This window comes from Streptomyces sp. NBC_00386 (assembly GCF_036063235.1).
In the GTDB taxonomy this organism is placed as follows: Bacteria; Actinomycetota; Actinomycetes; order Streptomycetales; family Streptomycetaceae; genus Streptomyces.
Genome location: NZ_CP107950.1, coordinates 3,566,784 through 3,624,454, shown reverse-complemented (window position 1 = coordinate 3,624,454; position 57,671 = coordinate 3,566,784). Strand labels below are relative to the sequence as shown.

The window sequence follows — 57,671 nt, the reverse complement described above, 5'->3', positions numbered from 1 at the left end:
TTGCCCACCAGCCGGTCCCGGGCCGCGTCGTCCAGCACCTCGCGGACCATCGTGCCCGCCTGACCCCAGTCGTCGTCCTCGCGGTGCGGCTTGTAGGCCTCGCGCACCAGCTCGCCGGCGGTCTGCCAGCTCGCGGGGTCACCGAAGCGGCCTTCGTAGTCGGCCGCGGGGCCGCCGTAGGAGTTCGGCGCGTACGGGCGGGACGTCGTCGACGGCTCGTAGCGCATCGGGCCGTCCTTGGCGTACGAGTTCACCGGGGAGCGCGGCCGGTTGGGCGGCAGCTGGCTGTAGTTGGGGCCGATCCGGTAGCGGTGGGTGTCGGGGTACGAGAACAGCCGGCCCAGCAGCATCTTGTCCGGCGAGGGCCCGATGCCGGGCACCATGTTCGAGGGCTCGAAGGCGGCCTGCTCGATGTGGACGAAGTAGTCCTCGGGATTGCGGTCCAGGACCATACGGCCCACGTCGATCAGCGGGTAGTCCCCGTGCGGCCAGACCTTCGTCAGGTCGAAGGGGTTGAACCGGTAGTCCGCCGCGTCCTCGAACGGCATGATCTGGACCTTCAGCGTCCAGCTCGGCGCGTCGCCGGACTCGATCGACTCGAACAGGTCACGGCGGTGCCTGTCCCCGTCCGTACCCGCGAGTTCGTCGGCCTCCGCCTGGGTGAGGAAGTCGATGCCCTGGTCGGTCTTGAAGTGGTACTTCACCCAGAACCGTTCACCGCCGCCGTTGATCCACATGTAGGTGTGGGAGCTGTAGCCGTTCATGTGACGGTACGTCTTCGGGATGCCCCGGTCGCCCATCAGCCAGGTCACCTGATGCGCGGACTCGGGCGAGAGGGTCCAGAAGTCCCACTGCATGTCGTTGTCGCGCAGCCCTGTCACCGGGTGGCGCTTCTGCGAACGGATGAAGTCCTGGAACTTGATCGTGTCGCGGACGAAGAAGACCGGGGTGTTGTTGCCCACCATGTCGTAATTGCCGTGCTCGGTGTAGAACTTCAGCGCGAAGCCGCGGGGGTCGCGCCAGGTGTCGGGCGAGCCCTGCTCACCGGCGACGGTCGAGAACCGCGCCAGCATGTCCGTGCGCCTGCCCGGCTGGAACAGATCCGCCCTGGTGAACTGACTGACGTCGTTGGTCACTTCGAAGAATCCGTACGCGCCACTGCCCTTGGCGTGCACCACCCGCTCGGGCACCCGCTCCCGGTTGAACTGCGCCATCTTCTCGATGAGGTAGTGGTCCTGGAGCAGGATCGGGCCGTCGGGGCCGACGGTGAGCGAGTGTTCGTCGCTCTCCACCGGAATCCCGACGTTGTTCGTGGTGTACGGAGCCTTCCGGGATGCCTGCGTCACGAGCGTCCTCCCGTCGGAGATGAGGTCGTCAGGTCGCTTCGCTCACCCCAGCAGTCAACGCCGCCGACATCATGTCGGCAACACGGGACGGGTGCCGGTACCGACCCGCCCGCACAGGCGCCTACAGGCACCGGAACAGGCGGCACGGTCCGGCACCGGCACAGGCCCGTCAGGCACCCGCGCAGCCGCCGTCCGGCACCCGCACCGGCGCGGTCCGGCACCGGCCCACCGGGGCGAGACCGGACGGGTACCCGGTCAGTTCCGGTTCAACTCGAACCAGACGACCTTTCCCGTACTCAGCCGGGTCGCCCCCCACCGCCGCGCCAGCCGGTTCACCAGGAACAGACCGCGACCGTCCTCGTCCGTGGCCCGCGCCTGCCGCAGCCGCGGAAGCTGGGGCACGTCGTCGCCGACCTCGCAGCGCAGGACGTCCGTCCGCAGCAGCCGCAGCGTCACCGGCCGTGAGGCGTACCGCACCGCGTTCGTCACGACCTCGCTGACCAGCAGCTCCACGGAGTCGGTCATGTCCTCCATGCCCCAGCGGGCCAGGGCCCGCCGGGCCAGACGCCGGGCCCGGCCGGGCGCCGCGTCCTCCGGCTCCAGGAACCAGTACGCGACATCGCTCGGCGCGATCCCGTCGAACCGTGCCGCGAGCAGCGCGATGTCGTCGTCCCGGTCTCCCGGGCCGAGCATGTCGAGCACCTCGTCGCACAGCGCTTCCAGCGGCGGCGGATGATCCGGCCCGGTCAGCGCCGCGACCGCCGCGAGCTTCTCCCGCAGCTGCTCTATCCCGGTCCAGACGTCACGCAGCCGCGACTCGACCAGACCGTCCGTGTACAGCAGCAGCGTCGCCCCGGCCGGCGCGTCCAGCTCCACCGCCTCGAAATCGACCCCGCCCACGCCGATGGGGGCGCCCGGCGGCACCCGCAGCACCTCGGCCCGCCCGCCCAGATGCAGCAGCACCGGCGGCGGATGGCCCGCGTTGGCGATGGTGATCCGGTGCGACACCGGGTCGTAGACGGCGTACAGGCAGGTCGCCATGCGGTCGGTGCCGAGCCGCTGCGCCTGCTCGTCGAGATGGTGCAGCACCTCCTGCGGCGGCAGATCGAGCCCCGCGAGGGTCTGCGCCGTCGTCCTCAGCTGGCCCATGATCGCCGCCGACGTCATGGAGTGGCCCATCACGTCACCGACGACCAGCGCGACCCGGCTGCCCGGCAGCGGGATCGCGTCGTACCAGTCACCGCCCACCCGGGCCGTCTCCGCGGCCGGCAGATACCGGGACGCCAGCCGGACCCCCGTGGGCCGCGGCAGCGTCTCGGGCAGCATCGTGCGCTGGAGCTCGTCGGCGATGTACGCCTCACGGCCGTACAGCACCGCCTTGTCGATACCGAGCGCGCTGTGCGTGGCGAGCTGCGCCGCGACCAGCAGGTCGTCCGCCTCGAAGGCGAGCCGCTCCGGCCGGCGCAGGAACAGCGCCGCCCCGATCACCCGGCGCCGGCCGCGCAGCGGCGCGAGGATCGCGCGCTGCCCGCTCGGCACCGGAAGGTCGTCGCCGAGCAGCTCGGGCAGCGCGGCCCGCGCGGCCGGCGCGTCGGCGAACACCGGCCGGACCCCGCGCAGCACCTCGGCGAGGGCGCCGCCGGGGCGTACCTCGCACAGCTCGGCCGTCATCGCCGACAGCTCGTTGGGCTCCGGCCGCAGCGCGGGCAGGAAACCGCTCTCGGTGTCCCGCTCCTCGGGAATCCGGTCCGTGCGCCGCAGCCGCAGCACCAGAGGACCCGTCGGCCGCTCGTCACCGACCGGCAGCGGGTCACGCAGATAGACGAGGATCGCGTCGGAGAAGGTCGGCACGGTCGCCCGGCACAGCCCCATCACGATCTCGTCGAGGTCGATGCCCCGGGCGATCCGCCGGGTCGCGGCGCCCACGAAGCGCAGCCGGTCCCCGTCCCGCCGCATCGGCATCGGTCCGCTCTGCGGCACACCCTGCCCGGTACGGCGCTCCTTGCCGGCGGATGCCCGCGAGGCCCGTCCCTGCTCGGCGTCCGGCTGGATCGGGATGCCCTCCGGCGCGGGCCGGGGGCGGTGGGTGTCGGGCTCGGTCGCCGAGGGCTGCGAGTGCTCGGAGCCGGGCCCGGAGGAGACCGGCGAGGACGACGGCACGTCGGTGCCCGAGGACGCGGACGCGCCGACGTCGGCGGACACCTGGCCGCCGGCCTTCCCGCGCTTGCCGCGAGGCTTGGGCGCACCCGAACCCCTCGGCGCGTCGCCCGTGCGGGCCTGTACCGGTAACGCGCCGGAACCCGGCAGCGGGGACGGCGGCTCGGAGGTACGCAGGAGCGCCCCGCGAGGGTCCGCGGGGGCGGGCGGCAGGCCGGCGCCGTTCTGCCGGCGCTCGTGCGAGGTGGGATGCTCCGTCACGCGTGTCGAGTCCATCCGTCCGGGGCTGTGCGCCGTGCGCACAGTTCTTCCCGCAGCCCCGATACCCGGAATGTGTGCCCCAGGAACGGATTCTGCGTGTCGTCAGGGCCGGGACCGACGGCGCGAACAGCCGTCGCCCGGCACGGTACGGCTCGCCGACGGCCGGAAACGGTCCGTGCCGACAGCGGGGCGACGGCCGAAGCCCCGGGGCGTGTCCGCGAAGCCCCGTCTGCCCGGTGACGCCTGGCCCGCACGGCCGTCGTGGCGAGCCCGCGCGGTGCGACCGGTCCCTGGCCGGCCACGCCGCCGTACGCCTCGTACCCCTCGCTCACGTCCTGCCGCCCCTCGGTGACATATGGTCAAGCCCGGCTCATCCTGCGGGAGTTGTCGCTGCCGTTTGCCCTTGCGGAAGACGATCCTACGGTTGTACCACGGGGGCGCATCAAGGGTCTCATGAGGACACGTGCGCGGGCGTACGGTCCCAGTCATCCGGCAGAGCGGGAACCGGCCAGCCCGGATCCGGCCTCCAGTGCTGCCATCCGTCCGAGAACGGCGCGCCCCAGGAACGGATCACCTCCACCGCCGACCACCCCGCTTCCCGTACCTGTGCCGCCAGTTGAGCATCCATCAGACCGGCCCGCTGCGCCATGGCGAATTCGTCCTCGTCGAGCCAGCGCCAACTGCGGTCCGGGTGGACCGAGATGTCGAGGAAGTGATCCACCGAGTCCACCCCGCCCGCCCAGCGGGTCAGCGGGGCCTCCAGGTTCACGTACCAGTTCTTGAAACGCCAGCCCTGTTCCCAGAACAGCCACACCGACCAGGCCTCGCCCGGCCGCGCCAGCTTCAGCACACCGGTCCCGAACCACCGGTCGCGCCGCACCGCGCGAGGCTTCGTGTAGCGCGATTCCAGCGGTTCTCCATGCACCGGCGAACCGTCGGCGAGCACCGGCTTCACACATTCGGTACCCGGCGCCATCCACACCGCGAGCAGGTCGGCGTCGTCGCGTGCGACCGTCACGGGGCGGCAGATGTGGACACGGTCACCGGCGTTCTCCCGGTACCGCCACAGGATCTGGCTCCCGGGCTCCCAGTGGGCCGCCGGCCCGCCCGCTTCCGCTCGTCTCACCGCTCCACCCTCTGCCATGACCAGATATTAGGTGCCCCAGGCATGCGGCGCTGCGGTTCACGTCACGGTTCCCGCCGACGGCAACCTGCTGTTACGGAGCCGTCATCAGGCGTTTCTTCCCGGACGCGGACTGTTACGGATGTGTCATCCGCAGGACATCCAGGGCCTCGTCCAACTGCTCCTCGGTCAGGTCCCCGCGCTCCACGTACCCCGACTCCAGCACCACCCGGCGAATCGTCTTCCGCTCCGCCAGTGCCTTCTTCGCGACCTTGGCGGCCTCCTCGTACCCGATGTACTTGTTCAGCGGCGTCACCACGGACGGCGAGGACTCCGCGTACTCACGGGCCCGTTCGCGGTGCGCGACGATCCCGTCGACCGTGCGGTCGGCGAGCAGCCGCGAGACGTTCGCGAGCAGCCGGACCGACTCCAGGACGTTCTTCGCGATCACCGGAAGCATCACGTTCAGCTCGAAGTTCCCGGCCGCGCCCGCGACGGCGACGGTCGCGTCGTTCCCCGTCACCTGCGCGGCGACCATCAGCACCGCCTCGGGAATCACCGGGTTCACCTTGCCCGGCATGATCGAGGAGCCGGGCTGGAGATCCGGGAGGCTGATCTCGGCCAGTCCGGTGCGCGGCCCGGAGGCCATCCACCGCAGATCGTTCGCGATCTTCGTCAGCCCGACGGCGATGGTCCGCAGCTGACCGCTCGTCTCCACGATCCCGTCGCGCGCCCCCTGCGCCTCGAAGTGGTCGCGGGCCTCGGTCAGCGGCAGCCCGGTCGCCCGTGCCACCTCCGCGATCACCGCGGCGGAGAACCCGGGCGGCGTGTTGATCCCCGTCCCCACGGCCGTGCCGCCGAGCGGCAGTTCGGCCAGCCGCGGCAGCGAGGCCTCCAGCCGTTCGACCCCGTACCGCACCTGGGCCGCGTAGCCCCCGAACTCCTGGCCGAGCGTCACCGGCGTCGCGTCCATGAGATGGGTGCGCCCCGACTTCACCACATCGGCGAACTCCCGTGACTTGCGCTCCAGCGAGGTGGCGAGATGCTCCAGGGCGGGGACGAGATCGCGGGTGACGGCGGCGGTCGCGGCGATGTGGATGGAGGACGGGAACACGTCGTTGCTCGACTGCGACGCGTTCACGTGGTCGTTGGGGTGGACGTCCCGGCCCAGCCGCTCGCCGGCCAGCGTGGCGATGACCTCGTTGGCGTTCATGTTGGAGGAGGTGCCCGAGCCGGTCTGGAAGACGTCGACCGGGAAGTGTGCGTCCCAGCGCCCCTCGGCGACCTCCGCGGCCGCATCCTGGACCGCCTCCGCGACATCCTTGGCGATCACGCCCAGCTCGCCGTTCACCTTCGCGGCGGCCCCCTTGATCCGGGCGAGGGCCTCGATGTGCGCGCGCTCGATGCGCTGCCCCGAGACGGGGAAGTTCTCCACGGCGCGCTGCGTCTGCGCCCGCCACTTCGCCTCCGCGGGCACCCGCACCTCGCCCATGGAGTCGTGCTCGATCCGGTACGCGCCTTCGCCCTGGTCATCCGCCATCGGTGACACCTCCATGGGACACAGCATCCCGGAGCCCGCCCGTGTTCCCGCCCGGCGCCGCGACGCACGAACGGCCGCCTTGTCGGCGACCGTTCCCTCGGCTCGTACGGCGTCACACGCGCGCCACCCGCACGGCGTCACCCGGAAGGGTGTACGTCGTACGGGCCCGTACTAGGCCAGTCCCGGGCCCCGCACCGGGATCGTGGTGAAGGTCGGGGCGGGGGCGGGGTTCTGGAAGAAGTCGTTGCCCTTGTCGTCGACGACGACGAAGGCCGGGAAGTCCTCGACCTCGATCTTCCAGACGGCCTCCATGCCGAGCTCCTCGTACTCGACGACCTCGACCTTCTTGATGCAGTCCTGGGCGAGCCGGGCGGCCGGGCCGCCGATGGAGCCGAGGTAGAAGCCGCCGTGCGCGTCACAGGCGTCCGTGACCTGCTTGCTGCGGTTGCCCTTGGCGAGCATCACCTTGGAGCCGCCCGCCGCCTGGAACTGCTCGACGTAGGAGTCCATGCGGCCCGCGGTCGTCGGCCCGAAGGAGCCGGACGCGTAGCCCTCGGGGGTCTTGGCCGGGCCCGCGTAGTACACCGGGTGGTCCTTCAGGTACTGCGGCATCTCCTCGCCCGCGTCCAGTCGCTCCTTGATCTTGGCGTGCGCGATGTCGCGGGCCACGACGAGCGGGCCGGAGAGCGAGAGGCGGGTCTTGACCGGGTACTTCGTCAGCTCGGCGAGGATGTCGTCCATCGGCTGGTTGAGGTCGATCTTCACGACGTCGCCGGCCTCGTCGAGATGCTCGTCCGTGGTCTCCGGCAGGAAGTGCGCGGGGTCGGTCTCCAGCTGCTCCAGGAAGACGCCCTCGGCGGTGATCTTCGCGACGGCCTGGCGGTCGGCCGAGCACGAGACCGCGATCGCGACCGGGCAGGACGCGCCGTGGCGGGGCAGGCGCACCACACGTACGTCGTGGCAGAAGTACTTGCCGCCGAACTGCGCGCCGATGCCGATCTTCTGGGTCAGCTCGAAGACCTTCTCCTCCAGCTCCTTGTCCCGGAAGCCGTGGCCGAGCTCGGAGCCCTCCGAGGGGATCTCGTCCAGGTAGTGCGCGGAGGCGTACTTCGCGGTCTTCAGCGCGTACTCGGCGCTCGTGCCGCCGACGACGATCGCCAGGTGGTACGGCGGGCAGGCGGCCGTCCCGAGGGAGCGGATCTTCTCCTCCAGGAACTTCATCATGGAGCCCTCGTTGAGGACCGCCTTCGTCTCCTGGTAGAGGAACGACTTGTTGGCGGAGCCGCCGCCCTTCGCCATGAACAGGAACTTGTAGGCGCCGCCGTCGGTGGCGTACAGCTCGATCTGCGCCGGCAGGTTGGAGCCCGTGTTCTTCTCGTCCCACATGGTCAGCGGGGCCATCTGCGAATAGCGCAGGTTCAGGTTCTTGTACGCGTCGTAGATGCCGCGCGAGAGGGCCGCCTCGTCGCCGCCCTCGGTGAGCACGTTCTGGCCGCGCTTGCCCATGACGATCGCCGTGCCGGTGTCCTGGCACATGGGGAGGACGCCGGCCGCCGCGATGTTCGCGTTCTTCAGCAGGTCCAGGGCGACGAACTTGTCGTTCGCCGAGGCCTCCGGGTCGTCGATGATGCGGCGCAGCTGGGCGAGGTGCGCCGGGCGCAGGTAGTGCTGGATGTCGTGGATGGCCTCCGTGGCGAGCTTGCGCAGCGCCTCCGGCTCCACCTTGAGGAACGTGCGCCCGTCGGCCTCGAAGGTGGAGACACCCTCGGAGGTCACCAGCCGGTACGGCGTGGTGTCCTCTCCCTGGGGGAGCAGATCGGTGTACGCAAACTCAGGCATCTCGCCTATTCCTCACTCGACAGTCAGCTTTTTCGGGGCTCGGTCGCCTCGGGCGCACCCCTTCGGCTCACTCGCCTGAGGCCGGCCGTCATCGGCAGCGTCCACCAGCGTAGAACCTGGCACGGACACCGAGGCTGTGAGGTAAGGCTCAGTTCGGGCATCGGACCGTCGGTCCCGGGGGAGAGCGGGTTTCCCGCGGGTGGCGCGCCAGGGGTAGTCGCGATCTATCGCGTTTGGGTACGCTGTTGCCGTGGACCTTCAAAAGAGCCCCGACGCGAGTGCCGCCACGGCGGCGAAGCCGGCCGAGCTGCGTGCCTCCGACGCCGATCGCGACCGGATCACCGACATCCTGCGCGAGGCCGTCGCCGAAGGGCGCCTGACCGCGGAGGAGCATGCCGAGCGGGTCGAGGGCGTACTGGCCACCAAGACGGTCGGCGAACTCGACCAGTTCGTCCGCGACCTGCCCGCCGCCCACACGGGCCGCGCGACCTCCGCCTACGTCTCCGCGCCCAACCGCCCCACCCAGGGCGCGATCCCGGCGGAGGCCGACGACAACGTGGTGGCGGTCTTCAGTTCCGCCGTCCGCAAGGGCCGCTGGCGGGCGGGCCGGCGCATCCACGCGTACTCGGTCTTCGGAAACGTCGAGATCGACCTGAGCGAGGCGATCTTCGAGTACCAGCAGGTCGTGATCAAGGCGATCTCGGTGTTCGGCAACGTCGAGATCTTCGTGCCGGAGAACGTCTCGCTGCGCGGAAGCGGCGGCGGGGTGCTCGGCAACTTCGAGGTGGACACGCTGGACTCGGGCGACCCCGACGCGCCCGTGGTCTACGTCGACGGCCTCGCCGTCCTGGGGAACGTCGAGGCGAGGCCCAAGCGCGGCAAGCTCATCGCGGACATCCTCGACCGGGTCACGAGCCGGGTGAACGAGCGGGTGGCGGACCGGCTGGACCGGAGTTTGCGCAAGCACCTCGACCGTTGACGCCAGTGAATATGCGCGTGGCCGATGCGGGTCGGTCCGGCGGCGACGATCGATCATGCCCGAGAACGGCCGGGCTTCTCCACGCAGTGCATAGGCGCGCGTACAGCGGGTAGGGCTTGCTGCATCGTCTCTTGGAGGGCGCTGTGGGACTTCCCCGGCGCCCGGCACGCTCGCGAAGCCGTCGTCAGGAGTAGACCCGTGCTGCAACCGCCGCATCAGTCCCTGCAGGTAGCTGCCGTTCCGGCCCAGCGGGCGCCCGTGCGGGACAGGGATCAGGAAGCGCCATGGCACACGGAGGCGGTGTGCAGGCGCGACGAAGCCGGCCTGTTCTTCGCCCCCTCCAAGGAGCCGACCGCTTCACGGCTCTCCCGGGAGGAGGCGGCCAAGCGCGTCTGCGCCCGCTGTCCGGTCATGGTCGAGTGCCGCGAACACGCGTTGCTGCAACCCGAGCCGTACGGCGTCTGGGGCGGCCTGACCGCCGCCGAGCGCCGTGTCGTGCTCGCCCGGCGCCGCCGCCGCGACCTGGAGCTCAAGAAGGCCTCCCGCGGCACGATAGCCGCGGCCGGCTGACCCACCCCGCACACGCGGGAGCGGTGGGGAGCCGGGCAAGGCCGTCCCGTACGCACGGCAACCGGGTACACACGGCAGCCGGGCCGCCCGCCGCCTCGAAGCGCTACCCGCGCGGCTGCCCGGGCGCCGTCCGGTGTCGGCACCCGACCCGAAGGTGTCATCCGGTGTCGGCGCGTGACTTCGGCCGTGTTCGGCGCGGATGGACTTCAGCCGGGTCCGCGCAGGAGAAAGGGGCGCCCCTCCGCACAAGGGGCGCCCCTTTCGCGCCGTGTCGGCGCCCGGCCCTCCGGGCCGGTGGTCCTACTTGGCGCGGTCGAAGTCGATCGCGCTGTACGCACGCAGCTTGCTCAGCCGGTGCTCCGACCGGATCTGGCGGACCGTGCCCGACTTGGACCGCATCACGATCGACTCGGTCGTCGCGGTCTCGGAGCGGTAGCGCACCCCGCGCAGCAGCTCGCCGTCGGTGATGCCGGTCGCGACGAAGAAGACGTTCTCGCCGGAGACCAGGTCGTTCGTGGTCAGGACGCGGTCGAGGTCGTGCCCGGCGTCTATGGCCCGCTGCCGCTCCTCGTCGTCCTTCGGCCACAGCTTGCCCTGGATGGTGCCGCCGAGGCACTTGACGGCACAGGCCGAGATGATGCCCTCGGGTGTGCCGCCGATGCCGAGCAGCAGGTCGATACCGGTGCCCTCGCGCAGCGCGAGGATGGAGCCCGCGACGTCGCCGTCGGAGATCAGCTTGATGCGCGCGCCGGTCTCCCGGATCTCCTTGATGATCCCGTCGTGGCGCGGCCGGTCGAGGATGACGACCGTGACGTCCTCGGGCGTGACCCGCTTGGCCTTGGCGACCCGGCGGATGTTCACCGCCACGGAAGCGTTGATGTCGACGAAGTCGGCCGCTTCCGGGCCGGTGACCAGCTTGTCCATGTAGAAGACCGCGGACGGGTCGAACATGGTGCCGCGGTCCGCGGCGGCGAGCACGGCGATCGCGTTCGTCATGCCCTTGGCGGTGAGCGTGGTCCCGTCGATCGGGTCGACGGCGATGTCGCACTCGGGGCCGGTCCCGTCGCCCACGCGCTCCCCGTTGAAGAGCATCGGGGCCTCGTCCTTCTCCCCCTCGCCGATGACGACGACGCCGTTCATCGAGACGGTGGAGACGAGGGTGCGCATGGCCCGGACGGCGGCACCGTCGGCACCGTTCTTGTCGCCGCGGCCGACCCAGCGGCCCGCGGCCATCGCGGCGGCCTCGGTGACACGGACGAGTTCGAGGGCGAGGTTGCGGTCGGGGGCTTCCGACGGGACTTCGAGTTCGGAGGGCAGATGATGCTCGGTCATCGACACGCACCTTTCTGATACGACGACGGCCGGATGAGGGTGATGCCCCGACTCTATCGCCAGGCTTACAAAATGAGCAGGGGGGCCCACGGATGAGCAGGCCAGGGCACCTGCGACGATAGGTGCGTGGCAGGTACGAAAGGCAAGCAGTCGGTCCGGGACATGATTCTTTCCCTGGGCCTCATCGGGCTCATGGCGGGTGTCATCTACATCTTCATTCCGCATGACGACTCCAAGCCGGATCTCAAGCGCGTCGACTACAAGGTCGAGCTGCTGACGGCTCGCCGCGCGGCGAGTTATCCCGTGGCGGCGCCCGAAGGGCTGCCCTCGGCGTGGAAGGCGACCTCGGTGCGCTACGACGGCAGCGAGTTCGACGCCTGGCATCTGGGCTTCCAGGCCCCCGACGGTCAGTACGTGGCGGTCGAGCAGTCCACTCAGCGGCCGGCCGTGTTCATCGACACGGCGAGCCAGGGCGCCCGGCAGACGAAGGCCACCCAGCGCATCGGCGACCGGACCTGGCAGCGCTACGAGGGTGACCACTACGACGCCCTCGTCCTTCAGGGCAAGGGCGCCACGACGGTGGTGACCGGCACCGGGTCGTTCGGCACGCTGGTGAAGATGGCGGAGGCCCTGAAGACCTCGTAGCGCCGCCCGTACGGCCTCGTGGAACCCGTAAGGCATGGAGAAGGGCCCCCGGCGGCAGCGCCGGGGGCCCTTCTTGTCTGGTGCGGGTGCGGGGGCGAACGGCGGTGCCGGCCGCCCCCTCGGTGCCGTCGGTCAGACGGTCGTGATGACCTGGTCGGCGTCCAGGCGCGGGCCGCGCGGGAACCAGGCGTCCTCGCCCGGCTTGCCGATGTTGACGATCATCAGCGGGGTGTGGTCGTCGTCCAGGAACTCCTTCTGGACACCGGCGAGGTCGGCGCCGGTCATCGGGCCCGCGGCGAGGCCGGCGGCACGGACGCCGATGATGAAGTACGCGGCCTGGAGCGCGGCGTTCATCGCGGCGGCGCCCTCACGGACCGGGCGCTCGGAGAAGAAGAGGTCCTTGGCGGCGGGGAAGTGGGGGAGGAGCGCCGGCAGTTCCTCGTGGAACTCGTTGTCCGCGGAGAGGATCGCGACCAGCGGGGCGGCGGCGGTCTTCGCCTGGTTGCCCTCGGCGAGGTGCTGCACCAGGCGCTCACGGGCCTCGGGGGAGCGGACCAGGGTGATGCGCAGCGGCGACTGGTTGAAGGCGGTCGGGCCGTACTTGACCAGGTCGTAGATCGCCTGCACCTGCTCGTCGGTCACCGGCTCGTCGGTGAACGTGTTCGCCGTGCGGGCTTCGCGGAACAGCAGGTCCTGAGCGGTGGGGTCAAGGACGAGAGACATGAAGAACCTTCTCGGTATGTGCGGTGGATCCGGGGGGATCTGTTGGCGAGTACGACAGTACGTCGAAGAGGTTTAAAGTTCAATCAAAAACAAGGCATGGTGATCCGCTTCACAGGCGGAAGGATCGAAAAAAGGAAAAAGGAAGGGGGCCCGCCGTGTCGCGGGCCCCGTTGGAGCTACTCAAAGCAGGGCGTCACCCGGAGCCGGACCGCTCCCGCTCGTCACCCGGAGCCGGAGCCCTTACTCGGAGCCGGAACCGGTGTCCTTGCCCTCTTCCTGCTCCCCGGAATCCTCGGCCAGGGCGGCGTCCAGACGGGCCCGGGCGCCCTCCAGCCAGCGCCGGCACACCTTGGCCAGTTCTTCGCCGCGCTCCCAGAGCGCCAGGGACTCCTCCAGGGTCGTACCGCCCGCCTCCAGGCGGCGTACGACCTCGATCAGCTCGTCCCGTGCCTGCTCGTACCCGAGCGCCTCGTCCACCTTGCTGGTCATTCGCTCACCCTATGCATCGACTCGAACCGTGAATTCACCCTCGGCGACCCGCGCCCGCAGCGTCTCGTCCGCCGCCACCTCGGCCGGGTCCCGGACCACATGACCGTCCGCCCGTTGCAGCACCGCGTACCCGCGCTGGAGGGTCGCCGCGGGGGAGAGGGCCACCACGCGCGCGTGGGTGTGCGTCAGCTCCGAGTCCGCGCGGTCCAGCAGATGCCCGACGGTGCGCCGGCCCCGGTCGAGCAGGGCGGAGACCTGGTCCGCCCGCTCGTCGATCATCCGGTGCGGATCCTCCATCGAGGGCCGGGCCAGCGTGTGCGCGAGGCCGCGCTCCTCGCGGTCGATGAACGACCCCACGCAGCGCCGCGCGCGGTCCCGCAGGAACCGCACCCGCTCGTACTCCTCCCCGACGTCCGGCACGACCTTCTTGGCCGCGTCGGTCGGGGTGGAGGCCCGCAGGTCGGCCACGAGGTCGAGCAGCGGACTGTCCGGCTCGTGCCCGATCGCCGACACGACCGGTGTGCGGCAGGCCGCGACCGCGCGGACGAGCTGCTCGTCGGAGAACGGCAGCAGGTCCTCCACGCTGCCGCCGCCCCGCGCCACGACGATCACGTCGACCTCGTCGAGCGCGTCCAGCTCCTTCACCGCCTGCACGACCTGCGGTACGGCGTGGACGCCCTGCACGGCGACATTGCGGACCTCGAAGCGGACGGCGGGCCAGCGGCGCCGCGCGTTCTCCAGCACGTCCCGCTCGGCCGCCGACGCCCGCCCGCACACCAGCCCGATGAGCTGCGGCAGGAACGGCAGCGCCCTCTTGCGATCGGCCGCGAACAGCCCCTCGGCCGCCAGCGACTTCTTCAGCTGTTCGAGGCGGGCGAGGAGTTCCCCCACGCCCACCGGCTTGATCTCGGCGGCCCGCAGGGAGAGCTGCCCGCGCGGCGCGTACCACTCCGGTTTGGCGTGGACGACCACCCGGGCGCCCTCGCTCACGACGTCGGCGACCGCGTCGAAGACCTGGCGGTAGCAGGTCACGCTCACCGAGATGTCGTACGACGGGTCGCGCAGTGTCAGGAAGACGACGCCCGCGCCGGGGCGCCGCGACAACTGGGTGATCTGCCCCTCGACCCACACCGCGCCGAGCCGGTCGATCCATCCCCCGATGAGCCGTGACACCTCTCCGACGGGCAGCGGAGCGTCCGCGGACGTGTTGAGAGCCATGCGCCGAGCCTAGTGGCCGGCACCGACAACGCCCCCGCGCCCGGTACGGGTCGGACACCCGATCCGTACCCCGGCCGCCGGGCCCGTCCCGACCGGAACGCGGTGGACGGCAGCCGCGCGGCACGGCGCGTCACCCGGCCGCGGACCCGGCTCGCCCCCGTTGGGCGAACAGCACCACCAGGCCCGCCGCCAGCCACACGAGACCCGCCACCTGAGCCGTTCCCGACGCCTCGATGATCACCGCGACGGTGATCGCGGCCCCCAGCACGGGCAGGAGGACGTGCCGCCACCACACCACCGGCCCGCCCCGGTGCCGTACGGCGAACCAGCCCACCACCGACGCGTGCAGCAGCGTGAACGCTGTCAGGGCGCCGATGTCGACCACCGAGACCAGCTTGTCGAGGCCGTCGTCGCGGCGCGCCGCCCAGACCGCGGCGACCAGAGTGATCACCGCGGCGCACGACAGGGCCGCCCGCGGCACCCCGGAGCCGGTCCGCGCCAGCACCCGCGGCAGCCTCCGGTCCCGGGCCATCGCGAAGACGATCCGCCCGGCCGCGGCCTGCCCGGCCAGCGCCGCGAACGCCGCGCCGATCGCCTTGCCGACCGCCACCAGGTTGTGCAGCCACGAGCCGACGGAGGCGTCCACGGCGTCGTAGAAGGCCGGACCCTGAAGGGCGGGTTCGGCGGCGAGCCGCGCGGACGGCAGCGGCTCCAGCAGGGCCGCCAGATACGTCTGCGCGATGAACAGCACACCCGCCAGCGCCAGACAGAACAGCACCGCCCGGGCCACCTTCTCCGAACCGCCCGTGACCTCCTCGGCGAAGGAGGCGATCGCGTCGAAGCCCAGGAAGGACAGGACGGCGACCGAGACGGCGCCGACGACCGCCGACAGCGCGAGCGCGCCCTGGGTGCCGTCACCCGACAGCGGGGACAGCCAGTCGCGCCGCGCGCCGTCGCGCGCGAGGACCACGGCCGCCGCCACGACGAAGACGACGAGGACCACGATCTCCATCGCGAGCACCAGAAAGCCGACGCGCGCCGCCGTGCGGACCCCCCGGAGGTTGAGGAACGTCGTGACGACGACGGCGAGCGTGGTCCACACCCACCGGGACACCTCCGGGACCAGCGCGTTCATGGCGATCCCGGAGAACAGATAGGCCACCGCCGGAATGAGCAGATAGTCCAGCATCACCATCCACCCCGCGACGAACCCGGCCTCCGGGCCGAGCCCCGCGCGCGCGTAGGCGAACACCGAACCCGCCTGGGGGACCACCCGGACCATCTGGGCGTAGCTGAAGGCGGTGAACGCCATGGCCGCCGTCGCGACGACGTAGACCAGCGCCACCGCCCCGTGCGACCTCGCGTCCAGCGCTCCGAAGACCCCGACCGGGGCCATCGGGGCGATGAACAGCAGCCCGTAGACGACCAGGTCCCGGAAGCCGAGGCTGCGCCGCAGCCCCTGCTCCGCCGGGTGCGTGCCGGCGGTGGTCCGCGCGTCGGACATCGTGCCTCCCGGGAATCGCCTGGTCCCACCCCCAGCGGCTGCCCACAGTCTCTCCGAGGAGGCGATCCCTGACCCGCCGGGCGCGGCCTTACGATGGGGGCATGACCGCTTCGCCTGGCCGCCGTGTCCTGCTCGCCGCCCCCCGTGGCTACTGCGCGGGCGTGGACCGCGCCGTGATCGCCGTGGAGAAGGCCCTCGAGCAGTACGGGGCTCCGATCTACGTCCGTCACGAGATCGTCCACAACAAGTACGTCGTGCAGACCCTGGAGAAGAAGGGCGCGATCTTCGTCGAGCGGACGGCGGAGGTCCCCGAGGGGTCCATCGTCATGTTCTCGGCACACGGCGTCTCCCCCGTCGTCCACGACGAGGCCGCCGCCGGCAAGCTCGCCACCATCGACGCGACGTGCCCGCTGGTCACCAAGGTCCACAAGGAAGCCGTCCGCTTCGCGAACGAGGACTTCGACATCCTCCTCATCGGGCACGAGGGCCACGAAGAGGTCATCGGCACCTCCGGAGAGGCCCCCGACCACATCACCCTGGTCGACGGCCCCGGCGACGTCGCCAAGGTCGAGGTCCGCGACCCCTCCAAGGTCGTCTGGCTCTCCCAGACCACCCTCTCCGTCGACGAGACCATGGAGACGGTCGACGCCCTGAAGGAGAAGTTCCCCCTCCTCATCTCCCCGCCGAGCGACGACATCTGCTACGCCACGCAGAACCGTCAGCTCGCCGTGAAGCAGATGGGCGCGGAGGCCGAGCTGGTCATCGTGGTCGGGTCGCGCAACTCCTCCAACTCGGTGCGGCTGGTCGAGGTCGCCAAGCTGGCCGGCGCCCGCGCCGCGTACCTGGTGGACTTCGCCGAGGAGATCGACGATGCCTGGCTGGAGGGCGTGAACACGGTCGGTGTCACCTCCGGCGCCTCCGTCCCCGAGGTCCTCGTCGAGCAGGTCCTGGAACGGCTGTCGGGGCACGGCTTCGAGGACGTGGAGCTCGTCAAGGCCGCCGAGGAGTCCATCACCTTCTCGCTCCCCAAGGAGCTGCGCCGCGACCTGCGCGCCGAGGCGGCCGCGCTGGTGGAGGCGCGTACCGGTGGCCCGTCCGGGAAGTGACGGTCAGCCGTACGTCGTAACGTAGGGCCATGAAGATCTTCGGTGTGGACATTGGCGGATCCGGGATCAAGGGTGCCCCTGTGGACCTTGATCGCGGGGACCTGGCGGAGGAGCGCCACAAGGTGCTCACCCCGCACCCGGCGACGCCCGACGCGGTGGCCGACGGCGTGAAGGAGGTCATCGACCACTTCGGCTGGACGGGCCCGGTGGGCATCACGTTCCCCGGTGTGGTGACCGGTGGTTCCACGATCCGTACGGCGGCCAACGTCGACAAGGCCTGGATCGACACCGACGCGGGCGCGTTGCTCGGCGAGCGGCTGGGCGGCCTGCCGGTGACCTTGCTGAACGACGCGGACGCGGCGGGTGTCGCCGAGATGGAGTTCGGCGCGGGGAAGGGCCGCCGGGGCACGGTCATCCTGCTCACCTTCGGCACCGGCATCGGCAGCGCCGTCTTCACCGAAGGCGAGCTGGTCCCGAACACCGAGCTGGGCCACCTCGAGCTGAACGGCCACGACGCCGAGAAGCGGGCCTCCACCAAGGCCAAGGACGACCACGAACTGACCTGGGAACACTGGTCGCGCCGCGTCACCAAGTACCTCGCCCATGTCGAGATGCTCTTCTCCCCGGAACTCTTCATCATCGGCGGAGGTGTCAGCCGCAAGGCCGACAAGTTCCTGCCGCTGATCCAGGACATCAAGGCGGAGATCGTCCCCGCGCAGCTCCAGAACAACGCCGGGATCGTGGGCGCGGCGATGCGGGCGGCGCAGATCGGCCGGTAGCCGCGGGGCCGCCGGGCGACGGCGGCCCTGGGCGGCGACGGCGTCGCGGCCCGCGTCGGTACGAGGGGCCCCGGGCCTGGTCAGCGGTCCCGGTCAGCGGGCCTGTCTGCCGGGCGGCACGCCTTGTGCGCCGTGTGCCCGGTCCCGCCTCTGGGCGGCCCGGCGGCGGGACATCAGACTGACCCGGCGGACGGTCACGACGAGGACCGCGGCCAGCGTTCCCCCGTACAGCCAGCCCGCCTGGAGGGCGAGGGCGGTGACCAGGCCCATGAGGCTGCCGCCGAAGCCGCCTCCGCCGCCGTCGGTGATCGGCGGCAGCCCGAAGGCGAAGGCGATCGGTACGACCACGGGGGCGGTCACCAGGTCGCCGGGCCGCACCCACAGCGCGGTCAGCACGCACACCGGCAGGAACAGCACCCCGTACACCGTCGCCGACCCGCCGAACAGCAGGTGGTCGAGGCAGGCGAGCGCGAACATCGTCGCGCCGCAGAACAGGCCGCCGCCGAGCCCGGTCAGCCGCGGGCGCGACGTCCGGCTCGGCTGCCGGACACCCGCGGGCGCGGGCCGCCGTGCCACCGGGCCGTCTCGTCGGACACCGCCGCCCGCCGCCCGTCCGGACTGTGCCGGAACAGGTGCTCCGCGTCGCGGTCTGTACTGAGGGGGACGCGTCCTGTGTTGCTCCACTGGACCAACTTAGGTCGTTTTATGTGTGGAATGGCTCCTCGGACACGCCGGAGACCAGCCGAAGGCGAGGCCGCGGAAAGAGCTTGGCCATGCGTTCGATACCTCGCGGGCGGGAGCCGGGTCACGCCGTAGACTGGTGGATCGGCCCGCTCTTCTGGAGGGCCCTTCGCCCATCCTCTCGTACGGGAAGTCGCAACGTGTCGCTCACGATCGGAATCGTCGGTCTGCCCAATGTCGGCAAGTCGACCATGTTCAACGCCCTGACCAAGAACGACGTGCTCGCGGCCAACTACCCGTTCGCCACGATCGAGCCGAACGTCGGTGTGGTCGGCGTCCCCGACGCCCGTCTCGCCAAGCTGGCCGAGATCTTCTCCTCGCAGAAGATCCTCCCGGCGACCGTCGACTTCGTGGACATCGCGGGCATTGTGAAGGGTGCCTCGGAGGGCGAGGGCCTCGGCAACAAGTTCCTCGCGAACATCCGCGAGTCGGACGCGATCTGCCAGGTCATCCGCGCCTTCAAGGACGAGAACGTCGTGCACGTCGACGGCAAGGTCTCACCCAAGGACGACATCGAGACGATCAACACCGAGCTGATCCTCGCGGACCTCCAGACGATCGAGAAGGTCCTGCCGCGCCTCCAGCGGGAGTCGCGCATCAAGAAGGACATCGGCCCGAAGGTCGCGGCGGTCGAGGCGGCGCAGGCGATCCTGGAGAAGGGCGACACCCTCTTCTCCGCGGGCATCGTCCAGGGCTCCGGCAAGGAAGAGCTGCTGCACGACCTGCACCTGCTCACCACCAAGCCGTTCCTCTACGTCTTCAACGTGGACGAGGACGAGCTGGTCGACGACGACTTCAAGGCCGAGCAGCGTGCCCTGGTCGCCCCCGCCGAGGCGATCTTCCTCAACGCCAAGCTCGAGGCGGACCTCGCCGAGCTCGATGAGGAGGACGCGAAGGAGCTCCTGGAGTCGGTCGGCGTCCAGGAGCCCGGCATGGCGACCCTCGCCCGCGTCGGCTTCAACACCCTCGGCCTGCAGACCTACCTGACGGCCGGCCCCAAGGAATCCCGCGCCTGGACCATCAAGAAGGGCGCCACCGCCCCCGAGGCCGCCGGTGTCATCCACACCGACTTCCAGAAGGGCTTCATCAAGGCCGAGGTCATCTCCTTCGCCGACCTGGTCGAGACCGGCTCGGTCGCCGAGGCCCGCGCCAAGGGCAAGGCCCGCATGGAGGGCAAGGACTACATCATGCAGGACGGGGACGTGGTGGAGTTCCGCTTCAACGTCTGACCGGACGAGGGGACACCACGCCGCTGACGCGGCAAACATGCAGGTCAAAAGGGGCCGACTCCTCCGGGGGTCGGCCCCTTGCTTTGTGTTCAGATGCCCCGTACCCACGCCACGGTGAACGGTGTCTCGGGTGTGCCCGGTCCCATCGGTCCGCCCTTGTCGAACTGGGAGCGGACGACGAGTGTGCGGCCGTCGTGGCGCACCAGCGTGGTCGGGATCTGGAGCGCGGGATCGGTGAGGCTGCGCTCCAGACGGGCCGCGGTGCCGTCCGCCGACAGGCGCCAGCGGGTGATCGTGTCGGTCCTGTTGAGGGCGGCCCACAAGGTGGTGCCGACCAGTTCCAGTCCATCGCCGTTCACCAGGTCACCTCCGTGCAGGGCGACTTGGCGGATCCTGCCGGTGATGAGGTCCACCCGGTAGAGGGCGCCCCCGGTCATGTCGACGGTGAACAAGCAGCGGTCCCCGGCGGCGATGCCGTTCAGGGTGAACGTGCCGGCCGGGTGCGGGGCCAGGATGCCGCCGAAGTCGTAGGCGGGTGTGAGCGTGGCACGACCGCCGTGGGCCGCGGCCCGGGCGAGCTCGGCCGGTGTCACCCGGTAGACGACCTCGCGCACGCTGTCCGTCAGGTAGGCGCTGCCGTCCGCGGCGATCGCCAGGTCGTTGACGAAACGCGGCGCGTCACCGGGGACGTCGAAGCGGGCCAGCAGGGCGCGGGTGCGTACCTCGTAGACGGCGACCCCGGCCGTCGAGTCGGTCACCCAGAGACGGCCGGACCCGTCGACCTTCAGCCCGTTCGCGGTGTTCCGGCCGTCCGCGCCCGGGGGCAGGAAGGTCTCGGCCGCACGGCGTCCGGGCGCCGCGCGGTAGACGGCGCCGGTGCTGTACGAGCCCACGTACAGGGCTCCGGTGCGCGGGTCGGCGGCGATGCCCTCCGGGTAGGCGTGGTCGTCGGGAAGTTCGAAGGCGGTGGAGATACGGCGGTTGGAGCTACGGGGGGTGGAGACCGGGGCCGTGGAGAGGCCGGGTGCGGCGCTCGCGGGCGGGGCGCCCGCGGCGGTCGCCGCGATGGCGGCGGCGGTGGCGGTGGCGGTCAGGAAGGTGCGGCGCTGGATCGAACGGGACACGGCGGAACCTCTCGGTCTGCATCTCGGACGTCGACGAGCTGAGCGATGAGTACGAACGTATGTTAGAGCTCTAATGGTCGTCAATGTCTTTACTGATGGGTGGGGGCTCATCGTCGTATCGCCCGTACGATCCGCGGCTACCATGCGGAGATGACGTCCATGCCCGTGTCCGAGCGCCTCGGCTCCCACCTCAAGCGGGCCGAGCAGGCCCTCGGTGCGACCAAGGCCGCGGTGCTCAAACCGGCGGGCGTGACCGTCGCCCAGTACGCGGCGCTGCTCCACCTCAGTGAGAACCCCGGCATCTCGGCCGCCGCGCTGGCCCGCCTCTGCCTGGTCACACCGCCGACCATGAACACGGTCCTGAACAACCTCCAGGACCGCGGCCTCATCGAGCGCACCCCGCACACCTGGCACAAGAACGTCCTGGAGACCCGGCTCACCGACGAGGGCAGGACGGCGCTCGCCGACGCCGACGCCCGCGCCGTACGGGTCGAGCGCGCCCTGGCCGCCGAGTTCACCGCCGAGGAGCGCGACACCATCGCCGCCCTGCTCGGCCGGTGCGTCGCGGTCCTGGAGAAGGAACGCCCCCGCCCCTGAGGGGGCGCTCCCGGCGAAACTCCCTGGTCCGGGCCGACCCCGGGATCAGGCGCGCGCCATGCCCGTCTTCACGCCGGCACCGCACAGCGGCACCACGGCCTCCCGTCGGCCGAGGGCGCCCTCACGGACCGCCGCCCAGCAGGCCACGCCCGTCGACTCCACGTACAGCCCGCGTCCGGCGAGATCCGACTGCGCGTGGCGGATCTGGTCCTCCGTCACGGTCAGGAAGGCGCCCCCGGAGGCGCGTACCGCGCTCAGGACCTGGCGGGCCCTCAGCGGGTGCGGGATCGCGATGCCCTCGGCGAACGTGGGGGCCGGCGGAGTGACACCGACGAGATCGTCGGCCCCCTCGGACCACGCCCGGGCCAGCGGGGCGACCGCGGCGGCCTGGACGGCGTACAGGGCGGGCCTCCTGTCGATCAGCCCGGCCGCGTGCAGTTCGGCCACCGCGAGGGCGGCGCCGAGGAGCAGCGTGCCGTTGCCGACCGGCAGCACGAGGACGTCCGGCAGACGTCCGCCGAGGTCCTCCCAGAGTTCGTGGACGTACGTCTTCGTGCCGTGCAGGAAGTACGGGTTGAAGACGTGCGAGGCGTAGAACACGCCGTCCTCGTCGGCCGCCTCGCGCGCCGCGCGTGCCGTCGCCTCGCGGTCGCCCTCGACCACCCGCAGCCGTGCCCCGTGCGCCTCGATCTGCTCCAGCTTCTTGGCGGAGGTGCCCTCGGGGACGTACACGGTGCACGGCAGCCCGGCCCGGGCGCAGTACGCGGCGAGGGCCGTGCCCGCGTTGCCGCTGCTGTCCGCGAGCACCTGGCGGGGCCCGAGCCGCAGCGCCAGTTCGGCCAGCAGCACGGCCCCGCGGTCCTTGAACGACAGCGTCGGCATCAGGAAGTCGAGCTTGGCGAGGACGCCTTCGCCCAGAGGGACCAGGGGGGTGCGGCCCTCGCCGAGGCTGACCGTGGGCGAGGCCAGCGGCAGGCACTCCGCGTACCGCCACATCGAGTTCACCCGGCCGGTGAGGGACGAGAGGGGAGCCGGCGTCGGCGTGAAGTCCAGGTCGAGCGGGCCGCGGCAGACCGGGCAGCACCAGGCGAGCGAGCCGGCGGGTACACGCGTGCCGTCCGTCGGGCAGAAGCAGTCCGGCAGTGCAGTCATGGGTGCAGGTTAGACGCGAGGCCGGGGAAGGGACCATTCCGTGCGTTCCTGAGCGGTCGTGCCCCGGCGGCCGTCCGGGCAGCCCCCTCGGGGTCCCGTCCGTGCCGTGCTTACGATGCGCCCAGTCATTCGACAGTAGTACGCGCGTTCCGTAGCGGACGGATGAGGAGCAAGGGAAACCGTGGCCATACCCCCGCCGCCCGGCCCGCAGCAGCCCGAGGGGCCGTACCCGCCGCCGGGGACGCCCCCTTATCCGCAGGCTCCGCAGCCCCAAGGACCCTTCCCGCAGGGGCCGTACCAGCAGGGGCCGTACCAGCAGTCCCCGTACGCGGGTCCGTACCAGACCTGGGGGCAGGGCTACTCCCCGTACAACCGGCCCGTTCCCTTCAACGGGCTCGCGATCGCGGCGCTGGTCCTCGGCGTCCTCTGCTTCCTGCCCGCCGTCGGGCTGGTGCTCGGGATCGCGGCGCTCGTCCAGATCAAGAGGCGCGGTGAGCGCGGCAAGGGCATGGCGGTGGCCGGCATGGTGCTGTCGTCGGTCGGTGTCGTGCTGCTCGCGCTCATGGTCACGACCGGGGGAGCGCGCGACTTCTGGGAGGGCTTCAAGGACGGGGCGGGCGCGGGAGACTCCGCGTTCTCGCTGGAGGTGGGCGAGTGCTTCGACACGCCGAGCGGCTCGCTGAAGGGTCTGGCGGTCGACGTCGACAAGGTGCCGTGTTCGGGCGGGCACGACGCCGAGGTGTTCGCCGACTTCGAGATGGCCGAAGCCGACTACCCCGGGGACGACGCGCTCGCCGACGAGGCCGACCGGCGGTGCTACCTGCTCCGGAACACGTACGCGATGGACTCCTGGGCCGTCCCGGAGAACGTCGGCGTGTACTCCTTCACGCCCACGTCGCAGAGCTGGCTCCGCGGCGACCGCGAGGTGAGCTGCCTGTTCGGGGACGCCGACGAGACGGATGGTCTGACGGGCTCCCTGCGCAAGGACCAGCTCACGCTGGACCCCGACCAGTACTCCTATCTGAGCTCGGCGGCGGCCATCGACAACGCGCTGGCCGCGATGCCCGACGCCGAGTACATCGACGACGACCTGCCCGGCTACAAGGAGTGGGCGGACCACGTCTCGGAGGCCCTGGCGTGGGAGGCGGACGGGCTGCCCGCCCACCGGTTCGCGCCGGGCGCGGCCAAGCCGGTCGCCGCCCTGGCCAAGGACCTGGAGCGCTCGGCGAAGGAGTGGGCGAAGGCTGCGGACGCGCCGGACGCGGACACCTTCTCCGCGCACTACGAGAAGGCGCTGAAGCTCATCGACCCGAGGAAGGCGGTCACCACCCGCAAGGCTCTGGGGCTCGCCACCACCCCGCCGAAGTACGACGGCGGCGGGGGCACCGGTAGCGGTGGCGAAGACGGTGCCGGAATCGAGGTGTGACGGCAGCCACAGTGGGGAGAAAGTGCCTGCGTAATGCCCTCAAGGGGCTGCGTCATCACATCGAGTGATTCTCTGGCCTTTGCTTGCATGGCACAACCCACGGTTGCCACGCTGTTGCTGTCTGTACAACCTGATGGGAGCGGCTAAGTGACTTTCGGTGAGCAGCCGGCGTACCTGCGTGTCGCGGGTGATCTCCGCAAGAAGATCGTCGACGGCTCGCTGCCCCCGCACACCCGGCTTCCCTCGCAGGCCAGGATCCGCGAGGAGTACGGAGTCTCGGACACGGTCGCCCTGGAGGCGCGCAAGGTGCTCATGGCCGAGGGTCTGGTCGAGGGCCGCTCCGGTTCGGGCACCTACGTCCGCGAGCGGCCGGTGCCGCGCCGCGTCGCCCGCTCCGGGTACCGGCCGGACAACGGCGCCACCCCCTTCCGCCAGGAGCAGGCCGACTTCGCGGTGCGCGGCACCTGGGAGTCCCACAGCCGGCAGGTCGAGGCGAGCGGCGCGATCGCCGAGCGGCTGGCCATCCAGCCCGGCGACCGCGTGATGTGCACGAACTACGTCTACCGCGACGGCGGTGAGGCGATGATGCTCTCCACCTCCTGGGAGCCGCTCGCCGTGACCGGACGTACGCCGGTGATGCTCCCCGAGGAGGGCCCGCTCGGCGGCATGGGTGTCGTCGAGCGCATGGCGGCCATCGACGTGATCGTGGACAACGTCACCGAGGAGGTGGGCGCGCGCCCCGGCCTCGCCGAGGAACTCCTGGCGCTGGGCGGCGTGCCCGGCCATGTCGTCGTCGTCATCCAGCGCACCTTCTTCGCCTCGGGCCGGCCGGTGGAGACGGCGGACGTGGTGGTCCCGGCGGACCGCTACCGGATCGCCTACCACCTGCCGGTGAAGTGACAGCGCGTCACTTCGGCACGCCGTCCCGTCCGGTGTCGCGCACGGCGTTCCGCAGGGCCTGGTGGGCTCGCGGGTCGGCGCGGGTGCCCGCGCCTCAACGGGGCCGCCCGTGGACCCGGTTGGAATCTGGCCTTTCTCAAGTGACGGACCGGGGAACGGCTTCGCCCTGTTCGAGGACACGCGAGGTGTCGTGAGCGGCGCGTTCGGTGGCGTGCGCCCCCCGGGCCGCCGCTCCTTACTGGCCGGTTGCGTACCTCTTTGTGTAAACCCGTGTTCGCTGCGTGAAGGTAAGGCGTACGCTCGGGCATATGCGTATTGCGGTTTCGATGGAATGCGGGGTTCGACGGGGGCCCGGGGCGGGAAGTGGAGGGGCTCTATGAACGACAGCACGATCACGCTTCCCTGGCTCGTCATACGGCAGGACGACAACGGCAATCGCTATCGCGTGGGCAGGTACGCGACGCGCGCCGAGGCCCAGAAGATCGCGGACAGCCTCGACGGCCGTGGGCACAAGCAGCTCTACTGGGTCGAGCGGATCGGGCCGAACGGAACCCGGTGATCCACCGGGAGCCGGGCCCCTTCCCGCTCCCGTAGGCTCCGGCGCATGACGGAACGGATCGTGGTGGTCGCGGGCGCCCTGGTGCGCGGCGGGCGTCTGCTCGCCGCCCGCCGCAGTGCGCCCCCCGACCTCGCCGGGCGCTGGGAGCTGCCGGGCGGCAAGGTCGAGCCCGGCGAGACCCCCGAAGGCGCCCTCGTGCGCGAACTGCGCGAGGAACTCGGCGTCGACACCCTGGCGCTGGAGCGCGTCCCCGGCGAGTGGCCGCTGAAGCCGGGATACGTCCTGGTGGTGTGGGCCGCCCGGCTGCTGCCCGGCTCGGCCGAACCGGAGCCCCTTCAGGACCATGACGAGCTGCGCTGGCTGACCCCCGAGGAGATCTGGGACGTGGACTGGCTGGACCAGGACGTGCCGGCGGTCAAGAGCGCACTGCCGTGGCTCGATCCGGGCGTGTGACGACCCGAGTGCCCGCTTGTGCGCCGTTCGCGCCATAGTGTGCTCCCGGCGCGGTAAAGCTCCGCCGATACCGGGTATGTGCCCCTTAACCACCCGAAACCGGGCATGGGTGGGTTTCTGGTCTGGGAAGTGATCGGCTTGATCGACACTGACGGCTACTGCGCCGAGTGGACCTTTCCCGCGGAGGCCGGTGCCGTCCGCACCGCCCGCTCCGTCGTCCGGGGGCAGCTGCGCGACTGGGATCTCGAATCCCTCGGCGACATCACCGCACTCCTGGTCAGCGAACTGGTGACGAACTCGCTCCGGCACGCCACGGGCCCGATCGGCGTCCGGCTCGTACGCCCCGAGGACGTGCCGGGCGCTCTGCGCGTCGAGGTCTCCGACCCGCTGCCCGACCCGCCCCGCGAACGGGCCGCCGACACCTCCGACGAGAGCGGCCGCGGACTCCAGCTCCTGGCCGGCTCCTGCAGACGCTGGGGCACATGGCCCGCGGACACCGGCAAGACGGTCTGGTTCGAGCTGACCGTGCCGGACTGAGACACGGAGGCCGGGACGCCCGCGCGGCGTACGGCCGGATCATGCTCCCGACCGGTGTCGCGTTGTGTGGTTCGACGGGGTGCCACCTGGTTAGAAGACTGGGAGTATGTCGCGGCCGGTCCAAAAACCATCGGGACCGTGCTGTGATCGTGAACACCGTGTCGTGCGGTACCGTAGTGCTGGATACTGCGGGCAGCCGCCCCCGGTGACCGGTGCCGGACGCGGTGAGCTGGAGGGGACGGTTCGCGTGAGCGAGATACCAGCGAAGGCCACGGAGTCCGAGGACCCGTCGGACGGCGCGAGGGCTGATGCGGCGGGAGATTTCGCGCGCGCGGTTCCCGGCGAGGCCGCGGACGGCGCCACGGACGACGCGTCGGCCGGTCCGTCCGCGGACGAGACCGATGAGACCGGCGAGGTGCCGGGTGACGCGATCTGGCAGAGCAGTCCGCCCGGTTCGATCTACGACTACATCAAGGCCGCGTCTTTCTCCATCGGCGCGGACGGGCTCGTCGACCAGTGGAGTCTGCGGGCCGAGCAGCTCTTCGGCATCCCGGCGGAGCGGGCCGTCGGCATGGACCCCATCGAGGCGTTCGTCAGCGCCGACCGGCGGGAGTTCGGTCAGCGGAAGATGGCGGAGATCCTGGACGGCCGCGAGTGGACCGGGCTGGTGCCCTTCCGCACGCCCCCCTCCGGAGACGCCGGCGACGGCGCCGAGGACTCCGGCGGCAGGGAGGGCCTCGCCGAGGTCTACGTGATGCCGACGACCACCGAACACGGTGAGCGGGCCGCCGTATGCATCGTGGTGGACGTCCGTACCCTGCGGACGATCGAGACGGACCTCGCCGCCTCGCAGGCGATTTTCGGTCAATCTCCTTTCGGGTTCCTGCTGATCGACACGGACCTTCATGTCCGGCGCGCCAACCAGCGATTCGCCTCGATCTTCGGCGGCAGCGTCGACGACCACCGTGGCAAGGGCGTCCACGACTATCTTCCGCACGCGGAGGCGGAGCGGGTGACGGCGGTGCTGCGCCGGGTGCTGGAGACCGGCGACTCCATCACGGACATGCACGTCACCGGGCAGGTCCCGGGCTCCGACGAGCGCCGCCACTGGTCCATCAACCTCTACCGGGTGCACAGCGGCAGCGGCCGTCCCATCGGCATCGCCTGGCTCGGAACCGACATCACCTCCCGCCGCGCCGCCGCCCGTGAGGCGGCCGCCGCCCGACGCAACCTCGCCCTGCTGAACGAGGCGGGCGCCCGCATAGGCAACTCCCTCGACCTGGAGACCACCGCACGCGAACTCCTCGACGTCGTGGTCCCCGGCTTCTGCGACCTCGCGACGGTCGACCTGTACCAGGGACTGCTGGCCGGCGACGAGACCCCGCCCGGCCTCGCCGACGGCAGCGCCGAACTCCGCCGGGTGGCCTTCGCCAGCGCCGTCTCCGACGCCCCGTTCGTCGGCGGCCCGGCCCCCGTCGCGGTCGGCGCGGTCCACCACTTCCCGTTCAACTCGCCCTGCGCGGACGCCCTGCGCACCGCCCGGCCGCAGCACATCCCCGCCGAAGAGGGCGGCCTCATACAGTCCACGCTCGCGGTCCCGATGGTCGCCCACGACACGGTCGTCGGACTCGCCCAGTTCTCCCGTACGAAGGGCAGCGAGCCGTTCGGGGAACGCGACCGCGCCCTGGCCGTGGAACTGGCGGCCCGCGCGGCCGTCTGCATCGACAACGCGCGCCTGTACCGCCGCGAGCACGAACGCGCCCTCATCCTGCAGCGGTCCCTGCTGCCCCCGGGCGACCCCGAGGCCTCCGGTCTCGACATCGCGTGCCGCTATCTGCCGGGCAACGCGGCGACGGAGGTCGGCGGCGACTGGTTCGACGTCATCGAACTTCCGGGACACCGCACGGCCCTCGTGGTGGGCGACGTGATGGGCCGCGGACTGCGCGCCGCGGTGGCGATGGGTGAACTGCGCACCGCGGTACGCACCTTGGCCCTGCTCGACCTCGAACCCGCCGAGGTCCTCTCGGCGCTGGACGAGATCGCGCGCGGCCTCGGCACCCCCGGCGGGGTCCAGCAGGCCACCCGTACGGCCCGTCAGTCCCGCGACGCCGACCTCTCCGAGGTGTACCTCGCGACCTGCGTGTACGCCGTCTACGACTCCGTGACCCGCCGGTGCACCTTCGCCAACGCGGGCCATCTGCCGCCCGTGCTCGTCGAGCCCGGCGAGACCGCGCTGATGCTCGACGTGCCGCCCGGGATGCCGCTCGGGGTGGGCGGCGAGCCCTTCGAGGAGGTAGAGGTCGAACTACCCGAAGGCGCACTGTTGGCGCTCTACACGGATGGACTGGTCGAATCGCGCGACCATCCCCTCGACGAGGGCCTCCAGGCGTTCGTCGGCGCCCTCACCGACCCCTCCAGGCCGCTGGAGGACGTCTGCGACCACGTCCTCAACACCCTCGACACCCACCACGGCGAGGACGACATCGCCCTGCTGATGGCACGTGTCCAGGGGCTGCCCGCCGAGTCCGTCGGCGACTGGACCCTGCCGCGCGAGCCGCGCAGCGTGGGGCGGGCCCGCGAGTACACCCGCACCCAGCTCGTCGCCTGGGACCTGGAGCCGCTCGTCGACACGACGGAACTGCTGGTCAGTGAGCTGGTGACGAACGCTCTGCGCTACGGCGAGGGCGAGATCAGGCTGCGGCTGCTCCTCGACCGCACGCTCGTCTGCGAGGTCTGGGACGCCGGACTCGTCCAGCCGCGCCGCCGTCGCGCCCGCGACACCGACGAGGGCGGGCGGGGCCTGCAGCTCGTCGGCCTCCTCTCCGCCGGGTGGGGCTCCCGCCGGACCCCGCGCGGGAAGACCGTGTGGTTCGAACTCCCCCTGCCGGACGGCCAGACGACCCTCACAGACCCGGCGGAAGCGCTTCTGAGCCTGTTCTGAGGGCTGGAGGGCTGGGGCTGAGGGCTGAGGCTGGGGGCCCGGGAGCCGGCAGTCGGGAGCCAGGAGCCGGGAGGCCGTACGCGGGGGCGCCGCTCTCGGCTCAGGTGAAGAAGGCCCCCCGGCGGCCCCGTGTGCGCGGGCCGCCGTAGCTCATCGGGCCGCCCTCGCCGTCGCTCAGGAGGACCCCGCCGAGCACCGCGCCGCCCGCTCCGGCGCCCCCGCGGCCGCCCGAGGGATTGCCGTACGCCCGTACGTCCCGCTCGGCGAGCCGTCGTGCCTCCCGGGCCAGTTCGTCGGCCCGCAGTACCTCGGAGAGGGGAACGGAGCCCGGACCGAGCAGCCGCCGCGCCTCGGCCAGCCGGGTCCGCGCCTCGCCGCCCACCGCCCCGCGGTGCGTGCCGATGAAGCACGCGGCCCCGGCGAGCGCGCTGCGGGCGGGGACCAGCGCGCGGCCGCTCCCCTCGGGAACCTCACCGCTCACCATCCCGGCCAGGCTCGCGGCCGCCTCCGTCACCCGGCGCAGCGCGTCCAGCGGATCGTGGGGCCCGGCCGCCGTCTCGTGACGCACCGCGGAGAGCAGCGCCTCCGCGTGCCCCAGCCGTCCGACGAGCCCGGCGCGGGCGTCCGGCGGGAGACCCCGGGCGGCGTTCCAGTCGGACTGTGCCGCGGCGATGGCCGCGGGCAATCCGGCCGCGGCCGAGTCCAGTTCCCGGGCCAGCCGGTCCACACCGTCCGTCAGGTCGAAGGCCTGCGCCAACGCCCCTTCCGCCGCCCGCAGATGGGCGGCCGCCTTCGCGCCGTCGCCCCGGTCCGCGTACTGCCGTGCCTGGTTGAGGTGAGAGGTGGTGAACAGCAGCCGGTCCTTGGCCTGTTCGGCGTCGCCCGCGACGGGCAGCGAGGCGGCGGGAGCGTACCGCTCGTGGAGGTCGGCGATCGTCCTCTCGGCGGTACGGATGCGCGCGGCGACGTCCCGGAAGCGGGTCTCCGCGGCCTCCAGGGCGGCCACCGCGTTCCGCTCCAGCGCCCGGATCTGGTCGAACCCCGGCGCCGCCGCGTCCAGTCGCTGCCCGGCGTCCTGACAGCGGGCGACGATCTCCTCCAGGACGTCCCTGCGGTCGTCCTGGCCCTCGGCCGGGTCCGCGCCGGCCGTGTCCGTCTCGTCGAGGCGCTGCCGGAGCCGGAAGGCCGCGGCGAGTGCGGCTTCCGCGTGCCTGAGCTCGTACACGTACGGTTCCACCGCGTCGCCCGCCGCCCGGTCCGTGGCGAGGGCGAGCTCCTCGGCGGAGACGCGTACGCAGTCGTCGGTATCGACGAGCAACCGCCGTGCCTGCCGGTCGAGTTCGGGCAGGGGAGTGAGCTCGGGGTCGCCGCCGGGCGTCGTGCGGGTCGTCGCCCGCCGTCTGCGGCGCCCGTACGTGTAGGCCGCCAGCGCGCCCGCGGCGCCGACCGCGACCAGGGGCGGCACGAGATCGCCGGTCGTCGTCCCGTCCTGCGCGGTCGCGGCCCGGGGAGCGGCGACACCCGCGTCCCGCGCCGGGGCCGTCGGGGCCGCCGGGGCCTCCGCGCCCGCCCGCGCCAGCGGCAGCACCAGCCAGCACGTCGCGATCAGTCCCCCGAGCACGGCATGCGCCACCCGCACGGCCATGGGCGACGGGACCCGGCGCGACCGGCTTCGGCTCAGGGGCGACGTCACATTTGGGAGCGTATGGCCGTTCGAGCGCCTCCGCGACCGGTATACGAGGAGTTGGGGGCAGTTGGGGTACAGGAGGTATCGGGATGGACGGGAGGGGCGCGGGGGTCGTTCTCCCGGGCGCCCTCGCCGCCCGGGGCCGCACGCAATCAGTTCGCCGTGGGACGCCACAGCATGTGATGACGGCCCGGATCCCGCGTGCGATGATCACGCCGCGTGTCCCTGTACGGTACGCGGGGGAGTGGGGGTTCGATGCACTGGTATTTCGTCGGGTTCGCCGCACTGATCGTCATCGCACAGGCCGGATTCGGGATCGCCGCCATCACGAGGCACTGGATCCCGCCGTGGGCGCGTCGCAGAGTCGTGCGCCCGAAGCTGTGGGGCTGGGGCGCGCTGACGGGGGCCGTGGGATGGTCCCTGTTCATGTTCCTCGGACCTTTCCACGGACCCGACGCCGAGTTCACGCCGTACGCCCTGGGCGGGATGGGCTTGTTCGTCGCGAGCCAGGTGGTCCAGATGATGGGGCAGCACCCGGGCCGACGCCCCGTGGCTCCGCCGGACACCGAAGGGCGGTGACGGCAGGACGCGAGCGGACCGGGGACGGCGCGCCGCCCCCGCCCCGCCCGGCCCCGTCTACGTCCGCCGTCGGCCGATCTTCGATCCCAGCCACACCAGCGGGTCGTACTTGCGGTCGACCGCCCGTTCCTTCAAGGGGATCAGCGCGTTGTCCGTGATCTTGATGCCCTCCGGGCAGACCTCGGTGCAGCACTTGGTGATGTTGCAGTAGCCGAGACCGTGCTCGTCCTGGGCCGTGCGCTTGCGGTCCAGGCCGGAGTCCGCGGCCGCGTCCAGCGGGTGCATGTCCAGCTCCGCCACCCGCATCAGGAAGCGCGGTCCGGCGAACGCGGGCTTGTTCTCCTCGTGGTCACGGACCACATGGCAGGTGTCCTGGCACAGGAAGCACTCGATGCACTTGCGGAACTCCTGCGACCGGTCGACGTCCTCCTGCATCATCCGGTACTCGCCGGGGCCGACACCGGCGGGCGGAACGAAGGCGGGGACCTCCCGCGCCTTGTCGTAGTTGAAGCCGACGTCGGTCACCAGATCCCGTACGACGGGGAAGGCACGCAGCGGGGTGACGGTGATCGTCTCCTCCCGGGTGAACACCGACATCCGCGTCATGCACATCAGCCGCGGCCGGCCGTTGATCTCCGCCGAGCACGAACCGCACTTGCCCGCCTTGCAGTTCCAGCGCACGGCGAGGTCGGGAGCCTGGGTCGCCTGGAGCCGGTGGATGATGTCCAGCACCACCTCGCCCTCGTTGACCTCGACCCCGAAGTCCTTCAGACCGCCGCCCTTCACATCTCCGCGCCACACCTTGAAGCGGGCCTCGTAGCTGCTCACTCGTAAAGCTCCTCTTCGGCGAGGTACTTGACCAGCTCCTCCTTCTCGAAGAGGGCGAGCAGGTCGGGGCGGACGGGCTGGGTGGTCTCGTTCACCAGGTCGATCTGCCCGGCCACCGGGTCGGTGGCGGCCAGCCCGCCGGTGGGGTCCGTGAGCCGGCACAGCAGGTTGATCCGGCGCCAGGAACGCTCCATCGCCGGATGGTCCTCGCGGGTGTGGCCGCCACGCGACTCCGCGCGCTCCAGCGCCGCCCGGGCGACACACTCGCTGACCAGGAGCATGTTCCGCAGGTCGAGGGAGAGATGCCAGCCCGGGTTGAACTGACGGTGGCCCTCCACCCCGGCCCGGCGCGCCCGTACCCGCAGCTCGCCGAGCTTCTCCAGGGCCTGCTCCATCTCGGCCTCGCGGCGGATGATCCCGACCAGGTCGTTCATGGTCTGCTGGAGTTCCTGGTGCAGGGTGTACGGGTTCTCCGGCGGTTGCGAGGCGACGGCGGGCGCGCCGCCGGCCGACGCGGCGGGGACGGACCCGGGTCCCTCGGCGGAGAAGGGCCGCAGCGCCTCCGCGGCGGCTTCGTCGATCTGGGTGTCGTCCAGCGGCGGCCGGGCGCCGTCCCCGGTGAGACCGGCCGCGTACTCCGCCGCGTGCCACCCGGCCCGCCGCCCGAACACCAGCAGGTCGGAGAGCGAGTTGCCGCCGAGCCGGTTGGAGCCGTGCATACCGCCCGCGACCTCGCCGGCCGCGAACAGCCCGGGCACCCCGCGCGCCGCCGCCGTGTCCGAGTCGACCGCGATGCCGCCCATGACGTAGTGGCAGGTGGGCCCGACCTCCATCGCCTCGGCGGTGATGTCGACGTCGGCCAGCTCCTTGAACTGGTGGTACATCGAGGGCAGACGGCGCTTGATCACCTCGGCGGGCATCCGGGTCGACACATCGAGGAAGACGCCGCCGTGCGGTGATCCGCGGCCCGCCTTCACCTCGGAGTTGATGGCCCGCGCCACCTCGTCGCGCGGCAGCAGCTCCGGAGGACGCCGGTTGTGGTCCGGGTCCTCGTACCAGCGGTCGCCCTCCTCCTCCGACTGCGCGTACTTCTCCTTGAAGACGTCGGGGATGTAGTCGAACATGAACCGCTGGCCCTCGGAGTTGCGCAGCACCCCGCCGTCACCGCGCACCGACTCGGTGACGAGGATGCCCTTGACCGACGGCGGCCAGACCATGCCCGTGGGATGGAACTGCACGAACTCCATGTTCAGCAGCGGTGCCCCGGCGAGCAGCGCCAGCGCGTGCCCGTCGCCCGTGTACTCCCACGAGTTGGAGGTCACCTTGAAGGACTTGCCGATGCCGCCGGTGGCGATCACCACGGAGGGGGCCTCCAGGACGAAGAAGCGCCCCGACTCGCGCTCGTAGCAGAAGGTCCCGGAGACCCGCTGTCCGTCCTTCAATATCCGTGTGACGGTGCATTCCTGATAGATCTTCAGGCGTGACTCGTAGTCACCGGTCTCCCGCTTGTCCTCCTGCTGGAGGGACACGATCTTCTGCTGGAGCGTGCGGATCAGTTCGAGCCCGGTGCGGTCGCCCACGTGGGCGAGGCGCGGATACTCGTGGCCGCCGAAGTTGCGCTGCGAGATCCGCCCGTCCTTCGTCCGGTCGAAGAGCGCGCCCCAGGTCTCCAGTTCCCAGACCCGGTCCGGTGCTTCGCGGGCGTGCAGTTCGGCCATCCGCCACTGGTTGAGGAACTTGCCGCCTCGCATGGTGTCGCGGAAGTGCACCTGCCAGTTGTCGCCGGAGTTCACATTGCCCATGGCGGCAGCGATGCCGCCCTCGGCCATCACCGTGTGAGCCTTGCCGAACAGCGACTTGCAGATCACCGCCGTACGGGCACCGCGCTCGCGTGCCTCGATCGCGGCACGCAGTCCGGCGCCACCGGCACCGACCACGACGACGTCCCACTCCTGTCGGTCGACCACGGACATCAGGGGGCTCCACCCAATCTAGAAGAAGCGCGGATCGTCGAAGGCGCCGGACGCGACCAGGTACACGTAGAAGTCGGCGAGCGCCACACTCACCAACGACGCCCAGGCGAGCAGCATGTGACGGGCGTTCAGCTTCCCGACCCACTGCCACATCCGGTACCGCACGGGATGCTTGGAGAAGTGCTTGAGCTTCCCGCCGACGATGTGCCGGCAGGAGTGGCAGGAGAGGGTGTACGCCCAGATCAGCGTGATGTTCACCAGGAACACCAGCGTGCCGAGGCCCATGTGGCCCCAGGCGTAGTGCTCGTCACGGAAGGAGAGCACGGTGTCGTACGTGAGGATGGCGGCGACGACGAGGGCCGCGTAGAAGAAGTACCGGTGGATGTTCTGCAGGATCAGCGGGAAGCGGGTCTCACCGGTGTACTTCTTGTGCGGCTCGGCCACCGCGCAGGCCGGCGGGCTCGCCCAGAAGCCCCGGTAGTAGGCCTTGCGGTAGTAGTAGCAGGTCAGCCGGAAGCCGAGCGGGAAGACCAGGATGATGATCGCGGGGGAGATCGCCCACCAGCTCCCGAACAGGTCCGCGTTCGGCCCGGCGCGCATGGTCCCGCACCGCTCGGCCAGACACGGCGAGTAGAACGGCGAGACGTAGGGCGCCGCGTAGTAGTGCGCGTCCGAGAAGGCCCGCCAGGTCGAGTACACGATGAAGGCCAGCAACCCGGCCGCGGTGGCGGCGGGCGCCAGCCACCAGCGGTCGGTCCGCAGATGCGGGGCGGCGATCGCGGCGCGCGTACCGGTTCGTACTCCGCCGCTGTTCAGATGAGGTTCCGTACCAGTGGCCAACTTCGCACTCCGGTCGGGTTCGGGGGCGCGCCGGTGTCGAGGGCGCTAGTGGGAGGGACCGTGGTGCGCGCCGAGACCCTCGTCGTCGGAATCGGTCCACAAGGAGCTGTCGTACGGGGTGTCGGGGATGGGCACCAGGTCGGGCAGCCGGCCGGACACGGCTCCCGCCGGTCCCGGCACGGCCGGGAGCCCGGGGGAGCGGGCCGCGGCGGACTCGCGCAGCAGCGCGAGGCTCTCGCGCAGGTGGTCGGCGTCGGCGCGCACACGGCGCATCTCCAGACCGGTGCCCATCTGCTGTTCCAGGCGCCGCACCGACCGTTGAAGATCGTCGAGGCAGCGCTGGACTGACGTCAGATCGTCGTGCACGGACATGACTTGCCCTCACTTCCGTGGGCCCAGCGGCCTCCAGGCGGCAACGTTCATGCGCCTGCGAGTGTTGCGCGTCACAAGCACCTGTGTGAAGGCGTGTGCACGGATTGAAGGTCCTCGCGCTCCAGAACGAACCCCGTGCGCCGGGTTTTCGACGCGCGCGCCGGTCGGGTTCCCCGCGCGCTCGGGAGTGAGCCGGAGGGCCACGTGGCAGGCCGGACGGCGCGCGGGAGGGGGCGGCGGGGTCGCGTCCCCCCGTGTGCGCCGTGTCCGGGCGGGCGCCAGTGACGCGGTCCCGGGCGGGTTCCGGATTGGGCCGCACGAGTGGGTTCCGCGCGCCCGTCGCCGTGTCGCCGCTTCCCCTCTGCCGATCTGCTCTTCAGTTGGCCTGTAGATCAGATGAACTCCCTAATACCGCCGAACGGGATCAGAAGCAGACCTGCCCCCGCGGCGGAGCGTCCCCCGGAGGTTGCAGTGATGTCCCACGAAGGCGTCGGACTGCGCGCGGTGATGCGCTCGGCCGCATTCCTCACCGCGGGCGTGCTCGCGGTACCCGCCCTCGCCGCGTGCAGTGCGGACGACGAGGTGGACAGACCCGTGGCCGTGCAGGACATCGCGCCCGCGTCCCGTGACCTGATCGCCGACGGCGGCACCCTGCGCTGGGCCGTGGACGCCGTACCGGAGACGCTGAACGCTTTCCAGGCGGACGCCGACGCCGCGACCGCCCGTGTCGCCGGCGCCGTCCTGCCGTCGATGTACCGGCTCGACGCGAACGGGCGGCCGCAGATCAACTCCGACTACCTGGAGTCGGCGAAGGTCGTGGGCACGTCGCCCAAGCAGGTCGTGCTGTACAAGCTCAACCAGCAGGCCGTGTGGAGCGACGGACGCGAGATCGGCGCCGCCGACTTCGCCGCCCAGTGGCGCGCCCTGTCCGGCAAGGACTCCGCGTACTGGACGGCACGCAACGCCGGGTACGACCGGATCGAGAAGATCGAGCGGGGCAAGAACAACCTGGAGGTCCGCGTCACCTTCAGCCGGCGCTACGCCGACTGGAGGGCGCTGTTCTCGCCGCTGTACCCGAAGGACGTCATGGGTACCGCGGACTCCTTCAACGACGGCGCGCGGCGCAAGCTCAAGGTCACCGCGGGGCCCTTCGCCCTGAAGACGGTCGACCGCAAGGCCGGGGAGGTGCGCCTCGCGCGCAACGCGCGCTGGTGGGGCCGCCCCAGCAAGCTCGACGAGATCGATCTGGTGGCCGTCGCCCGTGACAAGCGGGCCGAGGCGCTCGCCGACGACAGGCTCGACCTGGCCGAGATCGACCCCGCCGAGGCCGAGCGCGTCACGCTCGCGGCCCGGCACAAGGACGGCGCGCCGTTGCAGGGGGCCTCCGCGACGAGCGAGAAGGACCCGTCCGCGGAGAAGAGCGAGAAGAGCGCCAAGCACGAGAAGGAAACGTCCAGGAAGAAGGGGGAGAAGAGCGAGTCCGAGTCCGAGTCCGAGGAGGAGGACGGCAAGAACGCGGCGGACGAGAGGAGCGACAAGGACGAGAGCGCCAAGCACGAGAAGAGCTCGAAGGACGACGAGGAGAGCGACAAGAGCGACAAGGACGAGAACGGCGAGAAGAGCGAGAAGAGCGAGAAGAGCGCCAAGCACGAGAAGTCCGACGGGAGCGAGCGCGACGACGAGAGTGAGAAGGGGGAGCCGGGTACGAAGGGAAGCGGGGCGAAGACGGCCTCGCGGTCGGCCCTGAGCGGCTTCGTGGTCCGCAAGTCCCTCGAACCCGCCTACACACAGCTCGCCCTCAACGGCTCCGAGGGCCCACTCGCCGACGAGCGCGTCCGCCGCGCCGTGGCCCGTGCCCTGGACCGCAAGGAACTCGCCCGGGTCGTCCTCCAGCCGCTCGGTCTGCCCGCCGAGCCGGTCGGCAGCCATCTCGCCCTCGCCGGACAGGCCGCGTACGCCGACAACAGCGGCGCCCTCGGCAACCAGGACGCCGCCGAGGCGCGGGCGCTGCTCGCGGACGCCGGGTGGGTGCCGGGCGGGCCGGTCACGGAGCAGAAGAAGACGGAGAAGGCGGCCGGGTCCAAGGGCAAGAAGGGCGACGGCGGCGAGAACGGCAGGCCGGGCGAGGGCGGAACGTACGTCCTCGGTGACGACGACAAGCCCTCAGGGGTGGGCCGGGAACCGGCCCAGGACCCCAAGGACCACGCGAGGAAGCAGGAGCAGCAGACCGGCGTGCGGCAGGGCGTCCACGCGGACGAGCAGGCCGCCCGGCACCTGGACGGGCGGCAGTACGCCGGGCGGGGCGGGCTTCCGGGGGCGTACGCGCCCAAGGGGACGGCCGCTCCGGCGGGCGCCGCGTCCAACGTCCTCGCCAAGGACGGCAAACCGCTCGCGCTGCGCTTCGTCGTTCCCTCCGGCGCGGGCTCGGAGTCCCTGCGCCTCGTGGCCGACCGGATCGCGCGGATGCTCCAGCGCGTCGGCGTCCGTACGGACATCACGAAGGTCTCCGACGACAGCTACTTCAAGGACCACATCGCCTCGGGAGACTACGACCTGGCGCTCTACTCGTGGCCCGCCTCCGCCTTCCCGGCCACCGACGCCCGCCCGATCTACGCCAAGCCCGTTCCGGCGGCGGACGGCTCGCTGAGCGTCGAGCAGAACTACACCCGCGTCGGCACCGACCAGGTCGATCAGCTCTTCGACCAGGCACTCTCCACCCTGAACGAGGACGAGGAACGTTCCCTGGTCCGCAAGGCGGACGCCCGTATCTGGGCCGCCGCCGGCTCCATCCCCCTCTATCAGCGCCCCCAGCTCGCCGCAGCCCGCGCCGGTCTGGCGAACACCGGAGCCTTCGGCTTCCAGACTCCGGTGTACGAGGACATGGGCTTCCTCAAGAAGGGCGCGAAAGGGTCGCAGCAGACCCCGACAGCGGGCCGTACCGGCAAGTAGGGTGTCCCCCCGTGTCCGGTGACCATCACCGGACACGGGGACACGGGGACACGGGGACACGGGGACACGGGGACACGGGGACACGGGGACACGGGGACACGGGGACACGGGGGACGAGAATGAACCGGCGCGCGCTCACGAACCCCGCGGCGGGACTCGCCGCGGGGATCCTGCTCCTTGGCACCGCCGCCTGCACCGGCGGCACCGAGGGGCGGGACGAGAAGGACCACAGGGCCGCCGCGTGCACGCACGGCACGTACGTCTGGTCCGGCGTCGTGCGCGAGCAGAAGCTGACCGGGCTCGCCGACCCGATCACGCTGAAGCGGAAGACGGACTCCGTCTCAGGAGTGATCAAGCCGCTGAAGGGCGTCAGCTACAAGCCCCACATGACGTCCACGGGCCCCGGGGCCCGTGCCGCGGAGGCCATCAAGGCCCTCGGCCGGCATCTCGGGACGGACCAACCGCTCGCGGGCCCGTCGGAGCCGGCCGAGCCGGAGGTGACCCCCAGCGAGTTCAGCTATGACCTCGGGGACCTCAAGGGCTCGTACTACGCGTGGAACTCCGTCGCCCTGGTCGAGGCCGACTTCACCTACACCTGCCGGGGCGGCGCCGCCGAGCCGGTCAGGGGGCATGTGGTGACCTGGGAGACGGTCGGCGGCGGGTTTCTCTCCTGTGCGGAGCGCATGATCGACGAAGGGCCCGCGAAGGCGGGGGCCGCAGAGCGTACGGCCGCCCGCACGCTCTGTCCTGCCGGTTCACCTGCGGCGAAGAGTGCCTGATCACAAGGCCGGGACCGGCCCCCGCGGGGTCGCGCCCCCGGGCCCGCGGAGGCCGTCTCCGTCCGGGCCCCGTACGATGGGGTAAGGCCGTGGCGTGTTCAGCCCGGCAGTGGCCCCGCGGATGCGGAGGCCGTCCACTCACTCCGGGAGAAGCGCCTCACTATGGCCACGCGCCACGACATCCGCAACGTCGCCATCGTCGCCCACGTCGACCACGGCAAGACCACCCTGGTCGACGCCATGCTCAAGCAGGCCGGTGCCTTCGCCGCGCACGCCGCAGAGTCGCTGGACGACCGCATGATGGACTCGAACGACCTGGAACGTGAGAAGGGCATCACGATCCTGGCGAAGAACACGGCGGTCAAGTACCACCCGAAGGATGGCGGCGACGTCATCACGATCAACATCATCGACACCCCCGGCCACGCCGACTTCGGTGGTGAGGTCGAGCGCGGCCTGTCGATGGTGGACGCGGTCGTCCTGCTGGTCGACGCCTCCGAGGGCCCGCTGCCGCAGACCCGCTTCGTGCTGCGCAAGGCGCTGCAGCAGCGTCTGCCGGTCATCCTGTGCATCAACAAGACCGACCGCCCGGACTCCCGGATCGACGAGGTCGTCAACGAGACCTACGACCTCTTCCTGGACCTGGACGCCGACGAGGAGCAGATCGAGTTCCCGATCGTCTACGCGTGTGCGCGTGACGGCGTGGCCTCGCTGACCAAGCCGGAGGACGGCACCGTCCCGGCCGACAGCGACAGCCTGGAGCCGTTCTTCACCACGATCCTGGAGTCCGTCCCGGCCCCGTCCTTCGACGAGTCCGCGCCGCTCCAGGCCCATGTGACCAACCTGGACGCCGACAACTTCCTCGGCCGCATCGCGCTGCTCCGCGTCGAGCAGGGTGAGCTGCGCAAGGGCCAGACCGTCACGTGGATCAAGCGCGACGGCACGATGTCCAACGTGCGTATCACCGAGCTGCTGATGACCGAGGCGCTCACCCGCAAGCCCGCCGAGGTGGCCGGCCCCGGTGACATCTGCGCCGTCGCCGGTATCCCGGACATCATGATCGGCGAGACCCTGGCCGACCCGGAGAACCCGATCGCGCTGCCGCTGATCACGGTCGACGAGCCGGCGATCTCCATGACCATCGGCACGAACACCTCGCCGCTGGTCGGCCGTGGTGGCACGGGCAAGGGCGCGGACGCCAAGGCCGCGGTCAAGGACAAGGACCGCAAGGTCACCGCCCGCCAGGTCAAGGACCGCCTCGACCGCGAGCTGGTCGGTAACGTCTCCCTCCGCGTGCTCGACACCGAGCGCCCGGACGCCTGGGAGGTCCAGGGCCGAGGTGAGCTCGCGCTCGCCATCCTGGTCGAGCAGATGCGCCGCGAGGGCTTCGAGCTGACCATCGGCAAGCCGCAGGTCGTCACCCAGGTCATCGACGGCAAGGTGCACGAGCCCGTCGAGCGCATGACGATCGACGTCCCCGAGGAGCACATGGGCGCGGTCACGCAGCTCATGGGTGTCCGCAAGGGCCGCATGGACAACATGTCGAACCACGGCTCCGGCTGGGTCCGCCTGGAGTTCGTCGTTCCCTCGCGCGGCCTCATCGGCTTCCGGACCGAGTTCCTGACCGGTACGCGCGGTACGGGCATCGCCCACTCCATCCACGAGGGCCACGAGCCGTGGTTCGGCACCCTGACGACCCGTAACAACGGTTCGCTGGTCGCCGACCGCGCGGGCGCCGTCACCGCGTTCGCGATGACGAACCTCCAGGAGCGCGGTGTGCTGTTCACCGACCCCGGCACCGAGGTGTACGAGGGCATGATCGTCGGCGAGAACTCGCGCGCCGACGACATGGACGTGAACATCACCAAGGAGAAGAAGCTCACCAACATGCGGTCCGCCGCCGCCGACTCGTTCGAGGCGATCGTCCCGCCGCGCAAGCTCTCCCTGGAGCAGTCGCTGGAGTTCTGCCGCGACGACGAGTGTGTCGAGGTGACCCCGGAGTCCGTTCGCATCCGCAAGCTCGTTCTCGACCAGAAGGAGCGCGGTCGCACCGCGAGCCGCGCCAAGCACGGCTGATCCACCCGCCGAGCACGGCTGATCCACCGGCCTCGACCGGCTGATCCACCGGCAACCTGAGCCCGGGTGTCCCCGCATGGGGGCACCCGGGCTTTTTGCCACCCGCTTTCCGCCCTCTCGTGTCCGAAATCCGGTACGTCCAGACCGATACGCATGTAACACGTCCGTTTCGGGGGCTTCTCCCGCAGATCATTTTGTCCAGATTTTGGAAGATGTACGCGGCAGCTGTGATGGAACCGAGACCAAAAGGCTGTGGTCGGTTATCTGACTCATGTCACATAGTTAGCCGCGTAACGCTCGGGTCAATGGGTCATGCGCTGTGGGGACAGCGCCGACTCACGAGCACAGTGGGGTGCTTGATCCTCCGTCAGGGGTGTCGGAGGTCAGCCAGTACCCCTCCTGTCCGTGCACCGGTTGAGTCATGAGGAGGTACCCATGTGCGGTGTCATCAGCGCCCTGTGGGTCACATCGTCCCCTGCGGTCCGCGACGACGGCGCGGAGTTCCGATCCCTGATCCGCGCCAGCGCGTACTGACGCGGGGGCCGGCTCCTGCGCCCGGCCCGACGGACCGTGACGTGGTTTCAACTACGCGCGTCCCGCTGGGACTTCCGGGCGACCGTCGGCGATCGACGTCTCTTCTGAACCGAACGGTGGCCGGGCACGCCAGGTGACGGCCGCCGACTCGGCACGGCCTGATCCGCTCCGGCGGACCGGCGTCGCCGGGTACGGCACACCCACACTTGCGGAATGGGCGAATTGTGACGAGTCCTATCGAGACTGAGGACGGCGCGGAACCGGTCGTCGTGCACGGCGGGCAGGCGGCGACCACGAAACCCGAGGGCGAGCAGCTCGTCGGCCGGTCTCCCGGCCAGTTGATGTGGACCCGGTTCAAACGGGACCGCTCGGGGGTCATCTCCGCCTACGTCGTGGGGTTCTTCTTCCTGATCGGGCTGATCGCCCCGCTGATCTCCAAGCTGTACGGCAAGAACCCGTACACGGTGTACGCGGACGAACGCCCCGAACTCTTCGACAGCGCCGGCGTGCCGCTCCAGCCCAACGGCGGTATCAGCGGCGAGTTCTGGTTCGGTCTGGAGCCGGGCAACGGCTACGACGTCTTCACCAAGCTGATCTTCGGCATCCGGACCTCGCTGATGATCTCCGTCGCGGTGACGGTCACGGTCGTGATCACCGGCATCCTGCTGGGAGTCACCGCGGGCTACGTCGGCGGGAAAGTCGACTACGCCATCAGCCGCGTCATCGACTTCCTGCTCGCCTTCCCCTCGCAGCTCTTCTTCATCGCGAGCATGCCGGTCGTGGTCTCGCTCTTCGTGAGTCCGCGTGACGAGACCCCCACCTATGTGCGCGTGGTCGCGCTGATCGTCGTCCAGTGGTTCCTCGGCTGGATGAGCCTCGCCCGCATCCTGAGGGGAACCTCGCTCTCCCTGCGCGAGCGGGAGTTCATCGAGGCGGCCAAGGTGAGCGGGGCGTCCCCCGGGCGGATCATCCGCAAGGAGGTGCTGCCCAACGTGGTGACACCGCTCCTGGTGCAGGCCACCTACCTGCTCCCCAACTTCGTGACGATCGAGGCGGGTCTGTCGTTCCTCGGCGTCGGAATCGTCGAACCGACGCCCGACTGGGGACAGATGTTCTCCAAGGCCTCGACGGAACTCGTCCTGCAGAACGACATCACCTACATGTTCTTCCCGGGCGTCTCGATGATCATTTTCGTCGTCGCGTTCAACCTGCTCGGGGATTCGGTCAGGGACGCCTTCGATCCCAAGACGGCTCGCTGACCAAAGAGTTGTGGGCGCCTTCGCCCCGAATCGAACGGCACTTCCACAGCACATCAATGTCAGATCACTGGTTCGAAGACCGCAACTCACCGGCACCGCAGGTGCACTTGTTCGCACCGGTGACAACAGATGGGTAGGAATCTGAGTGATGAGTAGGGGCGGACGCCACGCATACGCCGCAATCTCCGTGCTCGCGGCGGGAGCTCTCGTGCTCACCGGTTGCAGCAAGGGCGGCAGCGACAAGGGGAACGACAGCAACAAGGACAAGGAGAACGCGCAGCGGCAGCAGCAGTCGATCAAGTTCGGCACCGCGGCCGACTCCACCGGTCCCGCGGCCGAGGTACCGGGCGCCAAGAGCGGCGGCACGATGGAGGTCCTCCAGCGTGACAGCTACGCGCACCTGGACCCGGGCCAGATCTACGTCTCCGACGAGGGCTCCCTCGCGACGCTGATCCACCGTGGTCTGACCGGGTACAAGGCCACGAGCGACGACGGCTCCAAGCACGAGATCGTCGGCGACCTCGCCACCGACTCCGGCACCACGACGGACGGCGGCAAGACCTGGAAGTACACGCTCAAGGACGGCATCAAGTTCGAGAACGGCCAGGCGATCACGTCCAAGGACGTCCGCCAGACCATCGAGCGTCTTTTCGCCCCGTTCATCAACCAGGGCCCGCCCTACATCCAGCAGTGGCTCGCCGACACCCCGGGCGCGGACTACCGCAAGCTGCTGAAGGACGGCCCCTACAAGGGCAAGCACCTGCCGGACAGCATCCTGCAGACGCCGGACGACAAAACCATCGTCTTCAAGTTCAAGACCTCGCACCCCGACCTGCCGTACGCCCTCGCCATGGCGGGCTACGCGGTCGTCTCCGCGAAGGGTGACACCAAGACGAAGTACGACCGGGCGCCCGTCACGACCGGCCCGTACAAGATCGAGTCGTTCAAGTCCGGCAAGTCGATGGTCCTCGTGAAGAACACCAACTGGGACCCGAAGACCGACCCGATCCGTCACCAGTACGTGGACAAGTTCAACATCACGTTCAACCAGCAGTACGAGACGTCCACCAAGACGCTGCTGGCGGACACCGGCGCCGACCAGGCCGGCATCAGCTTCAACAACCAGGTCGACGCGGGCAACCTCTCCAAGGTCCTCGCCGACCCGAAGATGAAGCCCCGTACGGTCTCGGGCTTCCAGCCCTACGTCGGCCAGATGAACATCAACCTGAGCCACCCGGCGCTCAAGGACAAGAAGATCCGCGAGGCCATCGCCTACGCCCTGCCGATCACGCCGTTCGTGCGTGCCTACGGCGGCACCGCCGCGATGGAGGTCGCCGGCGGCCTCATCAGCCCGACCGTCAGCGGCTACGACGCCTCCTTCGACCCGTTCGGCAAGAAGAAGAAGCCGGCCGGTGACCCGGAGAAGGCCAAGGCCCTGCTGAAGGAAGCGGGCAAGGTGGGCATGAAGCTGACCTTCGGCTACATCAACACCCCTGAGGGCCAGCAGTACTCCACCGCCATGGCGGAGGGCCTGAAGAAGGCCGGGTTCGACGTCCAGCGCCAGGAGATCCCGGCCGAGACCTACTACGACCAGGTCAGCAAGCTGGACAACAACTACGACATCTTCCACACCGCGTGGGGTGCCGACTGGCCGTCCGCCTCGACCGTGATCCCGCCGCTGTACGACGGCCGCGGCATCGCCGACGGCGCGCAGAACTACTCGCAGGTCAACGACCCCAAGGTGAACGCGGACATCGACCGCATCAACAAGATCACCGACCCGGTCAAGGCCGCCGCCGAGTGGGAGAAGGTCGACCAGTACCTGGTCAAGGACGTCGTCAACGAGGTCCCGACCGGCTACTACAAGCAGACCCAGATCGCCGGCTCCAAGGTCGGCGGCCTGGTCTACGACGACGTGATCGGTGGCGTCGACCCGCGTCGCCTGTTCGTCAAGTAACCGTCGCCCTGACGGGGCCCGGCGCGCTCACCGCTCTGAGAGGCGGACGCGCCGGGCCCCGCCGGGCCCGCTGACGTCTGAGAGCTGCCCCTGCCATGCTGCGCTTCCTCGTTCGCCGGACACTCGGCGCCGCCGTCATCCTCTTCCTGCTGAGTATCGTCGCGTTCCTGCTGTTCTTCGGTATGCCGAGGGACCCGGGCCTGCTGATGTGCGGCAAGACATGCACGCCTGCCAACCTCGCGAACATCCATCATGTGCTCGGCCTCGACAAGTCGATTCCCGAGCAGTACTGGATCTTCCTGCACAACCTCGTGCTGGGCAGCAACGGCTTCGACCAGGGTCCGTGCCCCGCGCCCTGCTTCGGGTACTCGTACCACACCAACGAAGAGGTCTGGGGCACGCTGATGGACCGCCTGCCCACGACGGTGTCCCTGACGCTGGGTGCCGCGATCTGCTTCCTGATCGTGGGCCTGGGTACGGGCATGCTCGCCGCGTGGAAGCGCGGCACGCTCGTGGACAAGACGGTGACCGCCGGCGCGATGGTGCTCAGCTCGATGCAGATCTACTTCCTCGGCCCGCTGGCGCTGGCCGCTCTTGTCTACCAGAGCCACCTCTTCGACAAGCCCGCCTACAACGACTTCACCGCGAACCCGGTCAGCTGGTTCAGCGGGCTGATCATTCCCTGGGTGATCCTGTCCACGATCTTCGCCTCGCAGTACACCCGTATGGCGCGCTCGTCGATGATCGAGCAGCTCCAGGAGGAACACGTCCGCACCGCGCGGGCCAAGGGCATGTCACGCAAGTACGTCTTCTTCCGCTACGCCTGGCGCGGATCCCTGATCCCCATCGTCACCATCTTCGGCATCGACCTCGGCTCGCTGCTGGGCGGCGCGATCATCACCGAGTACACCTTCGGCCTCCCCGGCCTCGGCAAGCTCGCCGTCGAATCGGTCTTCTTCAGCGACCTTCCGCTGCTGCTGGGCGTGATGCTCTTCTCCGCCGCCATGATCCTGCTGTTCAACATCGTCGTGGATGCCTGCTACGCCTTCATCGACCCGCGCGTGCGGCTGTCCTAGGAGTTACCCGTGACCACTCTGACCAAGGAATCGGGCGCCGGTGCCCCGGCGGACTCGGCCGCCTTCCTCTCGGTGCGTGACCTGTACGTCCGGTTCAAGACCGAGGACGGTGTCGTCAAGGCCGTCGACGGGCTCTCCTTCGACCTCGAACGGGGCAAGACCCTGGGCATCGTGGGGGAGTCGGGCTCCGGCAAGTCGGTGACCAACCTGACGATCCTCGGCCTGCACAACCCGATGTTCACGACCGTCGAGGGCGAGATCGTGCTCGACGGCCAGGAGCTGATCACCGCCCGAGAGTCGGAGCTGGAGAAGGTGCGCGGCAACAAGGCCGCGATGATCTTCCAGGACCCCCTGACCGCGCTCTCCCCGTACTACACGGTGGGCAGGCAGATCGCCGAGCCGTTCTGGAAGCACACCGGGGCGTCGAAGAAGGCCGCCTGGGAGCGGGCGGTGGAGATGCTCGGCAAGGTCGGCATCCCCAACCCGAAGGAACGGGCGAAGGATTATCCGCACCAGTTCTCCGGCGGTATGCGGCAGCGCGCGATGATCGCGATGGCGCTGGTCTGCGACCCCGACCTGCTGATCGCGGACGAGCCCACCACCGCGCTCGACGTCACCGTGCAGGCCCAGATCCTCGACCTCCTGAAGAACCTCCAGCAGGAGTTCGGCTCGGCCATCATCTTCATCACGCACGACCTGGGCGTCATCGCGGACATGGCCGACGACATCATGGTGATGTACGCGGGCGGGGCGGTGGAACGCGGCACGGTGAACGAGGTGCTGCGCTCGCCCCAGCATCCCTACACGTGGGGCCTGTTGAACTCGATGCCGCGGCTGGACTCGGACCTCGGCACGCCGCTGGCACCCATCCCCGGCGCGCCGCCCTCCCTGCTGAGGCCGCCGTCGGGCTGCCGGTTCCACCCCCGCTGCACCTTCCAGGGCGAGGTCGGGGGCGCGCGGTGCGTGGACGAACTCCCGCTGCTCCCGGCGGGCCGGGGAGGCGCGTGTCACCTCACGGCCGAGCAGAAGCAGACCATTTTCATCGAGCAGATCAAGCCCCGGCTGCGGTAGGGAGAACAGCGTCATGAAGGAAGACGTCGTGAACGACGTGACGGCGGGCCCCACCACGCTGCCCGCTCCGCGCGCCGCCGGCGACAGCTCCGCCGAGCCGCTGCTGGTGGTCGAGAAGCTGGTCAAGCACTTCCCGGTCAAGGGCGGCTTCCCGGTCCGGCGCACCATCGGCGCGGTGCAGGCCGTGGACGGCATCGACCTGACGGTGAACGTGGGTGAGAGCTTCGGCCTGGTCGGCGAGTCCGGCTGCGGCAAGTCGACGACCGGACGCCTGATCACCCGGCTGCTGGAGCCCACCGGCGGCAGCATCACGTACCGCGGCCAGGACATCACGCACGCCGACCGCAAGCGGCTCGCGCCGATCCGCTCCGAGATCCAGATGATCTTCCAGGACCCGTACTCGTCCCTGAACCCGCGGCAGACCGTCGGAAAGATCATCTCCGCGCCGATGGAGGTCAACGGGATCAACCCGGAGGGCGGCCGCGAGAAGCGTGTCCGTGAGCTGCTGGAGATCGTCGGCCTCAACCCCGAGCACTACAACCGCTTCCCGCACGAGTTCTCCGGCGGCCAGCGCCAGCGCATCGGCGTCGCCCGCGCGCTCGCGCCGGAACCGAAGCTGATCGTCGCGGACGAGCCGGTCTCCGCCCTGGACGTCTCCATCCAGGCACAGGTCGTCAACCTCCTTCAGGACGTGCAGAAGGAACTGGGCATCGCGTTCCTGTTCATCGCCCACGACTTGGCGGTCGTACGGCACTTCTCGCAGCGCGTCGCCGTCATGTACCTCGGCAAGGTGATCGAGGTCGGCGACCGGGACTCCATCTACACCCGGCCCCGCCACCCCTACACCCACGCCCTGCTCTCCGCGGTCCCCGAGGTCGAGCTGGAGGAGTCCGACAAGGTCCCGCGGGAGCGCATCCGGCTCGCGGGCGATGTGCCCTCACCCATCTCCCCGCCCTCCGGCTGCCGCTTCCGCACCCGCTGCTGGAAGGCGCAGGACAAGTGCGCGGCCGAGGAACCGCCGCTGGTCCGGATCTCGGGCAACCGCGAGGGGCACCTGACGGCGTGCCACTTCCCGGAGGAGCCGACCACCGAGGCCCGTGACGAGGACATCGTGCTGGACCCGGCCCTGGCGGCCCTGGAGGACACGTCCGAGGGGCACTAGGACGTCCTGCCGTACGAAGGGGGCCCGCCGCTGCCGCGTGCGGGCCCCCTTCTGTGGTGAGGGCGCTCCGGGCGGCCGCCGCCTTCTCGTGACGGGCGGGCCGCCCCGGTGCCGGCCGCCCGTCTCCCCGGGCCGGTTCGGCCGGCATGCGGCCCGAGGCCCTGGTTCCGGATGCTCAGGACCGGCCGGCGACCGCCGAGGCCGACGCGTCGGGGTCAGGCCCGGCCGGCGACCGTGATGATCTCGGGCGCGGTGGGGGAGAGCGGTCGACGCCCCCAGTCCCCGTACTGCTCGCGCACGATGAGCCCGGCCTCGCCGAGGAACTCCCTCAGGGCGTCCGCGTCCAGGAACCGCAGCGTGCTGCGGCTGACCCGCGGCCGCCCCCAGCGCGCGTGCTCGAACGTCTCGCTGAACGTCACCCGGTCCCCGAGCACCGGTGTCTCGACCTCGTGCCGGACCCGTACGGCGTCCCCGTGCGCGTCTCTCACCTCGCGTGCCCGCTCGGGCCGCCACGTCTCCCACGCCCGGACGGCGGGATTGCGGGTCTCGAAGACGAACCGCCCCCCGTCGCGGAGAGCCTGCCGTACGACGGCCAGCGCGGAGCGCACCTCCTCGTCGCCGACGAGCACCTGGAACGCGTGCCCCGTCATCACGACGAGGTCGAACTCCCGCTCCCAGCGCACCGATCCGAGGTCCCCGAGCACCCACTCGACCTCCGCCTGCCCGCGCGCCTGCACCAGCATGGCCGCGGCGGGATCGAGCCCGCACAGCCGCCCCGCGTGACCGGCCTCCCGGGCACGCGCCAACAGGCGTCCCGTCCCGCATCCGACATCGAGCACGGACCGCGCGGACATCACCAGATCCAGGTAGAAGTCGTCGCTCGGACCCCAGGGATTCAGCACGTCGTACAGGGCGGCGAGCGAGACGTCACTGAACGAACGGTCAGTCATCGAAGCAGTCTCTCAGCCCGCGCGGTCATCCGAAACCACTGATCGACAAGGAATCGGGTGAGCAAGCGGGCGGGAATAATGGCAGGTTGAACGGCCGGGACAGGGGAGCCGGACCACGACGGGCTCCGGCACCGCTCGCGAGAATCGGGACGAGATGCTGCACCACATCGAGCTGTGGGTACCGGACCTGGAGCGGGCCGTACGCTCCTGGGGCTGGCTGCTGGAGCGGCTCGGGTACATGCCCTACCAGGACTGGCCGGACGGCCGGAGCTGGCGGCTGGGGGAGACCTACCTCGTCTTCGAGCAGTCGCCCGCCCTGACCGCGGACCGCCACGACCGGCTGCGCCCGGGACTGAACCACCTCGCCTTTCACGTCACGAGCCGCGCCGAGCTCGACATCCTCGTCGCCGAGGCACCGGCGTACGGCTGGACCCTCCTGTTCCCCGACCGCCACCCCCACGCGGGCGGCACCGCCCACTGCGCCGCCTACCTGGAGAACGCGGACGGCTTCGAGGCCGAACTCGTGGTCAGGCCGGACGACGGGGAACCCGGCGAGGTCAGCGGATGATCCGGCCGCGCAGCACGATCCGGCGGGGGTGCCGCAGGACGCCCGGTTCCTCCCGGGGGTCCGCGCCGTCGGCGACGGTGTCCGCGGGGACGGACGGGCGCTCGAAGGTGATCCGGTCGCCGAGCGTCCAGAGGTCGCGTACGACGCCGTCGGGCAGGATGGTCCCGCGCAGGTGGAAGGCCATGGGGCGACAGTCTGCCGGTGGCCACGGCGCACGGCAACGCCCGTTTCCCGCAGGCTTGTTGACGTCGCGGCAACCCTCGACCCGCCGGTCGCGTTAATCGCTCGACATCGAACGGGCGGCCCGGGATGCTTCACCCCGATGACTTCACGGAAACGTACGGACATGCCCAGCGCCTGGGACGAGCGCGCCCAGCTGACCACCTTCCTCGACTACGCCCGCGCCACCGCCCGCGCCAAGTGCGAGGACGTGTCGCCCGAGGACGCCCGCAAGGCTCCGCTGCCCGGGTCGCCGCTGATGACCCTGAGCGGGCTGATCAACCATCTCCGCTGGGTCGAGTACTACTGGTTCCAGGTGGTCTTCCTGGGCGAGAAGGACGAGGGACCCTGGACGGATGAGGACCCCGACCGCGAGATGCGCATCGCCGTCGACTTCCCGCTGCCGCAGTTGCTCGACGAGTACGAGGAACAGAGCGCCCGCTACCGCACGTTGGTGGCCGCGCACGATCTCGACACCAAGGCCGAGCGGGCGGGCCGTGACGGTACCCACGTCGACCTCCGCTGGATCGTTCTCCACCTCGTGGAGGAGACGGCCCGTCACAACGGACACCTTGACATCCTGCGCGAGCTGGCCGACGGCCGGACGGGCGACTGACCATGGGAGAAGCAGAGTTGACGCACCCCACCATCCGTACGATCACCTTCGACTGCTCCGGTGATCCCTACGATGTCGGGCTGTTCTGGAGCCGGCTGCTCGGCCGGCCGCTCGCCGACGACGACAAGCCCGGTGACCCGGAAGCGGTGATCGAGGACCCGGCCGGTGGCCCGACGCTTCTGTTCGTGCGGGTCCCGGAGGGCAAGACGGTCAAGAACCGCGTCCACCTCGACCTGACCCCGCACGGCCGCACCCGCGACGACGAGGTCGAACACGCCATCTCCCTCGGCGCCCGCCGGGTCGCGGACCACATCCGCCCCGACGGCAGCGGCTGGGTTCTCCTCGCGGACCCCGAGGGCAACGAATTCTGCATGGAGCGCGGGGCGTTGGGCTAGCCGGACCCTGTTCCGGTCCGCGGTTCCGTGACGGCCGGCGCGACGTACCCGGGTCGGTTCGAGCCAAGAACCGGCCGGTGTACGGCAGTTGCCCCCGTCACCCGGCCGGGGCGTCTCCCGCCTTGCCGTAGCGGCGGAAGGCGTCGGTCCTGACCGTCCGCGGACCGAACGGGACGGCATCGCAGAAGATGTACGAGGCCTTGTTCTGGTAACGGGCCCTGCAGGGCTCGGAGTACACCTCGATCGTGCCCGTGCGGGGATCGACGATCATGTAGTGGGCGATGCCCATGGCCGGGTACTCGGCGAGCTTCTCGCCGTAGCCGTTGTCCGGGTTGGACGGGGAAACGATCTAGATGACCGCCGGCACCTGGGTGGCGTCGACGGAGAGTCCCTCTTCGTCGAGCACCTCCTCGGGGATGACGACCGCGTCCGGGCGCCGCATACGGCCGATTCCCGGATGCTCGATCTCGGGGCCGTTCTCGCAGACGTAGCCGGGGTGGGTGGAGGGAAGCTGCTCGTTGAGCTGGTTGCGGATACGGCGGACGGTGCCCTCGTGGCGTTTCGAGGGGCTCAACATGGCGAGGAAGGCTCCGGAAGGGCCGATCTCGACCTCCCACGACCCCTCGAGCTGCTCGGCGTACGCCGTCAGCTCCTCGGCGATCACGCGCATCTTCGCGTAGTCCATGTCCTCAGGGTAGCGAGCCCGTGATCCCGCGCCGCGTCCATGACGAAGGCCCGCACCGGGACGGTACGGGCCTTCGTTCCCCTGGAACCGGCGTTCATGGGCTCGGGTCAATGGGCCGGGAAAGTCGGTTCCTGAAGGGGGCGGCTGACGGAAAAGGGGTGTGTCAGACCGCCGCCTCGGGGCTCTTGGCGAGACGCTGGGCCGGGATGGTCTCCGTCGTCTCCGGGTAGTGGCAGGCCGTCAGGTGGCCGTCGTTGCTGCCCGAGATCTGCACCAGCGGCGGAGCCTCGGTCGCGCACTTCTCCGTCGCCTTCCAGCAGCGGGTGCGGAAGCGGCAGCCCGACGGCGGGTTGAGCGGCGAGGGCACGTCACCCTTGAGCAGGATGCGCTCACGGGCCGGGACGTCGTCCGCGGTCGCCTCGGGCACGGCGGACATCAGCGCGCGGGTGTACGGGTGGCGCGGGTTGTCGTACAGGTCCTCGCGGTTGGCGATCTCGACGATCTTGCCGAGGTACATCACCGCGACGCGCTGCGAGAAGTGCCGCACGATCGCGAGGTCGTGCGCGATGAACAGGAACGCGATGCCCAGGTCCCGCTGGAGGTCCTGGAGCAGGTTCACGACCTGTGCCTGGATGGAGACGTCGAGCGCCGAGACCGGCTCGTCCGCGACGATCAGCTTCGGCTCCAGGGCCAGCGCGCGGGCGACGCCGATGCGCTGGCGCTGGCCGCCGGAGAACTCGTGCGGGAAGCGGTTGTAGTGCTCGGGGTTGAGGCCGACCGTCTCCAGCAGCTCACGGACGCGCTTCTCGTGGCCGCCGGGCGTCTTGATCCCGTTGATCTCCATCGGACCCGAGATGATCTTGCCGACCGTCTGCCGCGGGTTCAGCGAGGCGTACGGGTCCTGGAAGATCATCTGGATCTCGGAGCGGACCGGCGCGAGCTGCTTGCGGTCGGCGTGCGTGATGTCCTGGCCGCGGTACCTGATGTTGCCGCCGGTGGGCTCCAGCAGACGCGTGATCAGCCGGCCCGTCGTCGACTTGCCACAGCCGGACTCGCCGACCAGACCGAGGCTCTCGCCCTCGGCGACCTGGAAGTCGAGACCGTCCACGGCCTGGACCGCGCCGATCTTCCGCTTGAAGGGGAAGCCGCCCATCACCGGGAAGTGCTTGGTCAGTCCGGTGACGTCCAGGAGGGGGTTCGTGTTGCTCATGATCGTGAAGTCCCGTCTCAGTTACGTCAGTGCGACCGGGTCGCGGCGTAGTCGGCGAAGAAGTCGCGGCGCTGGTCCGCCGTGAGGTGGCAGGCGGCCCCGCGCCCGTCCGTGACCTGGAGCGGCGGCTGCTCGCTGGAGCAGTGGCCGTTCGTGACCTTCTCCGCGAAGGTGCACCGCGGGTGGAAGCGGCAGCCCGACGGCGGGTTGAGGAGCGAGGGCGGCGAACCGGGGATCGGCGACAGCGGCACGTCGACCGGTCCGTCCAGGCTCGGCATCGAGCCGAGCAGGCCCCAGGTGTAGGGGTGCTGCGGCGCGCGCAGCACCTCCTTCTTGGTGCCCCGCTCCACACACCGGCCGCCGTACATCACCAGCACGTCGTCCGCGATGTCGGCGATGACACCGAGGTCGTGGGTGATGAAGATGATCGCCGTGCCGAACTCCTGCTGGAGGTCCTTGAGCAGGTCCATGATCTGGGCCTGCACGGTGACGTCCAGCGCGGTGGTCGGCTCGTCCGCGATGAGCAGCTCGGGGTCGCAGACCAGCGCCATGGCGATCATCGCGCGCTGGCGCATACCGCCGGAGAACTGGTGCGGGTAGTCGTCCACCCGGACGTCCGGCTGCGGGATGCCGACGCGGCGCAGCATCTCGATCGCCCGCAGCCGGGCCTCCTTCTTGGAGGCGCCGGTGTGCTTGCGGTACGTCTCGCCGATCTGCCGGCCGATGGTGTGGTACGGCGACAGCGAGGCCAGCGCGTCCTGGAAGATCATCGACATCTTGTTGCCGCGCAGCCGCTCGAGCTCCCGCTCGGAGGCGGTCAGCAGCTCCTTGCCGTCGAGCAGGATCTCGCCGTCGATCGCGGTGCGCTCACGGTCGTGCAGACCGAGGATCGTCAGGTTCGTGACGGACTTGCCCGAACCCGACTCGCCCACGATGCCGAGCGTCTTGCCCTTGGCCAGGTCGAAGGTGAGACCGTCGACGGCCTTGACGACGCCGTCCTCGGTGGAGAAGTGGACCTTCAGATCCCTGACGGACAGGAAGGGCTGCTGATCGGTGCTCGTCACGGGGACGCTCCTGGGGGGTGATGCGAGGGGTAGCTTGCGGGGCGGCGGGTGAACGGCGGCGGGGCCGCCGGTCAGGCGAGCCGGATCCGCGGGTCGATGAAGGCGTAGACGGCGTCGACGACGATGTTGAAGAAGACGATCGCCCCGGAGGCCACCAGGGTCACGGCCAGCAGCATCGGCAGGTCGTTGGCCTCGACGGCGGTCACGGCGAGCTTGCCGATGCCCTGGAGGCTGAAGACCGACTCGGTGATGATGGCGCCGCCGATCAGGGTGCCCAGGTCGATGCCGAAGATCGTGACGATCGGACCCATCGCGCCGCGCCAGGCGAAGCGGAAGAACACCGAGCGCCGGGACAGGCCCTTGGCGCGTGCCGTGCGCACGTAGTCCTCGCTGAGCTGTTCCACCAGCTGGGAGCGGGTCATACGGGTGTAGTTGGCCGTGAAGATGATCGACAGCGTCAGCCAGGGCAGCAGCAGGCCGCCGGCCCAGGCGCCGGGGTTGTCGGTGAACGGCGTGTACGAGGGCTGCTCGAGGATGCCGAGCTGCTGGACCAGGAAGTACATCGCGATGTAGCCGACGAAGTAGATCTGGAGCGAGGAGCCGATCAGCGAGAACGAGCTGGCGATCTTGTCGGCGGCCTTGCCCTGCTTGACCGCGGCGATCATGCCCGTGCCGACGCCGATGATGAGGAAGAAGACCGAGGCACCGAGTGCGAGGGAGAGCGTCGTCGGCAGACGGTCCATGATCGTGCCCAGGACCGGCTCACGGTTGGTGAACGAGAAGCCGAGGCAGGGGGCGTTGCAGTTGCCCAGCCCGCCGTAGTCGCGCCCGGCGAAGATGCCCTCCAGCCAGTGCCAGTACTGCACCGGCAGCGGGTCGGCGATCCCGAGGTTCACCCTGACCTGCTCCAGGAGGTCCTTGGTGCAGACCTTGCCGCACGCCATGCGGGCAGGGTCACGCGGGATCGCGTAGAAGAGCATGAAGGTGACGGCGCTGATGATCAGCAGAATCACAAGTGCGCCGAGAATACGGCGGACTAGAAAACGGAACATGTGGCGTGACTTTCCGGACGGGGCGCCGTCGCCGGGGGTGTGGGGAGAGGTGCGAGGAGGGGAGGGACCGGGGCGGCGGCACGGGTGCCGCCGCCCCGGAGCTGGATCAGGCCTTCGCGGCGTAGACCTTGCCCAGCGCGATGCAGGTGTTGCCGGAGTCGTAGATCACGCCGCCGACCTTGGAGCCGTGGAAGTAGTTGCGGATCGGGTTGTAGTCCGGAACCACGGCGGCGAGCTGCATGATCTGCTCGTCGATGTCGCCCCACATCTTGGCGGCCTTCTTCGCGTCGGGCTCGATCGTGGCGGCGGCGATCGCCTTGTCCACGCTCGCGTCCTTCAGCTGCGGCCAGTTGACACCGCCGTCGGCGATCTGGCTGCTGTCGAAGCAGGGCTGGATGACCGCGTAACCGGCCGGCCAGTCCGGGCCCCAGCCGGCGGCGAACATGTCGTACTCGTTGTCGAGCTGGCCGATCTGGCTGTAGAAGGAGGTCTTGTCGACCTGCTTCACGACCGGGGTGAAGCCGGCCTTGGTCAGCGCGGTCTTGATCGCGACGGCCTGCTTGACCGCGTTGTCCGACTGCTGCATGGCGACGACGATGGTCTGGCCCGTCTTGCCGGCCTCCTTGAGAAGGGACTTGGCCTTCTCGGGGTCACCCATGGGCTTCGTCTTCTTCTCGTAGAGGTCGAAGTCCTTGTGGCCCGGGGTGAGGGGGCTGATGATCGTGGTCGCGGTCGCCGTGGAGAGCGAACCGCCACGGATCTGCTGGAGCTGCTTCGACGGCCACGCGAAGTTGAGCGCCTGGCGCACCTTGGCGTCGGTGACGCGCTTGGTGTTGATCGCGAAGTAGTAGCAGGTGGTGTCGACCTGGGTCAGGACGCGCTTCTTGAGCGTCGGGTCCGTCATGACCTTCTGGATGCGCTCGGCGGCGACCTCGTTGAGCAGCGACAGCGTGAACTGGTCGTTGCCGTTGTCGGCGATGTAGCGGTCCGTGGAGGCCAGCGACTGGAAGCCGAACTGGAACACGAACTTGTCCGGGTACGCGTTGCGCAGCGGGTCCGTCTCGGCGACCCAGTGCTCGTTGCGGACCAGCGTCGCGCCCTTGCCGATGCTGCGGCTCTCGATCTTGTACGGGGCGCAGGAGAGCGGGTGCTTGTCGTACTTCTCCTTGGTGTCGTGCTTCTTGGGCACGATGGAGAAGCCGCGCATGGCCACCATGAAGTTGAAGTCGGCGTGGGCCTCCTTCAGCTTGAACGTGATGGTCTTGCCGTCGACCTCGATGGAGTCGAGGTGCTTGCCGCCGTAGGGGCCCTTGTACTTGTCGCCGCCGACGAGCCAGCCCTGCGGGTAACGGGGACCCTGGGTGACGAAGGAGGCGAAGAGGCGCTCGAAGGTGTGGCGCACGTCCTCGATCGTGACGTCGGCGCCGTCCTCCCACTTCACGTTGTCCTTCAGCGTGAAGGACCAGGTCTTGCCGCCGTCGGCCGCGGTGCCGGCGTCCGTGGCGAGGTCACCCACGAGCGTGGTGCCGCCCTTGGAGTCGACCTTGTAGCCGGTCAGGCCGCGCAGGAACAGGACCGAGCAGGCACCCTCGTACGAGGAGTAGAGCTGAGCCGGGTCCAGGTGGTCCCAGTCGATCTGGTCGAGCGTGTAGATCGTGCCGCCCTTGACCGCGCCGGGGACCTCGGGAGCCGCTCCGGTGGAGTCCGCCTTGGTGCCGACCGCGATGGTGGCCGCCTTGGCCTTGGCCACGGACGGAGCCTTGCTGTTGCCGCTCCCGCCGTTGCCGCTGCTGCAGGCGCTCAGGACCGTGGTGGCACCGGCGGCCACACCGGTGGCTATGAGGAAGTTTCTGCGGGAAAAGGACATGGCTTACCTGCCTATTGGTGGTTGAGTGACAGACGGGCAATCAGCCGGACGACTACGACCGGGGCTGGGGGGATGGACGTCAGCGCTTGGACTTCGGGTCGAGTGCGTCGCGGACCGAGTCTCCGAGCAGGTTGAAGGCGAGGACGAAGATGATCATCGAGACGCCCGGGAAGATCATGAAGGTGATGTCTTCCGTGTAGAAGCCGGCACCACGCTGGATCATGACGCCCCAGTCCGGGGTCGGGTCCTGGATTCCGACGCCGAGGAAGGCGAGTCCCGCTTCGGCCGTGACGTAGGCCGGCAGCATGAGAGTCGACTGGATCAGGATCGGTGTCCAGAGGTTGGGCAGCAGCTCTTTGAAGACGATCCGGCGCGAGGACGCGCCGGTCACCTTCGCCGCCTCGACGAACTCGCGCTCCCGCAGGCCGAGGACCTGGCCGCGCAGCAGACGCGCGATGGAGGCCCAGCCGAAGGCGGAGAGGACGAGGATCAGGCAGGTGGCGCGCAGCCAGGTCGGGACCTCTTCGTTGAAGGGCACGAAGAGCGCGTAGACGACCGGCATGAACGCGATGAAGAACAGCGTGGACGGGAACGACAGCAGGATGTCGATGACCCGGCCGACGAAGTAGTCCG

The 57,671-nt window shown here is 70.2% G+C and carries 52 protein-coding genes (2 of these 52 cut by a window edge); 25 read left to right on the top strand and 27 right to left on the bottom strand.

What is annotated here, in order from left to right:
* The 5 genes from OG780_RS15750 to OG780_RS15730 all read right to left on the bottom strand — a co-directional run.
* On the bottom strand, positions 1-1,346 hold the 5' portion of the coding sequence (locus OG780_RS15750) for a catalase (protein ID WP_328448688.1). 121 nt of this gene lie to the left of the window's left edge; 1,346 of the gene's 1,467 nt are visible here — the first part of the coding sequence; its start codon is at positions 1,344-1,346; its stop codon lies off the left edge, out of view.
* Positions 1,347-1,601: 255 nt separating this feature from the next.
* Entirely contained in the window at positions 1,602-3,779 is a 2,178-nt protein-coding gene (locus OG780_RS15745) for a SpoIIE family protein phosphatase (protein ID WP_328448685.1), read from the bottom strand.
* Between the two features lie 436 nt (positions 3,780-4,215).
* Positions 4,216-4,908, bottom strand: a complete 693-nt coding sequence (fomD, locus tag OG780_RS15740) for a cytidylyl-2-hydroxypropylphosphonate hydrolase (protein ID WP_328448683.1) — start codon at positions 4,906-4,908, stop codon at positions 4,216-4,218.
* Between the two features lie 115 nt (positions 4,909-5,023).
* Positions 5,024-6,427 (bottom strand): class II fumarate hydratase, encoded by a 1,404-nt coding sequence (locus OG780_RS15735; RefSeq protein ID WP_328448681.1) that lies wholly within the window; start codon positions 6,425-6,427, stop codon positions 5,024-5,026.
* A gap of 171 nt (positions 6,428-6,598) precedes the next feature.
* Complete coding sequence (locus tag OG780_RS15730) at positions 6,599-8,266, bottom strand: fumarate hydratase (RefSeq protein WP_328448679.1); 1,668 nt, start codon at positions 8,264-8,266, stop codon at positions 6,599-6,601.
* A gap of 250 nt (positions 8,267-8,516) precedes the next feature.
* Between OG780_RS15730 and OG780_RS15725 the strand changes: the two genes are divergently transcribed.
* On the top strand, positions 8,517-9,245 hold the full coding sequence (locus tag OG780_RS15725; RefSeq protein ID WP_328448677.1) for a DUF1707 SHOCT-like domain-containing protein: 729 nt from the start codon (positions 8,517-8,519) through the stop codon (positions 9,243-9,245).
* A 198-nt stretch (positions 9,246-9,443) separates the two neighbouring features.
* Entirely contained in the window at positions 9,444-9,815 is a 372-nt protein-coding gene (locus OG780_RS15720; RefSeq protein ID WP_328448675.1) for a WhiB family transcriptional regulator, read from the top strand.
* Positions 9,816-10,115: 300 nt separating this feature from the next.
* Here the strand turns inward: OG780_RS15720 and glpX are convergent, their stop codons facing one another.
* Positions 10,116-11,147 (bottom strand): class II fructose-bisphosphatase, encoded by a 1,032-nt coding sequence (gene glpX, locus OG780_RS15715; protein WP_326785733.1) that lies wholly within the window; start codon positions 11,145-11,147, stop codon positions 10,116-10,118.
* Between the two features lie 126 nt (positions 11,148-11,273).
* On the opposite strand from glpX, the gene OG780_RS15710 reads away from it, so the two are divergent.
* On the top strand, positions 11,274-11,792 hold the full coding sequence (locus OG780_RS15710) for a DUF4245 domain-containing protein (RefSeq protein WP_328448671.1): 519 nt from the start codon (positions 11,274-11,276) through the stop codon (positions 11,790-11,792).
* Between the two features lie 132 nt (positions 11,793-11,924).
* Here OG780_RS15710 and OG780_RS15705 read toward each other — a convergent pair whose 3' ends face one another.
* The 4 genes from OG780_RS15705 to OG780_RS15690 form a co-directional block, all read right to left on the bottom strand.
* The gene (locus OG780_RS15705; protein ID WP_328448669.1) at positions 11,925-12,515 is read right to left on the bottom strand and encodes a malonic semialdehyde reductase; all 591 of its coding nucleotides are present in this window, start codon (positions 12,513-12,515) and stop codon (positions 11,925-11,927) included.
* A 240-nt stretch (positions 12,516-12,755) separates the two neighbouring features.
* Positions 12,756-13,004, bottom strand: coding sequence for an exodeoxyribonuclease VII small subunit (locus OG780_RS15700; RefSeq protein ID WP_328448667.1), 249 nt, complete (start codon positions 13,002-13,004; stop codon positions 12,756-12,758).
* Positions 13,005-13,013: 9 nt separating this feature from the next.
* Positions 13,014-14,222: an exodeoxyribonuclease VII large subunit gene (xseA, locus tag OG780_RS15695; RefSeq protein ID WP_328448665.1), complete on the bottom strand. Its 1,209-nt coding sequence runs from the start codon at positions 14,220-14,222 to the stop codon at positions 13,014-13,016.
* Positions 14,223-14,352: 130 nt separating this feature from the next.
* A complete protein-coding gene (locus tag OG780_RS15690) occupies positions 14,353-15,726 on the bottom strand; it encodes an APC family permease (RefSeq protein ID WP_328448663.1) in 1,374 nt (457 codons plus the stop codon).
* Between the two features lie 101 nt (positions 15,727-15,827).
* Here OG780_RS15690 and OG780_RS15685 point away from each other — a divergent pair, with 101 nt between their 5' ends.
* On the top strand, positions 15,828-16,832 hold the full coding sequence (locus OG780_RS15685; protein ID WP_328448661.1) for a 4-hydroxy-3-methylbut-2-enyl diphosphate reductase: 1,005 nt from the start codon (positions 15,828-15,830) through the stop codon (positions 16,830-16,832).
* Positions 16,833-16,861: 29 nt separating this feature from the next.
* A complete protein-coding gene (gene ppgK, locus OG780_RS15680; RefSeq protein WP_328448659.1) occupies positions 16,862-17,611 on the top strand; it encodes a polyphosphate--glucose phosphotransferase in 750 nt (249 codons plus the stop codon).
* Positions 17,612-17,704: 93 nt separating this feature from the next.
* Here ppgK and OG780_RS15675 read toward each other — a convergent pair whose 3' ends face one another.
* Positions 17,705-18,187: a DUF6542 domain-containing protein gene (locus OG780_RS15675; RefSeq protein WP_328448657.1), complete on the bottom strand. Its 483-nt coding sequence runs from the start codon at positions 18,185-18,187 to the stop codon at positions 17,705-17,707.
* Between the two features lie 305 nt (positions 18,188-18,492).
* Here OG780_RS15675 and ychF point away from each other — a divergent pair, with 305 nt between their 5' ends.
* Entirely contained in the window at positions 18,493-19,581 is a 1,089-nt protein-coding gene (gene ychF / locus OG780_RS15670; RefSeq protein WP_328448655.1) for a redox-regulated ATPase YchF, read from the top strand.
* Between the two features lie 89 nt (positions 19,582-19,670).
* Here ychF and OG780_RS15665 read toward each other — a convergent pair whose 3' ends face one another.
* Positions 19,671-20,705, bottom strand: a complete 1,035-nt coding sequence (locus tag OG780_RS15665) for an SMP-30/gluconolactonase/LRE family protein (protein WP_328448653.1) — start codon at positions 20,703-20,705, stop codon at positions 19,671-19,673.
* A 150-nt stretch (positions 20,706-20,855) separates the two neighbouring features.
* Here OG780_RS15665 and OG780_RS15660 point away from each other — a divergent pair, with 150 nt between their 5' ends.
* Positions 20,856-21,302: a MarR family winged helix-turn-helix transcriptional regulator gene (locus tag OG780_RS15660; RefSeq protein WP_328448651.1), complete on the top strand. Its 447-nt coding sequence runs from the start codon at positions 20,856-20,858 to the stop codon at positions 21,300-21,302.
* A gap of 45 nt (positions 21,303-21,347) precedes the next feature.
* Here the strand turns inward: OG780_RS15660 and OG780_RS15655 are convergent, their stop codons facing one another.
* Entirely contained in the window at positions 21,348-22,454 is a 1,107-nt protein-coding gene (locus tag OG780_RS15655) for a threonine synthase (protein WP_328448649.1), read from the bottom strand.
* A 181-nt stretch (positions 22,455-22,635) separates the two neighbouring features.
* Between OG780_RS15655 and OG780_RS15650 the strand changes: the two genes are divergently transcribed.
* From OG780_RS15650 to OG780_RS15625, 6 genes are all read left to right on the top strand, one after another.
* Positions 22,636-23,880: a DUF4190 domain-containing protein gene (locus tag OG780_RS15650; protein WP_328448647.1), complete on the top strand. Its 1,245-nt coding sequence runs from the start codon at positions 22,636-22,638 to the stop codon at positions 23,878-23,880.
* A gap of 147 nt (positions 23,881-24,027) precedes the next feature.
* A complete protein-coding gene (locus OG780_RS15645; RefSeq protein ID WP_328448645.1) occupies positions 24,028-24,780 on the top strand; it encodes a GntR family transcriptional regulator in 753 nt (250 codons plus the stop codon).
* Between the two features lie 376 nt (positions 24,781-25,156).
* Positions 25,157-25,339 (top strand): SPOR domain-containing protein, encoded by a 183-nt coding sequence (locus OG780_RS15640; protein ID WP_326785718.1) that lies wholly within the window; start codon positions 25,157-25,159, stop codon positions 25,337-25,339.
* Positions 25,340-25,384: 45 nt separating this feature from the next.
* On the top strand, positions 25,385-25,792 hold the full coding sequence (locus OG780_RS15635) for a (deoxy)nucleoside triphosphate pyrophosphohydrolase (RefSeq protein ID WP_328448644.1): 408 nt from the start codon (positions 25,385-25,387) through the stop codon (positions 25,790-25,792).
* Positions 25,793-25,897: 105 nt separating this feature from the next.
* Positions 25,898-26,329: an ATP-binding protein gene (locus OG780_RS15630; RefSeq protein ID WP_328448643.1), complete on the top strand. Its 432-nt coding sequence runs from the start codon at positions 25,898-25,900 to the stop codon at positions 26,327-26,329.
* A 247-nt stretch (positions 26,330-26,576) separates the two neighbouring features.
* The gene (locus tag OG780_RS15625; protein ID WP_328448641.1) at positions 26,577-29,270 is read left to right on the top strand and encodes a SpoIIE family protein phosphatase; all 2,694 of its coding nucleotides are present in this window, start codon (positions 26,577-26,579) and stop codon (positions 29,268-29,270) included.
* A 100-nt stretch (positions 29,271-29,370) separates the two neighbouring features.
* Here OG780_RS15625 and OG780_RS15620 read toward each other — a convergent pair whose 3' ends face one another.
* On the bottom strand, positions 29,371-30,963 hold the full coding sequence (locus OG780_RS15620; RefSeq protein WP_328448639.1) for a hypothetical protein: 1,593 nt from the start codon (positions 30,961-30,963) through the stop codon (positions 29,371-29,373).
* Positions 30,964-31,212: 249 nt separating this feature from the next.
* Between OG780_RS15620 and OG780_RS15615 the strand changes: the two genes are divergently transcribed.
* Entirely contained in the window at positions 31,213-31,536 is a 324-nt protein-coding gene (locus OG780_RS15615) for a hypothetical protein (protein WP_328448637.1), read from the top strand.
* A 57-nt stretch (positions 31,537-31,593) separates the two neighbouring features.
* On the opposite strand, the gene OG780_RS15610 is transcribed toward OG780_RS15615, so the two are convergent.
* From OG780_RS15610 to OG780_RS15595, 4 genes are read right to left on the bottom strand one after another with little or no spacing between them, the layout of a single operon-like run.
* Positions 31,594-32,364, bottom strand: coding sequence for a succinate dehydrogenase/fumarate reductase iron-sulfur subunit (locus OG780_RS15610; protein ID WP_328448635.1), 771 nt, complete (start codon positions 32,362-32,364; stop codon positions 31,594-31,596).
* Entirely contained in the window at positions 32,361-34,337 is a 1,977-nt protein-coding gene (locus OG780_RS15605; protein ID WP_328448633.1) for a fumarate reductase/succinate dehydrogenase flavoprotein subunit, read from the bottom strand. Before OG780_RS15605 ends, OG780_RS15610 begins: the two co-directional genes overlap by 4 nt.
* Before the next feature lie 18 nt (positions 34,338-34,355).
* Positions 34,356-35,177 (bottom strand): hypothetical protein, encoded by an 822-nt coding sequence (locus OG780_RS15600; protein ID WP_328448631.1) that lies wholly within the window; start codon positions 35,175-35,177, stop codon positions 34,356-34,358.
* Positions 35,178-35,222: 45 nt separating this feature from the next.
* Positions 35,223-35,549: a hypothetical protein gene (locus OG780_RS15595; protein ID WP_328448629.1), complete on the bottom strand. Its 327-nt coding sequence runs from the start codon at positions 35,547-35,549 to the stop codon at positions 35,223-35,225.
* 474 nt (positions 35,550-36,023) lie between these two features.
* Between OG780_RS15595 and OG780_RS15590 the strand changes: the two genes are divergently transcribed.
* From OG780_RS15590 to OG780_RS15555, 8 genes are all read left to right on the top strand, one after another.
* Positions 36,024-38,498, top strand: a complete 2,475-nt coding sequence (locus OG780_RS15590; RefSeq protein WP_328448627.1) for an ABC transporter family substrate-binding protein — start codon at positions 36,024-36,026, stop codon at positions 38,496-38,498.
* A 119-nt stretch (positions 38,499-38,617) separates the two neighbouring features.
* Positions 38,618-39,277 (top strand): hypothetical protein, encoded by a 660-nt coding sequence (locus tag OG780_RS15585; RefSeq protein WP_328448625.1) that lies wholly within the window; start codon positions 38,618-38,620, stop codon positions 39,275-39,277.
* Positions 39,278-39,439: 162 nt separating this feature from the next.
* A complete protein-coding gene (gene typA, locus OG780_RS15580; protein ID WP_328448623.1) occupies positions 39,440-41,353 on the top strand; it encodes a translational GTPase TypA in 1,914 nt (637 codons plus the stop codon).
* Between the two features lie 758 nt (positions 41,354-42,111).
* Positions 42,112-43,146: an ABC transporter permease gene (locus OG780_RS15575; protein ID WP_328448620.1), complete on the top strand. Its 1,035-nt coding sequence runs from the start codon at positions 42,112-42,114 to the stop codon at positions 43,144-43,146.
* A gap of 148 nt (positions 43,147-43,294) precedes the next feature.
* Positions 43,295-45,103, top strand: coding sequence for an ABC transporter substrate-binding protein (locus tag OG780_RS15570; RefSeq protein ID WP_328448618.1), 1,809 nt, complete (start codon positions 43,295-43,297; stop codon positions 45,101-45,103).
* Between the two features lie 95 nt (positions 45,104-45,198).
* Entirely contained in the window at positions 45,199-46,179 is a 981-nt protein-coding gene (locus OG780_RS15565; protein ID WP_328448616.1) for an ABC transporter permease, read from the top strand.
* A 9-nt stretch (positions 46,180-46,188) separates the two neighbouring features.
* The gene (locus tag OG780_RS15560) at positions 46,189-47,250 is read left to right on the top strand and encodes an ABC transporter ATP-binding protein (protein WP_328448614.1); all 1,062 of its coding nucleotides are present in this window, start codon (positions 46,189-46,191) and stop codon (positions 47,248-47,250) included.
* Between the two features lie 13 nt (positions 47,251-47,263).
* Positions 47,264-48,412 (top strand): ABC transporter ATP-binding protein, encoded by a 1,149-nt coding sequence (locus OG780_RS15555; RefSeq protein WP_328448612.1) that lies wholly within the window; start codon positions 47,264-47,266, stop codon positions 48,410-48,412.
* Positions 48,413-48,627: 215 nt separating this feature from the next.
* On the opposite strand, the gene OG780_RS15550 is transcribed toward OG780_RS15555, so the two are convergent.
* Positions 48,628-49,362, bottom strand: a complete 735-nt coding sequence (locus OG780_RS15550) for a class I SAM-dependent methyltransferase (RefSeq protein ID WP_328448610.1) — start codon at positions 49,360-49,362, stop codon at positions 48,628-48,630.
* Positions 49,363-49,516: 154 nt separating this feature from the next.
* On the opposite strand from OG780_RS15550, the gene OG780_RS15545 reads away from it, so the two are divergent.
* On the top strand, positions 49,517-49,930 hold the full coding sequence (locus OG780_RS15545; RefSeq protein ID WP_328448608.1) for a VOC family protein: 414 nt from the start codon (positions 49,517-49,519) through the stop codon (positions 49,928-49,930).
* Here the strand turns inward: OG780_RS15545 and OG780_RS15540 are convergent.
* Positions 49,920-50,114 carry a hypothetical protein gene (locus OG780_RS15540; protein WP_328448607.1) on the bottom strand — a complete coding sequence of 65 codons (195 nt, stop codon included), beginning with the start codon at positions 50,112-50,114 and terminating at the stop codon, positions 49,920-49,922. The two genes, OG780_RS15545 and OG780_RS15540, sit on opposite strands and share 11 nt — an antisense overlap.
* Positions 50,115-50,276: 162 nt before the next feature.
* Here OG780_RS15540 and OG780_RS15535 point away from each other — a divergent pair, with 162 nt between their 5' ends.
* Complete coding sequence (locus OG780_RS15535; protein ID WP_328448606.1) at positions 50,277-50,765, top strand: DinB family protein; 489 nt, start codon at positions 50,277-50,279, stop codon at positions 50,763-50,765.
* Positions 50,766-50,782: 17 nt separating this feature from the next.
* Positions 50,783-51,160, top strand: a complete 378-nt coding sequence (locus OG780_RS15530; RefSeq protein WP_328448604.1) for a VOC family protein — start codon at positions 50,783-50,785, stop codon at positions 51,158-51,160.
* A gap of 97 nt (positions 51,161-51,257) precedes the next feature.
* On the opposite strand, the gene OG780_RS15525 is transcribed toward OG780_RS15530, so the two are convergent.
* The 7 genes from OG780_RS15525 to OG780_RS15495 all read right to left on the bottom strand — a co-directional run.
* A complete protein-coding gene (locus OG780_RS15525; RefSeq protein WP_328458150.1) occupies positions 51,258-51,509 on the bottom strand; it encodes a Uma2 family endonuclease in 252 nt (83 codons plus the stop codon).
* Positions 51,510-51,845, bottom strand: coding sequence for a hypothetical protein (locus OG780_RS15520; RefSeq protein WP_328448602.1), 336 nt, complete (start codon positions 51,843-51,845; stop codon positions 51,510-51,512).
* Positions 51,846-52,008: 163 nt separating this feature from the next.
* Positions 52,009-53,055 (bottom strand): ABC transporter ATP-binding protein, encoded by a 1,047-nt coding sequence (locus tag OG780_RS15515; protein WP_328448600.1) that lies wholly within the window; start codon positions 53,053-53,055, stop codon positions 52,009-52,011.
* A 26-nt stretch (positions 53,056-53,081) separates the two neighbouring features.
* A complete protein-coding gene (locus OG780_RS15510) occupies positions 53,082-54,119 on the bottom strand; it encodes an ABC transporter ATP-binding protein (protein ID WP_328448598.1) in 1,038 nt (345 codons plus the stop codon).
* Positions 54,120-54,190: 71 nt separating this feature from the next.
* Positions 54,191-55,171, bottom strand: coding sequence for an ABC transporter permease (locus tag OG780_RS15505; protein WP_328448596.1), 981 nt, complete (start codon positions 55,169-55,171; stop codon positions 54,191-54,193).
* A 106-nt stretch (positions 55,172-55,277) separates the two neighbouring features.
* Entirely contained in the window at positions 55,278-57,038 is a 1,761-nt protein-coding gene (locus OG780_RS15500) for an ABC transporter substrate-binding protein (protein WP_328448594.1), read from the bottom strand.
* 79 nt (positions 57,039-57,117) lie between these two features.
* Positions 57,118-57,671 carry the 3' portion of an ABC transporter permease gene (locus OG780_RS15495; RefSeq protein WP_328448592.1) on the bottom strand. It continues 475 nt past the right edge of the window, so 554 of the gene's 1,029 nt are visible here — the last part of the coding sequence; its start codon lies off the right edge, out of view — the gene reads right to left on this strand; it ends in the stop codon at positions 57,118-57,120.

What these genes read in the sequence shown, in the direction of transcription:
- OG780_RS15745 (WP_328448685.1), bottom strand. Translation starts at nt 3,779, where the DNA reads ATGGACTCGACACGCGTGACGGAGCATCCCACCTCGCACGAGCGCCGG.
- fomD (WP_328448683.1), bottom strand. Translation starts at nt 4,908, where the DNA reads ATGGCAGAGGGTGGAGCGGTGAGACGAGCGGAAGCGGGCGGGCCGGCG.
- OG780_RS15735 (WP_328448681.1), bottom strand. Translation starts at nt 6,427, where the DNA reads ATGGCGGATGACCAGGGCGAAGGCGCGTACCGGATCGAGCACGACTCC.
- OG780_RS15730 (WP_328448679.1), bottom strand. Translation starts at nt 8,266, where the DNA reads ATGCCTGAGTTTGCGTACACCGATCTGCTCCCCCAGGGAGAGGACACC.
- glpX (WP_326785733.1), bottom strand. Translation starts at nt 11,147, where the DNA reads ATGACCGAGCATCATCTGCCCTCCGAACTCGAAGTCCCGTCGGAAGCC.
- OG780_RS15705 (WP_328448669.1), bottom strand. Translation starts at nt 12,515, where the DNA reads ATGTCTCTCGTCCTTGACCCCACCGCTCAGGACCTGCTGTTCCGCGAA.
- OG780_RS15700 (WP_328448667.1), bottom strand. Translation starts at nt 13,004, where the DNA reads ATGACCAGCAAGGTGGACGAGGCGCTCGGGTACGAGCAGGCACGGGAC.
- xseA (WP_328448665.1), bottom strand. Translation starts at nt 14,222, where the DNA reads ATGGCTCTCAACACGTCCGCGGACGCTCCGCTGCCCGTCGGAGAGGTG.
- OG780_RS15690 (WP_328448663.1), bottom strand. Translation starts at nt 15,726, where the DNA reads ATGTCCGACGCGCGGACCACCGCCGGCACGCACCCGGCGGAGCAGGGG.
- OG780_RS15685 (WP_328448661.1), top strand. Translation starts at nt 15,828, where the DNA reads ATGACCGCTTCGCCTGGCCGCCGTGTCCTGCTCGCCGCCCCCCGTGGC.
- ppgK (WP_328448659.1), top strand. Translation starts at nt 16,862, where the DNA reads ATGAAGATCTTCGGTGTGGACATTGGCGGATCCGGGATCAAGGGTGCC.
- OG780_RS15660 (WP_328448651.1), top strand. Translation starts at nt 20,856, where the DNA reads ATGACGTCCATGCCCGTGTCCGAGCGCCTCGGCTCCCACCTCAAGCGG.
- OG780_RS15655 (WP_328448649.1), bottom strand. Translation starts at nt 22,454, where the DNA reads ATGACTGCACTGCCGGACTGCTTCTGCCCGACGGACGGCACGCGTGTA.
- OG780_RS15640 (WP_326785718.1), top strand. Translation starts at nt 25,157, where the DNA reads ATGAACGACAGCACGATCACGCTTCCCTGGCTCGTCATACGGCAGGAC.
- OG780_RS15635 (WP_328448644.1), top strand. Translation starts at nt 25,385, where the DNA reads ATGACGGAACGGATCGTGGTGGTCGCGGGCGCCCTGGTGCGCGGCGGG.
- OG780_RS15630 (WP_328448643.1), top strand. Translation starts at nt 25,898, where the DNA reads ATGGGTGGGTTTCTGGTCTGGGAAGTGATCGGCTTGATCGACACTGAC.
- OG780_RS15615 (WP_328448637.1), top strand. Translation starts at nt 31,213, where the DNA reads ATGCACTGGTATTTCGTCGGGTTCGCCGCACTGATCGTCATCGCACAG.
- OG780_RS15605 (WP_328448633.1), bottom strand. Translation starts at nt 34,337, where the DNA reads ATGTCCGTGGTCGACCGACAGGAGTGGGACGTCGTCGTGGTCGGTGCC.
- OG780_RS15595 (WP_328448629.1), bottom strand. Translation starts at nt 35,549, where the DNA reads ATGTCCGTGCACGACGATCTGACGTCAGTCCAGCGCTGCCTCGACGAT.
- OG780_RS15590 (WP_328448627.1), top strand. Translation starts at nt 36,024, where the DNA reads ATGTCCCACGAAGGCGTCGGACTGCGCGCGGTGATGCGCTCGGCCGCA.
- OG780_RS15585 (WP_328448625.1), top strand. Translation starts at nt 38,618, where the DNA reads ATGAACCGGCGCGCGCTCACGAACCCCGCGGCGGGACTCGCCGCGGGG.
- typA (WP_328448623.1), top strand. Translation starts at nt 39,440, where the DNA reads ATGGCCACGCGCCACGACATCCGCAACGTCGCCATCGTCGCCCACGTC.
- OG780_RS15570 (WP_328448618.1), top strand. Translation starts at nt 43,295, where the DNA reads ATGAGTAGGGGCGGACGCCACGCATACGCCGCAATCTCCGTGCTCGCG.
- OG780_RS15565 (WP_328448616.1), top strand. Translation starts at nt 45,199, where the DNA reads ATGCTGCGCTTCCTCGTTCGCCGGACACTCGGCGCCGCCGTCATCCTC.
- OG780_RS15555 (WP_328448612.1), top strand. Translation starts at nt 47,264, where the DNA reads ATGAAGGAAGACGTCGTGAACGACGTGACGGCGGGCCCCACCACGCTG.
- OG780_RS15550 (WP_328448610.1), bottom strand. Translation starts at nt 49,362, where the DNA reads ATGACTGACCGTTCGTTCAGTGACGTCTCGCTCGCCGCCCTGTACGAC.
- OG780_RS15545 (WP_328448608.1), top strand. Translation starts at nt 49,517, where the DNA reads ATGCTGCACCACATCGAGCTGTGGGTACCGGACCTGGAGCGGGCCGTA.
- OG780_RS15540 (WP_328448607.1), bottom strand. Translation starts at nt 50,114, where the DNA reads ATGGCCTTCCACCTGCGCGGGACCATCCTGCCCGACGGCGTCGTACGC.
- OG780_RS15535 (WP_328448606.1), top strand. Translation starts at nt 50,277, where the DNA reads ATGCCCAGCGCCTGGGACGAGCGCGCCCAGCTGACCACCTTCCTCGAC.
- OG780_RS15520 (WP_328448602.1), bottom strand. Translation starts at nt 51,845, where the DNA reads ATGGACTACGCGAAGATGCGCGTGATCGCCGAGGAGCTGACGGCGTAC.
- OG780_RS15515 (WP_328448600.1), bottom strand. Translation starts at nt 53,055, where the DNA reads ATGAGCAACACGAACCCCCTCCTGGACGTCACCGGACTGACCAAGCAC.
- OG780_RS15505 (WP_328448596.1), bottom strand. Translation starts at nt 55,171, where the DNA reads ATGTTCCGTTTTCTAGTCCGCCGTATTCTCGGCGCACTTGTGATTCTG.
- OG780_RS15500 (WP_328448594.1), bottom strand. Translation starts at nt 57,038, where the DNA reads ATGTCCTTTTCCCGCAGAAACTTCCTCATAGCCACCGGTGTGGCCGCC.